Origin of the sequence: Neobacillus niacini (assembly GCF_030817695.1) — a bacterium.
GTDB lineage: Bacteria > Bacillota > Bacilli > Bacillales > Cytobacillaceae > Neobacillus > Neobacillus niacini_F.
Window position 1 is genome coordinate 3,137,450 of the sequence record NZ_JAUSZQ010000002.1, and the last position, 57,671, is coordinate 3,195,120.

The 57,671-nt window shown below is 37.8% G+C and carries 52 protein-coding genes and 3 pseudogenes (2 of these 55 running past the window's edge); 7 read left to right on the top strand and 48 right to left on the bottom strand.

What is annotated here, in order from left to right; all coding sequences use genetic code 11:
- The 15 genes from QFZ28_RS15980 to QFZ28_RS29820 all read right to left on the bottom strand — a co-directional run.
- Window positions 1–3, bottom strand: the 5' end (the start) of a protein-coding gene (locus tag QFZ28_RS15980) for a hypothetical protein (protein ID WP_307195554.1). It extends 144 nt beyond the left edge of the window; only the first 3 of its 147 coding nucleotides appear in the window; the start codon lies at window positions 1–3; the stop codon falls past the left edge of the window.
- 14 nt (window positions 4–17) lie between these two features.
- Window positions 18–470 (bottom strand): methylmalonyl-CoA epimerase, encoded by a 453-nt coding sequence (gene mce / locus QFZ28_RS15985; protein WP_373428078.1) that lies wholly within the window; start codon window positions 468–470, stop codon window positions 18–20.
- A gap of 80 nt (window positions 471–550) precedes the next feature.
- Window positions 551–1,627, bottom strand: coding sequence for a methylmalonyl Co-A mutase-associated GTPase MeaB (gene meaB / locus QFZ28_RS15990; RefSeq protein WP_307195556.1), 1,077 nt, complete (start codon window positions 1,625–1,627; stop codon window positions 551–553).
- Between the two features lie 52 nt (window positions 1,628–1,679).
- Window positions 1,680–3,860, bottom strand: a complete 2,181-nt coding sequence (gene scpA, locus QFZ28_RS15995; protein WP_307195557.1) for a methylmalonyl-CoA mutase — start codon at window positions 3,858–3,860, stop codon at window positions 1,680–1,682.
- Window positions 3,857–5,953, bottom strand: coding sequence for a methylmalonyl-CoA mutase family protein (locus QFZ28_RS16000; protein WP_307195558.1), 2,097 nt, complete (start codon window positions 5,951–5,953; stop codon window positions 3,857–3,859). Before QFZ28_RS16000 ends, scpA begins: the two co-directional genes overlap by 4 nt.
- A 144-nt stretch (window positions 5,954–6,097) precedes the next feature.
- A complete protein-coding gene (locus QFZ28_RS16005) occupies window positions 6,098–7,648 on the bottom strand; it encodes an acyl-CoA carboxylase subunit beta (protein WP_307195559.1) in 1,551 nt (516 codons plus the stop codon).
- Between the two features lie 33 nt (window positions 7,649–7,681).
- Window positions 7,682–8,173 carry an acetyl-CoA carboxylase biotin carboxyl carrier protein gene (gene accB, locus QFZ28_RS16010; RefSeq protein ID WP_307195560.1) on the bottom strand — a complete coding sequence of 164 codons (492 nt, stop codon included), beginning with the start codon at window positions 8,171–8,173 and terminating at the stop codon, window positions 7,682–7,684.
- A 138-nt stretch (window positions 8,174–8,311) separates the two neighbouring features.
- Window positions 8,312–9,664 carry an acetyl-CoA carboxylase biotin carboxylase subunit gene (gene accC / locus QFZ28_RS16015; RefSeq protein ID WP_307195561.1) on the bottom strand — a complete coding sequence of 451 codons (1,353 nt, stop codon included), beginning with the start codon at window positions 9,662–9,664 and terminating at the stop codon, window positions 8,312–8,314.
- A gap of 158 nt (window positions 9,665–9,822) precedes the next feature.
- Window positions 9,823–11,349, bottom strand: a complete 1,527-nt coding sequence (locus QFZ28_RS16020) for an acetyl-CoA hydrolase/transferase family protein (RefSeq protein WP_307195562.1) — start codon at window positions 11,347–11,349, stop codon at window positions 9,823–9,825.
- A 128-nt stretch (window positions 11,350–11,477) separates the two neighbouring features.
- Window positions 11,478–12,128 (bottom strand): LytTR family DNA-binding domain-containing protein, encoded by a 651-nt coding sequence (locus QFZ28_RS16025; protein WP_307195563.1) that lies wholly within the window; start codon window positions 12,126–12,128, stop codon window positions 11,478–11,480.
- Window positions 12,129–12,335: 207 nt separating this feature from the next.
- Window positions 12,336–13,061, bottom strand: a complete 726-nt coding sequence (gene istB, locus QFZ28_RS16030; RefSeq protein ID WP_307195564.1) for an IS21-like element helper ATPase IstB — start codon at window positions 13,059–13,061, stop codon at window positions 12,336–12,338.
- The gene (gene istA / locus QFZ28_RS16035) at window positions 13,058–14,158 is read right to left on the bottom strand and encodes an IS21 family transposase (protein WP_307197045.1); all 1,101 of its coding nucleotides are present in this window, start codon (window positions 14,156–14,158) and stop codon (window positions 13,058–13,060) included. Before istA ends, istB begins: the two co-directional genes overlap by 4 nt.
- Before the next feature lie 28 nt (window positions 14,159–14,186).
- Window positions 14,187–14,462, bottom strand: a complete 276-nt coding sequence (locus tag QFZ28_RS16040; protein ID WP_307195565.1) for a hypothetical protein — start codon at window positions 14,460–14,462, stop codon at window positions 14,187–14,189.
- Window positions 14,463–14,893: 431 nt separating this feature from the next.
- On the bottom strand, window positions 14,894–15,877 hold the full coding sequence (locus tag QFZ28_RS16045) for a dipeptidase (protein ID WP_373428143.1): 984 nt from the start codon (window positions 15,875–15,877) through the stop codon (window positions 14,894–14,896).
- The gene (locus QFZ28_RS29820; protein ID WP_373428079.1) at window positions 15,853–16,089 is read right to left on the bottom strand and encodes a hypothetical protein; all 237 of its coding nucleotides are present in this window, start codon (window positions 16,087–16,089) and stop codon (window positions 15,853–15,855) included. Before QFZ28_RS29820 ends, QFZ28_RS16045 begins: the two co-directional genes overlap by 25 nt.
- A gap of 112 nt (window positions 16,090–16,201) precedes the next feature.
- On the opposite strand from QFZ28_RS29820, the gene QFZ28_RS16050 reads away from it, so the two are divergent.
- On the top strand, window positions 16,202–17,389 hold the full coding sequence (locus QFZ28_RS16050) for a hypothetical protein (RefSeq protein ID WP_307195566.1): 1,188 nt from the start codon (window positions 16,202–16,204) through the stop codon (window positions 17,387–17,389).
- A 42-nt stretch (window positions 17,390–17,431) separates the two neighbouring features.
- Here the strand turns inward: QFZ28_RS16050 and QFZ28_RS16055 are convergent.
- The 3 genes and pseudogenes from QFZ28_RS16055 to QFZ28_RS16065 form a co-directional block, all read right to left on the bottom strand.
- Window positions 17,432–17,944, bottom strand: a pseudogene (locus tag QFZ28_RS16055) (AAC(3) family N-acetyltransferase); the annotation flags it as partial.
- Window positions 17,945–18,274: 330 nt separating this feature from the next.
- A complete protein-coding gene (locus QFZ28_RS16060) occupies window positions 18,275–19,432 on the bottom strand; it encodes a plasmid pRiA4b ORF-3 family protein (protein WP_307195567.1) in 1,158 nt (385 codons plus the stop codon).
- A gap of 330 nt (window positions 19,433–19,762) precedes the next feature.
- Complete coding sequence (locus tag QFZ28_RS16065) at window positions 19,763–22,159, bottom strand: endo-1,4-beta-xylanase (RefSeq protein ID WP_307195568.1); 2,397 nt, start codon at window positions 22,157–22,159, stop codon at window positions 19,763–19,765.
- Window positions 22,160–22,457: 298 nt separating this feature from the next.
- Between QFZ28_RS16065 and QFZ28_RS16070 the strand changes: the two genes are divergently transcribed.
- Window positions 22,458–23,240 (top strand): AraC family transcriptional regulator, encoded by a 783-nt coding sequence (locus QFZ28_RS16070; protein WP_307195569.1) that lies wholly within the window; start codon window positions 22,458–22,460, stop codon window positions 23,238–23,240.
- A gap of 483 nt (window positions 23,241–23,723) precedes the next feature.
- On the opposite strand, the gene QFZ28_RS16075 is transcribed toward QFZ28_RS16070, so the two are convergent.
- Window positions 23,724–24,692, bottom strand: a complete 969-nt coding sequence (locus QFZ28_RS16075) for an aldo/keto reductase family protein (RefSeq protein ID WP_307195570.1) — start codon at window positions 24,690–24,692, stop codon at window positions 23,724–23,726.
- Between the two features lie 115 nt (window positions 24,693–24,807).
- Here QFZ28_RS16075 and QFZ28_RS16080 point away from each other — a divergent pair, with 115 nt between their 5' ends.
- Window positions 24,808–24,972 carry a hypothetical protein gene (locus QFZ28_RS16080; protein ID WP_307195571.1) on the top strand — a complete coding sequence of 55 codons (165 nt, stop codon included), beginning with the start codon at window positions 24,808–24,810 and terminating at the stop codon, window positions 24,970–24,972.
- An 82-nt stretch (window positions 24,973–25,054) separates the two neighbouring features.
- Here QFZ28_RS16080 and QFZ28_RS16085 read toward each other — a convergent pair whose 3' ends face one another.
- The 15 genes and pseudogenes from QFZ28_RS16085 to QFZ28_RS16160 all read right to left on the bottom strand — a co-directional run bounded on the left by QFZ28_RS16085 (window position 25,055) and on the right by QFZ28_RS16160 (window position 39,452).
- On the bottom strand, window positions 25,055–26,089 hold the full coding sequence (locus QFZ28_RS16085; RefSeq protein ID WP_307195572.1) for a M28 family peptidase: 1,035 nt from the start codon (window positions 26,087–26,089) through the stop codon (window positions 25,055–25,057).
- 127 nt (window positions 26,090–26,216) lie between these two features.
- Window positions 26,217–27,077, bottom strand: coding sequence for an amidohydrolase family protein (locus tag QFZ28_RS16090; protein WP_307195573.1), 861 nt, complete (start codon window positions 27,075–27,077; stop codon window positions 26,217–26,219).
- 419 nt (window positions 27,078–27,496) lie between these two features.
- Window positions 27,497–27,697 (bottom strand): hypothetical protein, encoded by a 201-nt coding sequence (locus QFZ28_RS16095; RefSeq protein WP_307195574.1) that lies wholly within the window; start codon window positions 27,695–27,697, stop codon window positions 27,497–27,499.
- Window positions 27,698–27,979: 282 nt separating this feature from the next.
- Complete coding sequence (locus QFZ28_RS16100; RefSeq protein WP_307195575.1) at window positions 27,980–29,056, bottom strand: hypothetical protein; 1,077 nt, start codon at window positions 29,054–29,056, stop codon at window positions 27,980–27,982.
- A gap of 42 nt (window positions 29,057–29,098) precedes the next feature.
- Complete coding sequence (locus tag QFZ28_RS16105) at window positions 29,099–30,280, bottom strand: Nmad3 family putative nucleotide modification protein (protein ID WP_307195576.1); 1,182 nt, start codon at window positions 30,278–30,280, stop codon at window positions 29,099–29,101.
- A 665-nt stretch (window positions 30,281–30,945) separates the two neighbouring features.
- On the bottom strand, window positions 30,946–31,248 hold the full coding sequence (locus tag QFZ28_RS16110) for a hypothetical protein (RefSeq protein WP_307195577.1): 303 nt from the start codon (window positions 31,246–31,248) through the stop codon (window positions 30,946–30,948).
- Between the two features lie 686 nt (window positions 31,249–31,934).
- Window positions 31,935–32,483: pseudogene (locus QFZ28_RS16115) on the bottom strand (DMT family transporter); the annotation flags it as partial.
- Window positions 32,484–32,770: 287 nt separating this feature from the next.
- Window positions 32,771–33,103 (bottom strand): chaperone CsaA, encoded by a 333-nt coding sequence (gene csaA, locus QFZ28_RS16120; RefSeq protein WP_307197046.1) that lies wholly within the window; start codon window positions 33,101–33,103, stop codon window positions 32,771–32,773.
- Between the two features lie 45 nt (window positions 33,104–33,148).
- Complete coding sequence (locus tag QFZ28_RS16125; protein ID WP_307195578.1) at window positions 33,149–34,042, bottom strand: EamA family transporter; 894 nt, start codon at window positions 34,040–34,042, stop codon at window positions 33,149–33,151.
- Between the two features lie 85 nt (window positions 34,043–34,127).
- Window positions 34,128–34,829, bottom strand: a complete 702-nt coding sequence (locus QFZ28_RS16130; protein ID WP_307195579.1) for an AraC family transcriptional regulator — start codon at window positions 34,827–34,829, stop codon at window positions 34,128–34,130.
- A gap of 478 nt (window positions 34,830–35,307) precedes the next feature.
- Window positions 35,308–35,697 carry a VOC family protein gene (locus QFZ28_RS16140; RefSeq protein ID WP_373428080.1) on the bottom strand — a complete coding sequence of 130 codons (390 nt, stop codon included), beginning with the start codon at window positions 35,695–35,697 and terminating at the stop codon, window positions 35,308–35,310.
- Between the two features lie 149 nt (window positions 35,698–35,846).
- Window positions 35,847–36,644, bottom strand: a complete 798-nt coding sequence (locus QFZ28_RS16145; protein WP_307195581.1) for a fumarylacetoacetate hydrolase family protein — start codon at window positions 36,642–36,644, stop codon at window positions 35,847–35,849.
- Between the two features lie 74 nt (window positions 36,645–36,718).
- Window positions 36,719–37,984 (bottom strand): cation:dicarboxylate symporter family transporter, encoded by a 1,266-nt coding sequence (locus QFZ28_RS16150; RefSeq protein ID WP_307195582.1) that lies wholly within the window; start codon window positions 37,982–37,984, stop codon window positions 36,719–36,721.
- Between the two features lie 25 nt (window positions 37,985–38,009).
- Entirely contained in the window at window positions 38,010–38,585 is a 576-nt protein-coding gene (locus tag QFZ28_RS16155) for a Fe-S-containing hydro-lyase (protein ID WP_307195583.1), read from the bottom strand.
- Window positions 38,586–38,609: 24 nt separating this feature from the next.
- Window positions 38,610–39,452: a fumarate hydratase gene (locus QFZ28_RS16160; RefSeq protein WP_307195584.1), complete on the bottom strand. Its 843-nt coding sequence runs from the start codon at window positions 39,450–39,452 to the stop codon at window positions 38,610–38,612.
- 194 nt (window positions 39,453–39,646) lie between these two features.
- Between QFZ28_RS16160 and QFZ28_RS16165 the strand changes: the two genes are divergently transcribed.
- Complete coding sequence (locus QFZ28_RS16165; RefSeq protein WP_307195585.1) at window positions 39,647–40,546, top strand: LysR family transcriptional regulator; 900 nt, start codon at window positions 39,647–39,649, stop codon at window positions 40,544–40,546.
- Between the two features lie 433 nt (window positions 40,547–40,979).
- Here the strand turns inward: QFZ28_RS16165 and QFZ28_RS16170 are convergent, their stop codons facing one another.
- The 6 genes from QFZ28_RS16170 to QFZ28_RS16195 all read right to left on the bottom strand — a co-directional run bounded on the left by QFZ28_RS16170 (window position 40,980) and on the right by QFZ28_RS16195 (window position 45,375).
- Window positions 40,980–41,723, bottom strand: coding sequence for an SDR family oxidoreductase (locus QFZ28_RS16170; RefSeq protein ID WP_307195586.1), 744 nt, complete (start codon window positions 41,721–41,723; stop codon window positions 40,980–40,982).
- Window positions 41,724–41,913: 190 nt separating this feature from the next.
- On the bottom strand, window positions 41,914–42,756 hold the full coding sequence (locus QFZ28_RS16175; RefSeq protein ID WP_307195587.1) for an SDR family NAD(P)-dependent oxidoreductase: 843 nt from the start codon (window positions 42,754–42,756) through the stop codon (window positions 41,914–41,916).
- Window positions 42,757–42,938: 182 nt separating this feature from the next.
- Window positions 42,939–43,307: a MerR family transcriptional regulator gene (locus QFZ28_RS16180; protein WP_307195588.1), complete on the bottom strand. Its 369-nt coding sequence runs from the start codon at window positions 43,305–43,307 to the stop codon at window positions 42,939–42,941.
- A 198-nt stretch (window positions 43,308–43,505) separates the two neighbouring features.
- Complete coding sequence (locus QFZ28_RS16185; protein ID WP_373428081.1) at window positions 43,506–43,691, bottom strand: hypothetical protein; 186 nt, start codon at window positions 43,689–43,691, stop codon at window positions 43,506–43,508.
- Between the two features lie 26 nt (window positions 43,692–43,717).
- Window positions 43,718–44,428: a DUF4405 domain-containing protein gene (locus QFZ28_RS16190; protein ID WP_307195589.1), complete on the bottom strand. Its 711-nt coding sequence runs from the start codon at window positions 44,426–44,428 to the stop codon at window positions 43,718–43,720.
- A gap of 239 nt (window positions 44,429–44,667) precedes the next feature.
- On the bottom strand, window positions 44,668–45,375 hold the full coding sequence (locus tag QFZ28_RS16195) for a cytochrome P460 family protein (RefSeq protein WP_307195590.1): 708 nt from the start codon (window positions 45,373–45,375) through the stop codon (window positions 44,668–44,670).
- A gap of 175 nt (window positions 45,376–45,550) precedes the next feature.
- Between QFZ28_RS16195 and QFZ28_RS16200 the strand changes: the two are divergent.
- Window positions 45,551–45,962: pseudogene (locus QFZ28_RS16200) on the top strand (aminotransferase class I/II-fold pyridoxal phosphate-dependent enzyme); the annotation flags it as partial.
- 210 nt (window positions 45,963–46,172) lie between these two features.
- Window positions 46,173–46,880 carry an SDR family oxidoreductase gene (locus QFZ28_RS16205; protein WP_307195591.1) on the top strand — a complete coding sequence of 236 codons (708 nt, stop codon included), beginning with the start codon at window positions 46,173–46,175 and terminating at the stop codon, window positions 46,878–46,880.
- A gap of 250 nt (window positions 46,881–47,130) precedes the next feature.
- On the opposite strand, the gene QFZ28_RS16210 is transcribed toward QFZ28_RS16205, so the two are convergent.
- A complete protein-coding gene (locus QFZ28_RS16210; protein WP_373428144.1) occupies window positions 47,131–47,286 on the bottom strand; it encodes a DUF2187 family protein in 156 nt (51 codons plus the stop codon).
- A 154-nt stretch (window positions 47,287–47,440) separates the two neighbouring features.
- Between QFZ28_RS16210 and QFZ28_RS16215 the strand changes: the two genes are divergently transcribed.
- Complete coding sequence (locus tag QFZ28_RS16215) at window positions 47,441–48,052, top strand: hypothetical protein (RefSeq protein WP_307195593.1); 612 nt, start codon at window positions 47,441–47,443, stop codon at window positions 48,050–48,052.
- A 444-nt stretch (window positions 48,053–48,496) separates the two neighbouring features.
- Here the strand turns inward: QFZ28_RS16215 and QFZ28_RS16220 are convergent, their stop codons facing one another.
- The 7 genes from QFZ28_RS16220 to QFZ28_RS16250 form a co-directional block, all read right to left on the bottom strand.
- The gene (locus QFZ28_RS16220; RefSeq protein ID WP_307195594.1) at window positions 48,497–50,620 is read right to left on the bottom strand and encodes an ATP-dependent Clp protease ATP-binding subunit; all 2,124 of its coding nucleotides are present in this window, start codon (window positions 50,618–50,620) and stop codon (window positions 48,497–48,499) included.
- A 558-nt stretch (window positions 50,621–51,178) separates the two neighbouring features.
- A complete protein-coding gene (locus QFZ28_RS16225; protein WP_307195595.1) occupies window positions 51,179–51,454 on the bottom strand; it encodes a hypothetical protein in 276 nt (91 codons plus the stop codon).
- A gap of 183 nt (window positions 51,455–51,637) precedes the next feature.
- Window positions 51,638–53,083, bottom strand: coding sequence for a PTS transporter subunit EIIC (locus QFZ28_RS16230; RefSeq protein WP_307195596.1), 1,446 nt, complete (start codon window positions 53,081–53,083; stop codon window positions 51,638–51,640).
- Between the two features lies 1 nt (window position 53,084).
- Complete coding sequence (locus tag QFZ28_RS16235; RefSeq protein ID WP_307195597.1) at window positions 53,085–54,518, bottom strand: glycoside hydrolase family 13 protein; 1,434 nt, start codon at window positions 54,516–54,518, stop codon at window positions 53,085–53,087.
- Window positions 54,490–54,771 (bottom strand): alpha-amylase family glycosyl hydrolase, encoded by a 282-nt coding sequence (locus QFZ28_RS16240; protein WP_307195598.1) that lies wholly within the window; start codon window positions 54,769–54,771, stop codon window positions 54,490–54,492. Before QFZ28_RS16240 ends, QFZ28_RS16235 begins: the two co-directional genes overlap by 29 nt.
- A gap of 307 nt (window positions 54,772–55,078) precedes the next feature.
- Entirely contained in the window at window positions 55,079–56,071 is a 993-nt protein-coding gene (locus QFZ28_RS16245) for a LacI family DNA-binding transcriptional regulator (RefSeq protein WP_307195599.1), read from the bottom strand.
- Between the two features lie 836 nt (window positions 56,072–56,907).
- Window positions 56,908–57,671: the 3' portion of a dipeptidase gene (locus tag QFZ28_RS16250; protein ID WP_307195600.1), read on the bottom strand. Its footprint extends 604 nt past the window's final position; only the last 764 of its 1,368 coding nucleotides appear in the window; the start codon falls outside the window, past its right edge; the stop codon is at window positions 56,908–56,910.

Here is a 57,671-nt window from a genome sequence, read left to right on the forward strand (position 1 = left end):
CATGTGGCGATACCCCTTTAATATGTTTTTCTATCATATTGTCCTTCACTTTGATGACCATTAGATTGAGGCTGGCAGAACTCGAGTAATATTCCATTTGTGGACTTTGGATGAAGAAAGGCTACCAAATTCCCATGTGCCCCCTGCTTGGGTTTATCATTGATCAACTTGACTCCGTGTGCTTTCATATTGTCTAAATGCTCACAAGCATTTTCAACCCGTAGTGCGATATGGTGAATGCCCTCCCCTTTTTTCTCGATAAACTGAGAAATAGGACTATCCGAACTTATTGGTTCCACTAATTCCAACCTGGTCTCCCCAATCTCGATAAACGCAACACGAACCTTTTCGCTTTCAACAACTTCATAACCTAAACATTTTAACCCCAGTACTTCAGTATAAAATTTTACTGAAGTTTCCAAATTTTTGACGGCAATTCCAATATGCTCAATCTGATTTGGTGGTTTCAACAGCAACATCCTCTCTCCCATCTATTTTTTCAATTTGCTTTATACATTTAATGGTACTTGCAATACCGTTCTTGTTATGCTTAGTTTCCCCCACGTTTCAAAGAGTAGGATTTCTTGTTTCCATATCCATTTTCATCATAAATGCTGAATAATTGTTGTACTGCCAGAGTTGGTGAAGTTTGGCCATTAACAAGGAATTTCTCCATTTCAGATATACTCTTTTTTATCAATGGGCTACCATAAAATCTGGCCTTTAGCTGGTCTTCAATCATAGAATGAACCCAATTAATCATCTGTTCTTTTCGTCTTTTTTCAAAGACACCAGTACGACTAGTAACTTCTTTATATTTCTTAATGACATCCCATATGTGAGGGACTCCTTCACCAGTTAACGCAGACACAGTAAACGCTTTTGTTTCCCATCCTACAGTTGCAGGTTGTAAGAAATGAAGGAGTCGGTTGTAATCAACCTTAGCATTCAAAGCAGCTTGCTGGTTTGCACCATCAGCTTTATTAATAAAAATGGCATCGGCCAACTCTATTACTCCCTTTTTCATTCCCTGCAATTCATCCCCAGCACCGGTCAGCATAATAACAAGGAAAAAATCCACCATGGAACGAACGGTTATTTCACTTTGACCGACTCCTACGGTCTCTACGATAATCACGTCATACCCTGCCGCCTCACAAATAAGAAGGGTTTCACGGCTTTTTCTAGTCACTCCACCTAAAGTTCCACTTGATGGTGATGGTCGAACATATGCGTCTGGGTGGCGAGAAAGTTGTTCCATTCGTGTTTTATCCCCTAGAATACTCCCTTTTGAAACGCTACTAGTCGGGTCAACGGCTAATACTGCTACGCGGTGATTTTGCTCACAGAGCATCATGCCAAATGATTCAATCAGTGTACTCTTACCGGCACCAGGAACCCCTGTAAAGCCGATCCGAATTGATTTTCCGGTATATGGAATGAGTTGTTTTAGTACGTTTTGTGCCATTTCCATATGTTTTGGTAAATTGCTTTCTACTAATGTTATCGCTTGTGCAATAATAGCACGGTTACCATTAATCACACCCTGAACATACTCATCAACCGACAGGTGTTTTCGTCTTGGAGGGAAGCTTTGATTTGATTGGAGTCTTTTTTCCTCAGTCATTCCGTAACCTCCTCGTACCCTTGTCTGTATTGTGTATAGGAGGAGCTCATAATCAAATGTCGAACCCGAGACGACGATTAATTTCCTCTATTACTTTCTGTGCAGCAACTGGGATAACCGTTCCTGGTCCGAATATTGCAGCTGCTCCCTTTTCTGTTAAATAATCGTAATCTTGAAATGGAATAACACCGCCAATAACGACGACAATATCTTCACGACCTAAACGTTTAAGCTCTTCTACGACTTGAGGAAGTAGCGTTTTATGTCCAGCAGCAAGGGAGCTCATCCCAAGTACGTGTACATCATTCTCCACAGCTTGCAACGCTGCTTCCGAAGGGGTTTGGAATAAGGGACCGATATCCACATCAAAACCAAGGTCTGCAAAAGCTGTCGAAATTACTTTGGCACCACGGTCGTGTCCGTCCTGTCCCATCTTCGCGATCATAATTCGAGGTCGGCGACCTTCATTTTCTTCGAATTGATCGGCCATTTCACGTACAACTTTTACTTGCTCCACTTCACCGAATTCAGCACTGTACACTCCACTAATTGAACGAATGACAGCTTTATGTCTACCAACAATTTTCTCATAAGCATTCGAAATTTCTCCCAAGCTCGCTCTCGCACGAGCAGCATTAATTGCTAACTCTAAGAGATTTCCTTCTCCAGTTTCAGCTGCTTTTGTGATCGCTTGAAGTGCTGCTTCTACTTTGGTATCATCCCGATCTGCACGAAGTTTCTCTAAACGACGAATTTGTGCTTCACGAACTGCAGTATTATCGATATCCAAAATATCAAGGGGTTCTTCTTCTTCTAATCGGTATTTATTTACACCAATAATTGATTCTTTACCGGAATCAATATGTGCTTGTCTTCTAGCAGCAGCTTCTTCAATTCTCATCTTTGGCAGGCCTGTTTCAATCGCTTTAGCCATTCCACCAAGGGCTTCGATTTCTTCGATATGCGCCCAAGCCTTTTCTAGTAATTCAGCAGTTAATGACTCCACGTAATAGGAACCACCCCAAGGATCTAAAACGTTGGTTATACCCGTTTCATCCTGAAGGTATAATTGTGTATTTCGAGCAATTCGAGCTGAGAAATCGGTGGGTAAAGCAATTGCCTCATCCAGTGCATTCGTATGAAGGGATTGCGTATGACCTAAGGCAGCAGCCATCGCTTCAATACACGTACGCGTTACATTATTAAATGGATCTTGCTCTGTTAAGCTCCATCCAGATGTCTGTGAATGTGTTCGAAGTGCTAGTGACTTTTCATTTTTTGGGTTAAATCTTTTCATTAATTTCGCCCAAATTAATCGACCCGCACGCATTTTAGCAACTTCCATAAAGTAATTCATTCCGATTGCCCAGAAAAAAGAAAGACGTGGAGCAAATTGATCAATTTCAATTCCTGCCCTTAAGCCTGTTTTGACATACTCTAAACCATCAGCTAATGTATAACCCAACTCGATATCAGCAGTAGCACCCGCTTCTTGCATGTGATAACCGGAGATACTAATTGAATTGAATTTTGGCATATGCCGGGACGTATATTCAAAGATATCTGCGATTATTTTCATTGACGGTGTTGGTGGATAAATGTACGTATTACGAACCATATATTCTTTTAAAATATCATTTTGAATGGTTCCAGAAAGCTTCTCTTGAGGTACTCCTTGTTCTTCAGCTGCCACGATGTAAAATGCCATGATCGGTAAAACGGCTCCGTTCATCGTCATTGATACAGACATTTGGTCTAATGGGATTTCATCAAATAAAACCTTCATGTCTAGGATAGAATCAACTGCAACACCGGCTTTCCCCACATCCCCAACGACTCTGGGATGATCCGAATCATAACCACGGTGTGTAGCTAGATCAAATGCTATAGAAAGGCCCTTTTGTCCCGCAGCTAAGTTTCGACGGTAAAAAGCATTACTTTCTTCCGCCGTCGAAAAGCCGGCATATTGTCGAACGGTCCAAGGTTGTGTTTTATACATAGCAGGGTATGGACCTCGAAAGAATGGTGCAATGCCGGCCACATAGTCTAAATGCTTCATTTCTTTTATGTCATTATTTGTGTAAATAGGCTTTACATCGATCTTTTCATATGTCGGAACTGCTAATTCTTCAATAGACTTTCCTGAAAGTTTTTCTGCTCGTTTACGCCATTCGCTAAATTCTGCTTTTATTTCATCATTATAATTCACTTGGCTGAAATCTGGTTTTGTCATGATACAGCAACTCCTTTCTTCATTAGAAGTTGACTTAAAACGTCATAGCAATTTGAGCCAACGTGAACAAACCCAGATATTCCAGCGTCTTTAAAGCTTACTTGGTCCTCTTCACTAGGCTTTCCTGCTAATAAAACCGTTACTTGTTCTGTTGCATTTTTAATAGATTTTGCAAGAGGAATCGCTATTTGTTGATAGTCTTCATCTTTTCCGCAAATGATGACAATATCGGCATTGGAAGCAATAGCTGTGTCGGCTGCTTCTTTTGCAGAAGCAAATCCATTATTTTGAATGACATCGAAGCCACCAACTCCAAAAAATCCTGCTGCAAAATCTGAGCGCGCTTTATGTGACGGAATAGGTCCTATGTTTGCTAAGAATACAGATTGACGTTTGCCTGTTTTCTCTGCGTTTGCATTGGTGGTTTGACGAAGTTCTTCAAACTGAATGGCGCCTCTTGTAGGCCGGATCCCTTTAACGCTAAGTACAGCTTCCGATTTTCTACCGGTTGCCTTTGCTAATTCACCTAATGACGCTCCTTGTTTCGCTGCCTTAATTGAAGCTTCTGTTTTATTTGAAATTGCAGCTAAACTTTCAACCGATATATATGCTCGACTTTTCACCTGATTAATGTGATCGTTAATTTGTGAAGTTTCATCATTGCCTAACCTATCTAACTCTTTTTCTTCTATATTTACATACATATTTGTACCAACAAAAATATCTTTACGAAGGGCAATGTTCCTAACTTTTTTTGAAGCCGTTTGTTGAACCACTTTTTGTGGGAACCCTTTTATTACTGATTGGGAAATACCACCATTTTCCTCAGTTTCTTGGAAAAGCTCCCATGCTTTTTTCGCAACCTCATTTGTCAGTACTTCAACATACCAAGAGCCACCTGCAGGATCAAGTATCCTCGCAATATGTGCTTCCTCTTTCAAAATAATCGAGGCATTACGTGCAATGCGTCGTGAAAAAGTTGTCGACTTTTGAATAGCTTCATCAAAGCAACTAACATGAATGCTGTCAGCTCCACCTACTGCTGCTGAAAATGCTTCAGTTGTTGCACGTAGCATATTCACATAAGGGTCAAAAACAGTTTTTGTCCATGCAGATGTTCGTGCATGTAATGTCATCTTCTGGGCTTCTTCATTCCCACCAAAAGTTTTCACAATTTTAGCCCATAGTGTTCTTGCAGCCCGAAGTTTGGCCACTTCCATAAAATAATCAGAACCTACGGAGAACGAAAAACGGATACTGCTTGCGGCTTTATCTATATCCACTCCCCGGGTTATTAGCGCATGTAAATATTCGACTCCTGTTGCTAATGTAAAAGCCAGTTCTTCAATCGCACTGCTTCCACCATCATGATAGACGTTTCCGTGGATAAGAATGGTTTGGAGATTTGGAGTATTTTCTATTGCCCATTTTGTTACATCGGCCATTAGTGAATAGCAATCTTCCAACTCATAATTCAATCTTCCATTTGTCACCAGTTCCGCTATCGGATCCATTCCTATACATCCATGCAATTCTTCTACTGATCGTTCTCCCTTTTCTAAATGGGCAATAAACAAAGCAAGGATTGGCAATGAATTTGCACCAGCATTAAGATGGAGTGGAACATGTGCAAGTTCAATATCTTTTAGAGCATCAACTACATCGTTTACCCCTGAAATCGATAGTCCTGCTTTACCGACTTCTGACACAGCTTCATTTGCATTTATTCCACGTTTCGTTGGTGTGTCAAGGACGATATTTAACGATGTTTGCCCTCGGCTAAGGTCATGCATTGCCACTTTATTAAAAGCTGTGGGTGTCCCAACACAGATTTCCTGATTAATCTCCCACCCGTTTGTAAGTGTTTTTGTACCACGAGTAAAAGGAGACTTCCCTGGCAAGGACTGAAGGAAAGGAAGGTTGTCTGTATCCTCTTTCCGATACATCGGTTGAAGTGAAATTCCTTCATATGTTTCTGTAACAAGCTTTTTTTCAAACGAAGCCCCTTTTAGGGATTTTTCTGTTACTTCACGCCACTGTTCATAACTGGGGATAGCAAATTCTGAAAATTGATCTACTATTTTTTTCTCCATTTTATGTTGCAATAAGCAAATACCTCCATGCTTATCGCTCTCTCCCTTCTATATCTTTTTCTATAAGTGTTTGAATGAAAGAGTGAGGTTCTCCACACGTTTTATTCTATTTAAATAAGTGGACTCCCCCGCAATAGAGAAAGTTTATAAAGGGATATTTCCATGCCTTTTCTTAGGTAATTCCTTTTTCTTATTTTTTAACATTTCCAATGCACTGGCTATACTTTTTCTCGTATCCCTCGGGTCAATTACGTCATCAACTATTCCATTTGCAGCTGCAACGTATGGGTTGGCAAAACGTTCGCGATACTCGTCAATTTTTGCTTGCCTAAAAGCCTCTGAGTCCGGACTTTCACTAATCTCTTTTGCAAATAAAATATTTGCTGCTCCAGCTGGTCCCATAACAGCAATTTCTGAATTTGGCCAGGCAAACACTAAGTCTGCCCCGATTGCTTTACTGTTTAAGGCAACATACGCACCACCGTATGCTTTTCGAAGAATAACTGTAATTTTTGGCACAGTAGCTTCCGAATAGGAATATAAAATTTTTGCACCATGTCGGATTATCCCACCATGCTCCTGTTGGATACCTGGGATAAACCCACTAACATCTTCGAATGTGATTAATGGAATATTAAAGCAATCACAGAATCGGATGAAGCGTGCACATTTGTCAGAAGAATTAATATCAAGTCCTCCAGCCATCATCTTTGGATTATTTGCAATTATCCCAACTGTATCGCCGTTTATTCTGCCAAATCCAATGACAATGTTTTTCGCAAATTTCGGTTGAACTTCCATAAAATCTTGATCGTCAACGATTAAATGAATCACTTTACGAACGTCATAAACCTTTGTTCCATCAATCGGAACAACATCAAGTAGTTCATCGATTCGCTCATCTAAAGGAATTTTATTTTCTGGTTCTTTATAAGCTGGTTTCTCTTCATAATTAGGAGGTAAATAGCTAATTAATCGTCGTACTTCGTTTAATACTTCTTCTTCTGTCGCTGCAGAAAAATGCGCATTTCCACTTACCGAGGAATGAACATTCGCACCACCTAAATCTTCACTATTAATCTTCGCTCCCGTTACCGACTCAATGACCTTTGGACCCGTAATAAACATTTGACTTGTTTTTTCCACCATGAAAACGAAATCAGTAATAGCTGGGGAATACACGGCTCCACCGGCACAAGGTCCCATAATCACCGATATCTGCGGAATTACACCTGAATAAATGGCGTTTCGGTAGAAAATATGGCCATATCCGTCTAGTGATAATACACCTTCTTGAATACGTGCTCCTCCTGAGTCATTCAATCCTATAATAGGAGCTCCATTTTCAGCCGCTAAATCCATGATTTTTGTAATCTTTGTCGCATGCATTTCCCCAAGAGCTCCACCGAAAACAGTAAAATCTTGAGCGAAAAGGAAAATAAGGCGTCCATCCACTTTACCGTATCCTGTAACTACTCCCTCTCCTGGAGCTTCTCCGGAACCATATTCAAGCCCACGATTTTCAATGAACGGGTTTATTTCTACAAATGTCCCTTCATCTACTAATAAGTCAATTCGTTCTCTAGCAGTGAGCTTCCCACGGTCATGTTGGGCATCAATCCGTGCATCACCACCACCCAACTTCACTTTTTCACGTCGTTGTTCCATGATCTCGATTTTATCGAACATATCCATAAGATGCCTCCCTGATGTATATTTTTTAATTGGTTATGCTGTTTTCACAAGAAATAAGGGCATTCCATATTCAACAAACTGACCATTTTCTACAAGGATATCAATAATTTCACCACTAACTTCGGCCTCAAGCTCATTCATTAGCTTCATGGCTTCAACAATACAAAGCACTGTATCTACGTTTATTTGATCTCCCACTTTTACATATGCGTCTGAATCAGGTGATGGTGACGCATAAAATGTTCCAACCATAGGGGAGGAAATTGTATGAATCGATGGATCATCAGCGTTCGTCGATGGTGTTTGAATTTCTTCCTGTTTTTGAACAGGAACTGTTTCCACCTTCACGGGAGCAACAGGTACTTCGTTTTTGATCTGTGTTTCTTCCATTAGCACAACTTGTCCAACATTGTTTTGTTTACTTATTGTTAATCGCTCATTATTTTCACCTTTAACCGTTAATTCTCCGATTGAAGAACGGTCCACTGCTCGAATTAGTTCTTTAATGTCATTTATTTTAAACATGTTAAAACACTCCTTTTATCAATTAAGTTTTGAACAATACATCGTTTTACCACATTAAATTTCTTCACAACGACTTTATTATTTGGTAAAGACGGTCTGTCGGATTATTAAACGTTCAGCCTTACACCGTCAATTTAATTAAGTTAAAGCCACTAATGTATTCGTCTCTAAAAACTTTGTATTAAAGTTTCCAGCTGAAAAATCCGGATGATCTAGTAGTCGAAGGTGGAAGGCAATCGTAGTATCGATTCCTTCAATAACAAATTCACTAAGGGCTCTCTTCATTTTAGCAATAGCTTCTTCTCGATCTTTTCCATGAACTATTAACTTTGCAATCATCGAATCATAAAATGGTGAAATTGTATATTCAGGATAAACTGCGCTATCGACCCGGATACCAAAACCACCAGGTGGTAAATATAAACCAATTTTTCCTGGGGATGGCATAAAGTTTTTATCTGGATTTTCTGCATTAATTCGGCATTCCATCGCCCAACCATTAATACTAATTTCTTCTTGCGTAAAGGATAGCCTGTATCCTGAGGCCACAAGTAACTGTTCTTTTATTAGGTCTACTCCTGTTATTAGCTCTGTTACAGGATGTTCCACTTGAATACGCGTATTCATTTCCATAAAGTAGAAATTTTTGTGTTTATCTAGTAAAAATTCAATCGTTCCTGCTCCGGAATACTGTACGGCCTTCGCTGCTTTTAATGCCGCCTCTCCCATTTCCCTTCTTAATTCTTCATTAAGAGCAGGAGATGGCGCTTCTTCAATCAGCTTTTGATGGCGTCTTTGTATAGAGCAATCACGTTCACCTAAGTGCACAACATTCCCATAGGAATCCCCCATAATTTGGATTTCAATGTGACGAGGCTCTTCGATGTATTTTTCTAAATAAACACCTGCGTTACCAAAAGCCGTTTGTGCCTCTTGCTGCGCCATTGAGATCGCCTTTATTAAACCCTCTTCACTTTCAGCAACCCGCATCCCTTTTCCACCACCACCAGCAGTGGCTTTTACGATAACAGGATAACCAATGCTTCTTGCAGTAGACACAGCCTCATCAATATCTTCGATTAGCCCATCTGTACCAGGAACAATTGGCACGCCAGCAGCTTCCATCGTTTCTCTAGCTACAGCCTTCGCACCCATTTTACTGATCGCCTCAGGTGACGGTCCAATAAAAATGATATCGTTTTCAATGCATTGTTGAGCAAAGCCTGCATTCTCAGCTAAAAACCCATAACCAGGATGAATAGCATCTGCATTTGAACCTTTAGCAACACTTAATAAATTTGATATGTTTAAGTAGCTCTTTGATGATAAATGTGGTCCAATACAATAGGCTTCATCAGCTAATTGAACATGCAGTGCATCTTTATCTACCTCTGAATACACAGCAACTGTTTCAATTCCTAATTCTTTGCATGCCCGAATAACTCGAACTGCAATTTCGCCGCGATTTGCGATTAGTACCTTCTTTAACATTCTTTCTCACCCCTCCAGATAATTCCTGATTGTACCAACTAGTCGGTCTAATCTTTGGATTTTACAACTACTGATATATTAATTTTTAAAGAAGTCATGCTAAGTTACTTTCCTGTTAATCCCTTTTACATCTATTTTGATTCCACATTGCCAGGTTTTCACTGGACAACTTCAAATACAGTGTCAAGCATTGTTCCCTTTTTAGCAAGATTCGTATACCATGTAAATGCTTTATCGAGATTGTGTGGAGTTTGATGTCCGCCGGTTTGTTCAAGTGCTTCATCAAAGTAAGCTTGGAGTTGCGGACGATACATTGGGTGGGCACAATTATCGATAATCTTTTGTGCGCGTTCTTTGGGAGCAAGTCCTCGTAAATCTGCATACCCTTGTTCTGTAACGATCACATCGACATCGTGCTCAGTATGATCAACGTGTGATACGAATGGAACGATACTGGAAATCTTTCCGTTTTTTGCGATAGATTTTGTTAGAAAAATACCAAGGCGCGCGTTACGAGCGTAGTCCCCTGATCCACCAATCCCATTCATCATTTTAGTTCCAGAAATATGTGTAGAATTTACATTCCCATAAATATCACATTCTAGAGCCGTATTAATGGAAATTAAACCAAGTCGACGGATAATTTCCGGATGATTAGATAGTTCTTGAGGTCTGAGAATCAATTGATCCCGGTATTTTTCTATGTTCTCATACACTTGGTACCCTTTTTCTTCAGACAATGTAAAGGAACATCCGGAAGCATATTTAACTTTTCCAGCATCCATTAAGTCGAATACTGCATCTTGTAAAACTTCTGAATATATTTCCAATTCTGAAAATTCAGAGTTAAGGAATCCGCTCAACACAGCGTTCGCTATCGATCCTACACCAGATTGAAGTGGAGCAAGTTCCTCAGTAAGTCTCCCAGACTTCACTTCTTCACGTAAGAACTGAAGAAAGTGATTAGCCATCAACGCTGTTTCTTCATCTGGGGGGACAATTGTAGATGGTGCATCCGGTTGATAGGAAACAACGATTCCTACTACTTTATCAGGATCGACCGAAATACCTATTGTTCCGATACGTTGATCTACTTTAGTCAAGGGAATGGGTTCACGTTCTCCTTGTTTAGCTGGTATATAAATATCATGTATTCCTTCTAATTCGCTAGGATGTGAAACATTTAGTTCAATAATTACATGTTTAGCGTGTTCGACGTAGATAGCAGAATTGCCTACTGAAGTAGTTGGAATGATTAATCCTTCTTCTGTAATGGCCATTGCCTCTACGATTGCAAAGTCGATTGGTCCAATCAATCCAGAGCGTACTAATTCTGCTGTGTGTGATAAATGTTGGTCAACGTAAATGATTTCTCCAGCGTTTATTTTTTTACGCATGAGAGGATCTGCTTGAAAAGGCCAACGTTTATTAATAATGTTAGCTTCCGCCATATATTGGTCAACTTCTGGACCTAATGATGCCCCAGTATATACATCAACTTTGAATGATTCAGTTTTAGCTTTATTTACAAGTGCCGTTGGAACAGCCTTAGCATCACCTGCACGGGTAAATCCACTCAAGCCCAATTTCATGCCATCTTGAATCCATGATGCTGCCTCTTCCGCACTCACAATTTTACCCCTAAATTGTTCATTACGAATTCTATCGAAAGCGCCTTCATTCATAAATATCTCTCCCCCATTCCTCTTTTTTTCTATTCTATCAACGATTTAATAGGGTCACATTTATTATTGAATGAAAAGGGTTAAATATGGAATGAAACAGCATTTTTAATGCATAAAAAACTGAATTTTCAAAACCCAAAGGCGCGCCTAAATTGTCCTGAGTAAGTTTGACTGACGGGAATTTTAGAATCGTCTCTCATCACCAACAAAAACGTCGAATGAAAATCGGGTAAAATTTCAACAATATGATTTACATTTACAATGTACGACCGATGAACTCGAATAAATAAGTCATTAGGCAGAATAAGTTCCAATTCACTTAAATTCAATTTATGGAATCCTTTTACATGTTTGGAATATACTCTTGTTTTACGATTTTGTGCCTCTATATATATCACTTGATCATTTGCAATAGGCGTCCAGCTATCATTTGTTTTTACAGTCAGAAATGATGTGAACAACAATTCAGGTTTTGAAGGTAAAATAGTAGTTATCGTCCCCGTTGGAACACCTTCGTCAATAATGGGGACTGACATACCAAAATAGGGAACGCCAAATCCATTACCCTGAATAAACTCAGAAATCTTTTGTCCACCACTTAGTGCTTTAAACGTTACCGTATCTTCATATATTTTGTCGCCAGGTTTAATTTTTAAATCGATTCGTTTACTTGGTTGATAGTATATGAATTGATGATTATTTGATACAGCAATCGAGGTGTCTTTTGGAACATGTTCACCTAGCACATTTAATATTGATTTTACCGTCATTTGGTCCATTAATCCTCACCTCTACCATTCATTTTATTTTACTATTTTAATATAGGATAAATCATTATGGCATCCTATTAATCCACTTATATTTTACATCTATTATTTCGCGATTGAAATAAGAAAAAGTAAACAAAACTGCTTGTGTATTTTGCAAGAAAAAAGTGCATAACTGCGCAAGGCTTTTTGCAGAGTTTTGCCACCCAATCTATATAACTACCTAGCCTTAGATAATGCGTTGGAAAGCCTGTAACTTCCTCCATTGAACGTTAATACATGTGCGTGATGAATTAACCGATCCACTAAAGCAGCTGTCAGCCTCGAGTCAATGAAGATCCGATTCCATTGGCTAAATTCAAGATTTGAAGTAATGATTAAGCTTTTTTGTTCATACCAATCGGCAATTAGCTGAAACAACAATTCGGAACCTTCTTTACTAAAAGGTAGATAACCCATCTCATCAAGTATAATCAAGTCTACCTTCTCAAACCTTTTTCTAAAGGAAGGTAACTTATCCTGCTTTAGTGCCTGTTCTAATTGCTCTATGAGGAGAGATACACGATAGAATCTCACCTCATAGCCCATTTCACAAGCTTTTCTTCCTAATCCTGTTGCTAAATGCGACTTTCCAGTCCCTGGTGACCCAATTAATACTACATTCTGCTTTTGTTTGATAAAGTCCAAGCTCGTTAAACCTTCTTTATCAATATGTGTGGGAAATCGAATTCTTTCGTTCCATTCATAGCTGCTTAGATTTTTAGAGTCTAAGAATTTAGCATTTTTAATAAGACGCTGCACCTTTGCTTTCTCATGCAAACGAAACTCTTCCTTAAATAATGCTTCTAAATATTGTACTGGAGAGTCAAAAGGGATGGTCTCATATATTTCAGATACATAAGCCAATCTCAATGACTTACACATGGAACGAATTGATTCACTCATGATGACTCACCCCTTTCTAAAGGGGCCAAGGAGTCGTATTCAGACCAGTCTAGCCCGAAGGGGTTTTCATTCTTCCCCGAAATTAAATCATAGAATTCCTCGTTAATTCTCTTCATATCATGTGTTACAAGTAAATTTACTAATTCCAGTAATCTCTCTTTTCTAACCATTAAATCATCAACCATCAGGTAATCATTAACTCTTCCAGGTAGGTATTTTTGATATCTTGAGTAAGGTACAACCCTTGGTTTTCGAATCCAGTCCTTGAAGATTGAAACCCAGGGAATAGCTCTTTTCTTGTTCATATAAGGCCTGAAATCTTCTAATAAAATTTCCCCATCGGGGGAAACAGCTTTAAATTTATCCCAATATAATACAAAATAAATAAATGGATAATTCGACGCTTTGGGAATATGTATTAACGTGCTATCTATCTTCGCCTCATTAAACTTATTCACCTTTGCCTCCACTTCTTTAAATACTGGGTAATCTTCAGATGGCAACTCTAGTAAATAGCTAATCTCTTTATTCCAAAGGTCCTCGATCATTACTTCTTTCTCATAATGAAGTCTTTGCCTGTCATTTTGTAGCTGAACACGAAGTGTTTCCGTTAATTCTTCAATGCTATTCATGACGGGAGATGTTGTAAAGAAGTTATACCGAAAATAACCCACTTTATTCTCAACACTACCTTTTTCATGCCCACTGCGAGGATTACATACCTGAACTTCAAAACCATAATGGTTTTGGAATTGGATAAAAGCATCAGTTAATTTGGCCTCTTCGGTTATGGATCTTACTTTCTTTACAGCAGGGGTCAGATTATCAATTCTAATTCTTCTTGGAATACCACCCGATTGTGAAAATAACAGTTTTAACCCATGAAGAAAACATTCTTGGTTTTCGGAGGGTAATGGTACTGCAAAAGCTGCGTTACTATGTGGATATGACATGACTAAAACATGCGTATCCATAAATTCCCCGTCTTTTACAACCTCCATTACCCCAAAGTCTACTTGGGCTTCACTAGGAGGGTGCTCTAGACGATCATGCCCTTTATCAATTTCTTCATTATGGCTATTCTCCCAGTCAGAAATAAAATAACAGACTGTACGATATGAGCCTTTAAAGCCAAGGCCTTGTAATTCTAAACATTGCTTTCTTGTTTCGGCGTAGCTTCTTCTTTAGCTTACTATCTTCAAATAGCCAATCAGAAATTATTTCTCCCCACTTTTCTGTATACATCATGCCAGTTGGCTGTTTTATATTAGATTCGGGTAATTGATTTTCATCAGCATATTTCTTAGCTGTCCTCCAATTAATCCCTAAAGTTTCCTTAATTTTTGTGATAGATAGTCCTTTTTTGTTTCTGAGGTGTTTGATACAATTAATATCAGACATTGCTAGCATCCTTTCGTAATCCTCCACTCTGTATTGATTCGACACCTATACAGTAGAGGGACTTGGGGTGGCTGGCAAGTCTTTTTTTGTGCACCTATTAAATAAAGTGCAGGACTCTGCAGTTTTTACTTGCAAAGGTCTGCACTTTTATTTTGCAATAAACAGCTTGATTAAATTAAATAAAAAAGTGAATTCTACATAGTTTATAGGAAGAGGAATAATGCTAGATTCCTTTAGGAGGTATATTCAAACAGAAAAGGACTTCGATACCGTAAAAAGCCAATTTCTTTTAAGAAATCGGCACTACGAAATATAATAGAGAGATTAAACTCTCAAAACTAAACAAACAAGTAACAGTCAACTTTTTATCAGTTCACAAGGACTGCATTATCCTTAGAAAGGAGGTGATCCAGGTTATTCCTTTCATCTGTTTAGACCCGTTCTAAAAATGAACAGATCGTTAAGCTCCCTTTATCAAAGTTTTCTAAGTTAAAATGTTCATTCGGAGCATGGAGATTTTCATCTGGCAACCCGAATCCCATTAAGACAACAGGAGTATTTAGGGTATGGTTGAAATCCAATACAATCGGAATCGAGCCCCCTTCTCTTTTATAAACAGGTGATGCACCATAAACCTGTTCGTAGGCTTCAGCCGCTTTTTGAATCATCATATGATCGATTGGGGTTAAGAATGGATTACCTGTATCTTGAAGTGTCACTTTTACCGTGCATCCTTTTGGTGCTTGTTCTTCCAAATATTTTTTGATTAAGCCCTGGATTTTCTCTGGATTTTGATTATTAACTAGACGGCAGGTGATTTTGCCAGGTGCCTCGTTCGGAATCACGGTTTTTGTACCTTCCCCCTGAAATCCACCCCATATGCCGTTTAATTCTAATGTTGGTCGAGAACTGATTTTCTCAGGATATGGATAATTTGTTTCCCCTCCCGTTAATTCTGTTAATCCTAACGATTTTTTTAGCTTTTCTTCATCAAAGCCCAGTGCTTTAATTTGTTCCTTCTCAAATTCTGTCAATTCTAAAACCTCATCATAAAAATGATCAACATTTACCTTTCCATTTGCATCATGAAGAGTAGAAAGCAGCTGCACTAATAAATGGTTAGCGTTCTGACCCCCCCCTCCGAACATACCTGAATGCAAATCCGTAGTATTAGCGGTTTTAAGGGAAACCTCGAGAGCACAAAGACCTCTTAAAGAATAAGTAATCGCAGGAACTCCTCTATCCCGCATATCAGAATCGGATATGACCACCACATCACAGGCTAATTTTTCTTTATTTTGTGATAAAAACTGTGGAAGGTGCGAACTTCCGATTTCTTCTTCTCCTTTGATACAAAATTTTAGGTTTACCGGTAATTTATTTTCTACTTTCAGTAGTGCTTCGACAGCTTTAATATGTAAGAACGTCTACCCTTTGTCGTCTGTTGCCCCTCTGGCAAAGATTTTTTCATCGCGGATGTCTGGTTCAAACGGAGGAGTTTCCCATAAGTGAATGGGTCATCGGGCTGTACGTCATAATGACCGTATACTAATACAGTTGGCGCATTTTCCTGATGAAGCCAGTCTACATAAATAATCGGATTTACTATTACTATTGAATTCTCCATAACCGAACCCGTAGGTATATTCAAAAAACCTCCCCTTCATGAACGAATAATATAGACAATCAATATTAGAGTGTAAAAAAAGACAAACTAACCATAGCGGGAGGAATGTTTTATGGGCAAAGTTTTATCAGGAGTTTTCAGTGGATGCACTGTAAAAGCAAATAAAAAAAGCCTAAAAATCGAGCATGGATCAGCTGATCTTTTGAATATACGTAATATCATTAACTGTGAGGTAATGGAAAGAGTTCATGGCTATATAACCGTGAAAGTTCGTTATATTAACAAGGGATTTGAAAGGGAAAGCATACTTCAATTATCAGAAACTGAATTTCAGGTCCTTATTGTAGTCCTAAATGAAAAATCTGAGAAAAATATTAAAGTGGTCATGCCATTAGGGAAGGAACATGGAAAGAAGCAGAAAAAGAGAACCAGAACTTGTAGAACATGCAATATTGAAAAGAATCTTGAATCGTTTGTTGTTCCTGAAAATATTAGTGGCTACGGTTTTATTTGTAAAGAATGCAGGGAAGAATCTGCTAGAAAGTGGTCAGAACGTAAGGCAAGAATGGACGATCCAATTTGGAAGCAAATTGGATTCGAGTCTAGGGAAGAGTTTAATAATAGCTTCAAAGGTATTCAATACTCGAACCTATTGTATTCAAAATGGAAAGATGGGTACGAAATTATTAAAAGTGGAAAATCGGAATCAATATCAATGCCTGTGTCAAATATGCCACCTGCCGTCAATCGGTGGGTTGGAAGAGTTCAAAGGCATAAGAATCGATGGATTGCCATCGATAGAAAAGGAGTAGTACGTGTTACTGGAAAAACAAGGGATGAGGCAGTTGAAAATTTATTCGATAAATTAAAGTTTTCCCAACGACAATCTCCCGAAAGCATGAGTGAAACATTTTTTACGAAAGTTGCCGGGGTAACATTCAGTAATGAAGATGGTTCGGATCGACAATCAATACTTAAACATTGTCATACAGGAGAGAGTTTACTTTTAATTCCTGCACCAAATCCAGATCATCCTGAAGCCATCAAGGTTTGCCGTAATAATAAAGAGCAATTGGGTTGGTTAAAATCTCATGTTGCAGAAAAAATGAATCCTTTACTAAAAAGAGGAAAAAAAGTAACAGCCGTTATTTCGGAGCTAACTGGTGGAACAGAAGAAAAACCTACAAAAGGATGTAATATTCAAATTACTATCGATGAGGGACCATCCTATTTGAATTTAATCATGATGAATGTAATAAAAAAGCTATTCCATTTCGTCAAATATATTTTAAAGGGTTAATAAGCTATTAATTTACTAAATATGGTATTTTTCAGAGGTATGACCCATATGTCTTCTTTGCGGTATGGAAATTTCCGTTTTATCCGGTAATATTGTGTAAAGCATTTCGTGATTATCGGTCAATCGGCCTGGTATATCAAGCCATTCCTCGACCCCATGAATATATGTACATCTTCGTAAATCGACTCCTACTAACAAGATGGTTGCATTCCGATCGAGTAATTTCCCCCAACTCGATTCGCGTGCACAAGGCGTATCGAATTGTTATTTCCCACAATAAACTCATGTGCCTCTTTTCCCAAGGCAGCTACCGAATGCGTTGGATACCATGAGCGAACAATACTCGGACGTTTTCGAAACAGTTCCGTTAGCAATCCAACACAAGATGGTGAGTCATTGACATAAAATCGAGGATTATTCGCACGACCATGTATGAGCAGGAAAACCAAAAGACCATTTTTCATATATTCTGTAAGTACATCAAGTACCAGTATCCGCCCCACTCTCAACTTGTCCAATACTTTTCATTGATGAATGAATTCGTCGATTCCCAATTCTTTAATGTGCTTTAACAAATCTTGTTTATGTACATTGCAATCAACCTTTCAATCTTTAAATACACCAAAAGCATCCCATATTTGGAATAGTTGTCTATGTTATCTGAAGATACCACTTTTATCAGCAAAAAAGAGGGATACTATGCGATCCCTCCCTTACCTATCTATTCAGATCAATTCTAAAAAAGGAACATACCTTTAAGATCCCTTTATTTAAGCTTTTTTGCTAATTATTTGCACTATCTTTATTTAAAGGATCATGGGTAAATGGGTTCCCCCGTTGCATTAAAGCAGTAGTTCACTGGAGGACAGACCCATTTATCTCTAATCACAAAAAATATGAATATCGATAACCTTTAATGATATGCTTAAGTCTATTATTAATCTTCGCTTGGCTTATGTTTCTTTCCTTTTGATTTTCTGCCCATGTTTTCATGTCCTCATGTTCTGGATCGTTTTCATCTGCCATAATTCGTAGATATTCCTCATAACCGCCTTCTCCACCTACATTTTCAGGAGGTCTCTCTCCGATTCCTTCAACAAATATTGCACGCAACTCATTTGATTTTACGACCTTTTCCATTGTTATGGTATGTTCCCAGGAATCACCAAAATCGTATTCATATAGCACTTCACCATAGGTTGGAAAAATTTCTTCAAGGGCAACAAATCGCTCCTGAAGAATCTCAAATGCTTCAAAATCAAAAAATTCCATCGACTCAGTGTCGTCATCCATCACAATTTTGAGGTCCTTCCTTTCCGCTCTTTCCACAACGAACTCATGTAAATGATCGTTATGCCAATCAAAAACTGCTTGAATAATATTATGTAAATGTCTAAAGGAAAAAGTGGAAGGCACTATAACCCGTCGCCAAATTTCATGCCCCTCTAGATTGATTTTAATTTTCAGTTGATACATATCGATTTCAAGAACATCCTCCACCGCTTCATGACCTTCCTGTCCATAAATAAGGCTGAGGCATTCGAGCATTTTTTCAATGGGATAAAACCCTGGATCGTTTCCAGACAATTGAATAAAGTTGCCGGTTATCATGCTAATGTATCGTTGTATTCTTGTCTTTTCATCTGAATATTCTTGCATGATCTCAATTTCACGCAAGGCATTATTCATCTTTCCAACCATACTTCTACTTGCCGTTTTCGAAAACGTTATTTCACCCGCTTTTTCCATATATGCTTCAATGACTTCTTTACGGACACCTTCCATACGTAAAGCCGTAATGATTGCCTCACGAATTAATTCATTTATTTTGGAATAATCCTTTTTACTTGGCCTATAGATAACGATCGAATACCTTGTTTCATAATTCATCAAAACAATCGCTTTTTTTCTATCAATACTGACAAAATTAGCATGCCATGCCATGAAGCTATTAGGGAACTGCTCATGCCCTTCTTGAGGATGCAGTTCACTATTCTTTATTCCAAGCTGATCCAGCAAAGATTTCGTACATTGGATTAACATATATCTCCCCTTCTCATGTTTTCATAATTAAGTGACTATCTTGATATTTACAAAATAAAAGTGGCCAGGCACCACCCAGTTTTTCCTATATGTAATTGTGAGCTCTTTAGCGCTCCCTTAAAGCTTGACCCATAACTCATCCAACAATTTAAGAAGTTTTTAGAACAACTCCTCTATGTATTCTCAATATACTCCTTTTTATTCATTCTCCACCACCATAATGATTTTTTCCTTTTCCAAAACGTTATAAAAATGACCGCCGCTAAAATCATCATTCCTAAATTAGTAAAAGCAGTGATAGTATGAACGTATCACTGCCTTTAGCTTTTTTTATTTACTGGAATTATCGTGCTTCGCGGTAATCATTTGAGTCGTAAGGGTAGAATTGCCCGCATTGTCTGTTGCCTTATAAGTGACGGTATAAATACGGTCTCCGCTGCCCCTTCTCTCTCCACGTATCAAGAAATTAGTATCGAATGTTCCAAAATCCGCTTCTTGGATATCTTGTGTTGAATTTCCATCACCTGTTCCATTATCGGACTGATTGCTAACAATAGATATTAGCTGCACGGTAGCAACATCCGAAATAGTATCATAAGCATTTACAGTGGCTGTAATTGGAACCATTTTATGATTTCGATCACTGATGACTGATTGATTAAATGAAAAGTCTAAGGTTGGTGCCGTTTTGTCAATCAACACTACAACCGATTTTGTATCTTCCGTATTCCCTGCTTTATCCACGCTTCGATAGTAAACCGTATTCACACCTTCGGTGGTGACTTGAATTCCATCTGTATAAGGGACCCACTCGTTATTGTTAATCTTATATTCGGTTTTCGCAACACCTGAATTTTCATCAGTGGCTGATAATTTTACCGAAACGTCTTGATTCGTCCAATCAGTTGGTACACCGCTTGCTGTAGTTACTGGATGCTCACGATCTACTGGCTCTTCGCCATTACCCTCAGGCCAATTAACAAGAAGTGTATCGGGCTCTCCGCCCGCTCCAACTTTTTCCACCTTAATCCAGTTGATCGAGAAGGCGTTACCTCCTCCGCCGCCACGGATGGCGATGTTACCAATCAGACCATCAGCAGGTTGTGAACCATCTAATTTTATTTCAGTCGTTAACGTATAGCTTCCCATATTTACCATACCACTGTTGAAATACGCAGGTAAATACGTAGCCACTTGGTTAGCAGAATACGGATGGCTGTTTACGTTCGCTCCATCAGTACTCGTATAACCGCCATTTAAATTATCTTTTATCCAACGTACACGGATAGAGGTTGTACCTTTTGCGGTATAGTTGAAACTTAAACGGTAGGTTGCGTCTTTCTCGGGAGTGAAAGCTACTTTTCCGCCTTCATCGGTTGTAGACCATGGCCACTGGGTTGCATCGTTACCTAGGATGATATTTGCTCCGGACCAATTATCTCCTTTGCTAGTATCATACACATAGACACCGTCGATTTGCTTTTGCTCTTCTTTTTCCGGGTCAATGTAATTGTGGGTTGCAAGAAACTCTGCAGGGTAGAGAATCCCTAGCAATGCTTCTTTGGCTTTACCATCGTAGTCATACACCATCGCAAATTCGCCGCCTTTCCAGCCAGTGAGTACATCTCTCACGCCGGCGAGTTTCACTGTTGTAATAACCTTTGGATTGCCTGTAGTATTTGCTGGACCTGCAGCATAATTTCGATAGATTTGGAACAATTCAGCATACTTCATACCTTGATTATTTTCATTCTCAGGTGTAAGTTCACCAGGTGGTAAAGCAATGTCCATCTCAGTAACGTTAACCTTAACTCCTGGGAGTGTCGCAAATAGCTTGATGTTTTCCTCAACGTTTTGAACATTGGTAGAGAGGTTGTAGTGTCCCTGCATACCAATCACTTCAATCAGAGGTTTACCATTTGGCCGGACACCTGCATACCGCTCATTAATATCTTTTACCATTTCATAAACAACTCGAGCTTTCGAAGGAGAATCAAGACCAAAATCGTTGTAGATCAGTTTGACATCCCATCCATTGTGGTCAACAACTTCGGCTGCTTTCAAGAAGGCAAGCTCTACCCATTCCCAGCCTAGCGCCATATACCAGCCTTCTCCTTTGGCTAAGGACGCTTTCCAATCGCCAGGAATTGAGTTTCCAATCGCTTCGTTAACAACATCCATACCTTCAATGGTGCTTCCGTAGTGGCCAAGTACATTTTCAATATGAGTATTGAGGTTTTCTAGAGCCGTTTCTCTATCAAATTTACCTGGCTGACCGTATCTAGCCGGTGGTGCATCCCACATCCACGTAGGTGACTGTGAATGCCACGCGAGAGTATGTCCGTAGAAAAGCATATCTGGGTTTCTATCAGAATAGGTTTTCATCACATTATCAGCACTAGTATATGTAAAAATACCTTTTTCACTTTGAGTACTCTCCGGTTTCATCTCATTCCCCGGTGTATACGAAGCGTAATTGTATAGCATTCCCTCAATCTCACCCTTACCAAAAATCCCAAAGGAGAAGTAATCTTTATAGACATCCTTTAGTGCCGGATAATTTTCGTAGGTTAGTCCCGTGGGAGGTAATTCGGTGGTAGCTGCGTCGGCAACTAACGGCGAAAGGCTATTTAAGACTGGTACCGCTAGCAGTACTGAGAGTGATAGAGACAAAGCCCCCTTAGCGGTTTTTTTTATCAGCACTTTAAGAGATCGTTTATTTTCCAATAATATGTCCTCCAAGAAGAATATTTCCCCGATTTTTTTTTGAGTGGGGTTCTCGATGTTCATTCCCATTGGTGTCGTACAACGATGTTAAGCGCCTTCTTTTTCTAGTAAATTGTAAAATAATTATTATTCCTTTCATCACCTCCTTTACGTGAATAATGCTACAGACAGTACCAAAAGCTCATTTTTTCTAATTTCATTGTCCTATGACTTTAAAAGATTTCCTTGAATATGAAACTGTAATTATCTCTTGAGAATTCTGCTCCATTCTATTAAGTTAATTAAGGGGGGTGTACACATGGATATTGAAATGCTACAAAACTTGGTTCCACATATTCTTCTTTTTGTTGATAGACGTTGTACTCCCGGATGGGAAATCATTAACAAAAAAATCGGCTTCCAGGACTTGACTTTCGTTGTGGCCGGGAAAGCCAACTATTTCATTAATGGAGTAAAATACACTGTCGAAGCCGGGGACGTCATATACATACCTGAGGGCAGCGTCCGCGAAGCACATACATTCTACGAAAATCCAATGCATTCTTTCGCTTTTAATTTCAATTGGACACCAGCGGGCAGTCCCATCGCTCTGCCATTGGAACCCGTGACGAAAAATGTCATAACGAGTGAGATTAGGGGTTATATCAAACAGTTCACACAAGTATGGATGAGTAAGCAGCCGGGATATATCATGCAAGCAAGAGCTCTATTTATGCTGATTATCCATAAGCTTCTATTGATTTCCTCTCATAAATCGTCCTATATACAAACAGATTTAAGAGTGAAAAAAGTGTTGGATTACGTTAATGAGCGCTACCCGGATAAACTTGAATTGTCTGGAATAGCCACGCTCTTCAATCTTCATCCGGTTTATTTCGGAAAACTATTTAAAGAAAATACCGGTTACTCGTTCAAAGAATATTTGAATTTAATTCGTTGTAATAATGCTGAGATGTTGTTGGCCACAGGTGGATTTTCGGTAACTGAGGTTGCTGAACGGTGCGGTTTCAATGATGTTTCATATTTTAGCAATGTGTTTAAATTGATAAAAGGCTATCCGCCATCTAATGTTTCCAAATAAGTGATTTCATTAACGATCTTTCCTATCATGAAAATTTATTTGGTTTAAAAATACAATCTTTTACAGGGTGTAGAGCATTAGGTTGTATTTTTAAAAATATGTTATATATATGTTACTTAATTATAAAAAAAAAGCGAGTTATTCATCCATAGAAGAACTAGATATTTTTTGTAATTATTAAATGTAATTTTCTTTTCTCTCAAAAAAAAGTGCCAGGCACCTCATTTCATGATCTAATGATTGAAATGATTTGCCTCCCCCATAAAAACCTTTCTAAATTACACACTTTTGGATAGCTTAACTTCTCCATTCGTTCCCTTATTTGTATACTTGATAAAAAACGTACTATTCTACTAAATCCCAACCGTTGCTAATTCTTGTTTACTATTAATAAAACAACAAAAATAGAGTGCTAAAACCTTCGAAGTTTTAGCACTCTATTTTTAATATTATTTTATCCTCAAAAATTGAACTACTTACTTTTCAACGGCCCAATTTAAAAGTGTCTCTATGCAAAATCCCCTCAATTTTTTCAATAACCTCACTCGTAAGTTCAATTTCAACGGCTTTGACATTTTCTTCTACTTGGCTTGGTCTACTTGCACCAATTAATGCGCTTGAAACATTTGGCTGACGTAAAATCCATGCTAACGCAAGGCTAGGGAGAGTGATTTCTAATTCCTTGGCAATCTTCTCTAACTGTTCCACCTTCGTAAAGGTAGTCTCCGTCAACATACCTTTCATGAAGTTGTTGATTTCTGCATTGGAGGCACGGCTATCCTCTGGAATGGTATTCCCTTTATATTTTCCTGTTAGTATTCCCTGAGCGAGAGGAGAAAAGACCACCTGTCCGATTCCATGTTTTGAACTCACTGGAATAACTTCTTTTTCAATATAGCGGTTTAACATGTTATATACAGGCTGGTTCACGACAATTCGATCTAAAAGGAATTTATCAGCGACACGGACTGCCTCTTCAATCTGAGCCGCACTCCATTCACTTACACCAGCATAAAGAATTTTCCCTTGACGAATTAAATCATCAATGGCTCTCAACGTTTCTTCCACTGGCGTTTCTGGATCATAGCGGTGACAATAAAAAATATCCACATAATCTAAGTTCATTCGCTTCAAGCTCGCATTTGCTTGTTCAATTACATGCTTCCTTGATAATCCGCGATCATTCGGACCTTCACCCATTGGCCAGAACGCTTTTGTGGTAATGACATAGGATTCACGTGGATATTCCTTTAACGCCCCAGCCATAACTCGTTCACCTTCACCACGCTCGTAAACATTGGCAGAATCAAAGAAATTTATCCCTAGTTCGTATGCTTTATGTATGGTTTTCTCAGCTGTGTTATCTTCAACCGTTTTCCCGTAGGTTAACCAGCTTCCTAAACTTATTTCACTTACCTTTAACCCACTATTCCCTAAACGTCTGTATTTCATCGAAATTATACCTCCCTGGATAATTATTAAAGGACTTCGTATAAACTATATAAAATTTGCACTATTTTTACAATTAAGAAATACTGCAGGATTAAATTTAACCTATGAGCTTGGAGTGACCCTTCATATTGACCAAGGCTTTCATAATGCAGATATTGATAAAGATGTTAAACCTCTATATGCTAGTCTTCTTGTGGAAATCCTCGGCTTCTTCAGAACAAGAAAAAGCCTCGTTCCTGCTGAAGAAACGTTGGAAATCATCTCGTTATGTAGTCAATAAACAAAATTAGGGAGGATTACTTTAAAAAGGTAGTCTAAAATGTAATATTTAGAAAAGGCAAAAAGAGAGCACCCCGGCTGGATTAAAGTATCCCCAAGTCTTTCAAAGTTGATTTGATTTTTTCTAAATCATTATTTGGAGTTTTTGATAATTCTCTTATCAAGAAATCGCATATGCGGTCAAGATTATGATGAGGTCCTATTTCAGCATTAAAAAAACGGCTTAGCTCAGCTGTTTCTGATTCATGATTGAATGGAGGATTTTCAGCAGAGGTAAGTAAAAATTCAGCAGTATGATCACCAAATTTCCTGTTTATTGTTAGAATGCAGTGTGTGATATAGGTAGAGATATTTGATATCTTCTCTAGATTTAATTTTTCAAATGTATCTTTCGGAGTATGATAGTTGGGATCATGACCACATGTGAAAAATAGGTTCGGCTTCCTGTTACGATCAAAGATATAATTATCGGATAAATGAAATAATCTTCTGCTTCTCAACCGGTATACTTGAAGATTTTTTATATGATTTTGTGTGATTTCAATAGATTGCGATAGGAATGGGGATGTATTTGCTCCAATCACGAACAAAGAGTTTTCACGGTCTTTTACACCTACAGAATGACCACACAAATCTAAAATAAATGCTCCAAGAAAATGATCGTAATTTAATCGTTTTTGACTATCGCGATAAAAATGGATACTACCCATACTTTTGGTTAAAAAGTATCTGTGCTCCTCCATATCAAAGATTGCTAGAACAATATTTATATTTAAGTTTGATGACTTTAATGAATCAAGCACAGACAGTAGTATGCCGACGGCAGCAGCATTATCATTTGCCCCTGGACAGCCATTTAAATGATCATAGTGGGCTCCTAAAAGCAGCCATTTATCACCGTGTCCCTTTTTTCTGGCAAGGAGATTTCGTCCGATTTTACCATGAAAAGCGGTATAGGTTTGTTCCCATTCTTTCTCTACTAATGGAGTTAACGACAACTTCTCAAACTGTTCCAAGATAAGTTTTCTTGCAACGTCATGCCCTTTTGTTCCTGGTACTCGTCCATTTAGGTTCGGATTGGATAGCTTTTGGATCAGCTTAATATATTCTTTTTTCAACAAGTATCCCTCCTTTTTCGTTCTCTATGTAAGGAGCAATTACATTTGTTAGAAAAATGACTATTAGCCTTGAACCTTTACCATGGTTACACTTAGGGGATTCTTTTTGGGAATAACATATTCGTTTTCAATTAATCAATCCTAAAAAGTTTTTCCCAAGAATATATTCCTTTTGGTTATCAGGAATTTGAAGTGACTCAATCCAACTTTTCTTAACTGAATAGTCATATTCATTGAATTTTTTCATTCCATATGGTCCGTCGCAACCATAAAGCACTTTACGATACCCTAGAGCTTCTACTACTTTCTTTACAATAGACGGATTAAGGTAGTCACTTGATGTATCAACAAATACATTTGGTTGATCCTTAACGAATTTCCATAGTTTTTTCCAAAAAGGAAGACCTGCATGAGCATAAATTACTTTAAGTTTCGGATACTTTTCAGGCAAATATTTAAACGAGTCAGGTTCTGAAGATAGATGTATAATCATAGGTATTCCTTTTGATTCACACATAGCTGCAACTGGATCAAGTACCTCCATACTATATCCATGCATGAACGGATGAGCTTTTACTCCGATAAAACCGGGTTTATTAAGATAAACCTCTACATCTTCCACTGATTCAGGAATCAATGGGTTCACTGCAACCCAGCCTAGAAATCGGTCTGGAAACCGATCAATGGCAGCAACAACAATGTCATTATTCGGCTTGGTAAAAATTTTGTATGAATTCCCATAAAGTTTGAAATAGCCATCTTTGACTAGCCCATCATAAATTTTGAGTCCAATTTGTGGTGCATTCAGTATTAGAAAACGGAAAAAGCTTTGTAAATTATGTTGAAAAGTACTATCTACTTCGAACATGGTTTCATTCATGGGGGCAATCAAGGCTGTTTTAGATACATTATGTTTATTCATACCCTCTATCATTTTTTCGAGGGTCAACATTGTTTCATCCACATGAAAATGGCAATCAACGTTCATAAAGTTCCTCCCCATTTACTACGTCCTTCAAATTTCTAAAGGAAGTTCGGTTCTTTCTTTTACCATAATACTTCTATAATAGAATATAATCAGTCTTTTAGATTCGCAAAAGGTCTCTTGTTATATATATTCTTGAAATCATAAATTAGATTTTTTTCTACATTTCTTGGTTCTTCATCTATTAATACTTTCCACAGATTAAAAGATTTTTTCTATCCTTTCGGCTCATATGGAAGTCTTTGAGAGCTATAGACTTCGATGGTATTATCGTTTGGCGTGTTGATAAAATAATGTGGTTGATTATCTTTTTTATCTTCTATTTGGATAACTTCGGAAAATTCCTGCCTGCTGTTTTAACTCTTCGCAAGTCTTCTTTCATACTTTCGTAATTTATGAGACAATACTTTCCTCTAGAAACTTTATTTATTACACGATAATCTTCCGGGATCGTGATGATTCATTTCCTCCTTGGGAAACAGGTACCATATCTGCCATACTTGTACCAATGTCCCTCCATCGATCCCGTATTTCTCATATATCCAATCCTTAATTTCCTTTATCGTACGCTCCCTGCCTGGTGTTTCAAATGCTGCATTAATTGCTTCAGGTAGTATTGGCATAAAATATACTCCCTTTCGAACATTGGTTAACTCCGAACAATATCTATATTTCTCCAAGTATCGTTACCTTGACTGTTCAATTCCGCCTTTTAAGGGAATGATACCCCAGGTATTGTTCCCTTGACTCCTCAATTTTGCCTTTTGAGGGAACGATTCTCCTAGTATTGTCCCCTTGTCTCTTCGATTTCGCATTTTAAGGAAACGATTCCCCAGGTATAAGTGTTCGTTACCAGTATCCAAAAAAAAAATTCCAGGCACCTTTCAATTGGAAGGTTTCAATATTTATAGGAAAGGATCCGGTTCAATTTTAAGCGCAAAAACCAACATACTTAAATTTAACTTGAACGAGCTATACTCGATTTCCTGCTCTTCCTTTAACTCTCGAACTTGCTGCTGAATTTTCACCCAATCGTTTTGCAGCCCCCGCGGGATGGATTCTTCTTTTTCTCTCACCTTTTTTAAGGTAACTAAATGTCGTCTTATTAGCTCATCATAGGTAATCTTAATCGATTTCCCCATTTCTTTTTGCCGGCTAAGCAGTATTTGCTCCTGACTCCTCCTGGCATTTAGATACTCGTTTAATTTGAACAAATGCTGTTCCAGAAGCGGAAAGTCTATTTCTTTAAAGGTTTGTATTTCCTCATGTTGAAAGTCCTCTGGGATTTCCACATTAAACCCATCCCTATTAATAAATCTTTGAACCACTTCTTCTTTCTTCCACCGGGGTAACGCGTCATAGACTGTTTTTTGCGCATCACTAAACTCTTCTAGTACCTTTTTTGTTTGAACCTTTTTGTCGTATTCTTTTTTAATAGTGTAGACTGTAGCTATTTGCCTGTCCGTTAACGGTAGCCCAATCTTGGCTTGGTGGACAATGTCCTTTGGTAAGTCTTCTATGTAGATAAATTTTTCAATCGGAAAGAATTGTTTCCTTTCGTATTTTGTTAAGATCTCATCCCGTTCCAAATCAATGGTATGAAATCCTTTCTTAATATCACTGATCAGTTCAGGAGATAAAGTCGTATAGTTTTCCAGGCAGGTGACTCCTAATTTATAGGTTTTCTTTTCCTTTGAATGGTAGACAATGTATTGATAGCGGAGCGGAGTCCCGCACTCACAGCGAAACGGTTTGTTGCCAAACCCTCCATCTAGTACTTCTTTCAATACCCAGAACTCCATTTGCTCCTCAATCTCTTCATCCGTCATCCCTTCGCTTAAAGGAATCCCTTTTTTCTGAGAAAGTACCTCCAGCCATTTACTCTTCTTGCCCTGTTTAAGATGAGCACTTAAAAACTCCTGCTGCTCTGGAGATAACGTATTCAGAATATCATTCACTTCGCGTTCCGTTAATGGCTCCATCGCTCTCCCCTCCTTTACACTAGTATTCTGATTTTTGTTTTTTTACTGATTAATCGTTTTAAAATTTAAATAATGCTCAATCGTCTTCACATATGTTTTCCAATCCTTATACCTTCCTTGGATTTTTCCAACCAAAGTAGAATCAATCTGGTTTTCTTCATTATATATTCCATGGCGACGCATGCTTTCAAGTCTATTCATATATTGCTTTACAGAAATAGACTGTATCTTCATTTCCCCTTTACGAAGAATATGTTTCTGTGTTAAATATTCCTGGAAGTTCAATTCTTTAATCCCTGTTTTTGCAGCAGGCATTTCTTCACGGTATATATTATTTTGGTTTTTCAAAAATAGCTCCCGTAACCATTCTTCTCCTCTTTCCGTTAGCTCTGTGATGAACTCTTGCCCGATACCTGTTTTTACTGTACAAAATCCATCTTGTGTTTTTTCCCATGTCTTTAAATGAACCTGTGTAAGATTATGATAAAAAAAGATTGGCAATTTCCAGGTACCTCTATTAGATTCCTTGTTGCAAGAAAGCAATAAAGAGTCGTTTAATGTCGTAAAATAACCACAGCCAGGGATATTTAAATCCTCATATAACCATTGATCAGGTAATAATATATAGTTCTTCTTGTTTCTTTTAAAAGCCGCTTCTGTAATGTGAGGATGATGATAAAGGTTATATGGTTCAATAACTTTTTTACATTCCTCATACGTTTCTATTCTCTTTTTCACTTTTAACCAACCATACAGATAATGACCAGCTATTTTTTTATTTGATGTTGATTGAAAACCACCAAAAAATAAAAAAATAGATCCTTCGTTAACATTGTGATTTCCTAATTGAGGTGCAGCGTTAAATTGTCCGAACCCCATACCGATTTTACAGGTTTCATTTATTACTACCCAAGGCGGTGTTCCTAGCATCGGATCAAAGTGTGCAAATAACTCACTATCATCAATGGAAGAGTACTCATCTTTTCGTAACTTTATACGGTCCTTCCCCTTAAAACTTTTATAAACTTCACTTAGATTAGAACCTTTTAGACTATTAAGATATCCATTTTTAACGAGTACATCTGAATATCGAATTTGATTTGAATAACTATTTACCTTTTCTGGTATTGGAAACCATATGTATTCCCCCGTATCGTGGTTATAGGGAGACAAACATCCTCCGCTTCCGGAATCAAATCCTTTTCTACTAAGGACTAATTTCATATTCTTTGCCCTCCTACAGTTAAAGACAAGACTCTTCACTATTTTTAAAGTTTAGAGAAATAATTGAAAGTTCTATGTTAAGAAAGCCTGTTCATTTTTAATCAGCAACATCATAATCATCCTATCTCACAAGCTACTAGCCCATCATTGTTTTTCGTTTTCTAACTGATTTACAACAATTAAAACGCTGCTAATATAATTATTTTTGTACAGGCTTCTTCCCCATAGAGCTCTTTTATAACATCACCTAGTTCACTAGGATAAAGTATAGCTGTCCAAGATCCCCAATCTGTTTGCTTTCCGATTATTTCTCCTCTATCAATCTTATTAATGATTTTGAAGAAGACGTTGCGAGCGTCAGGAAAAATGTTACTAATCCTTTTTAGGAATATTTCCAGACCAGTTTCCATTTTCATAATCAAATTCTGGATCACTTAAATCGCCAATATAGACCTCTACTTCCATTTTCCCCACCCTTTAATAGAGATATGATACTAACTCACTTTCGAATATTTACCTTTTTCAACAATTCATTAGGTGTGGAATTTTTTAATCCATACAGTTCTTTGATCAATCGAGCACTATTTTTAAAGATTTCTAATGGTTATTACATAGAGGTAATAAATAAATCTCTCTTACTCTACAGGAATGCTTATGCTTTATTCCTATTTTCTAACATAATTTTTTAAGACTGCAACCATACACCCGGAGACAATTAGACGTATATCCCTTTTGTGATTGCTCATTTTATCAAGGACGTTTTCTTGCTTTTCAGTAATTTTTTCTGACCTGTTCAACAAATCCTTTAATTCTTCATCTGTATAATTGCCAGATTCCAGTTTTTGCTTAATTATCATTTCAATGACGTTTTTATCTTGTTTCACAAACTCATTATAATTTTCTTCTGATTTATCAAATGACTTCAATATTTCCTTAGCAAAATTAGGTACTTCTCCAATCTTATCCACCATATTCCCTACATAAGCTTCATATCATTTCTAAAGTTGCAAGTTTACCGCTCTTAGCTTCTATTAATTCTACTCCATTATCAGGTTGCTTTTTCAAAGTATCCAACTCCTTCTTTTTAACTATTAAATAACTTCTTCAATCAGGCAAATTCTCCTGCTTAATATAAAAGAAGAAGATTTCTGATAAGAAATTCTTTTTCTTGGTTTTTCAAAAATAGGTGAAAGCACCATCCATATTTTGATGGTGCTTTCACCTATTTATCTGAATACCTTGGGGACAGTTCTCACGATTCTTTTCCCCTTAATCGTTTTCAAATTCTTGTTCAGGACTACTCCTATAACTGATAGCATACCTACCATTTTATCCGTAGAGACAAAAGCCATCGGAACCGTCCCCACGGTTCATTACTCACACACATATGACCATATAATCAGCAAACTCAATCAATCCTGTCAGTGCAGAAATGTGACATTTCTATATAATCCACACTTAATGAGTGATAGGTTTGATTAATAGGAAATTAACAACTGTCTTCAATCATTCAAATAAAAGGTGCCAGGTACCGCCCAATTTCTCAGGTGATACCTGGCACTATCTTGCGTATATTGCATCAAAGGACTGTTCAAGCACAAGCATCTTTTTGATTCCCTCAATCCTTTTATTCTACAAAAACGCCCCAACCATCAGAGTAACCATTTAAAGAAAGACCAGCAAACAAGAATACACAAAAACTATAAATCCAATGAGAAATTTTCTTTACGTTATTCTGCCCGATTAACAAATAACCTACAACGGATAAGACACTTAAAAACGATAAAACATCACCGATAATGACTGATTTATTACTTAACCCAAAATCACCCCATCCAACCATGACGACTCCTATAATTGAAATCCCTATCGCCATTAAGGTCGAAATACTTGTTCTTTCTTTGTAAATCAGAAATCCCCCTAACAAAGCGACTATTGGCTGTAAAGTAAGTATGATAGTGGAGCTAGCTACAGTTGTTAGTTTCAAGGATTCAAACCACAAAGTAAAATGCATCGCTAGAAAAACACCTGCAATACATAAGAACAACCATTCCTTTTTGGATAGTTTCATAAACTCTCTTCTTTTCAAGTACACCATCGGTAATAATAGTAGACAGGCTTAATACATTCGATTCATACTTATTATGGTGGCTGGTGCTTCCGACCATTTTACAAAGATTGCTGCAAAAGAAATAGCTATCATAGAAACTGCCAATAGTAATCAAACAGGTGTTTTCATATTTCCTCCTTTTTTTAACATACTTAAATTGTATTAAATCTTCTTCAATAACCTGACTCCTTAGTAAAAAAGCGACTGTCTTATTGGACAATCGCCACCATTTACTTTAAATACATCCTTCACAAACTTAGCTTTTTATCAGGAATGCTCCCACTCGTTAGTAATAAAAAGGCATCCCTTTTTTAAAAGGAATGATTACTGTTAGTTGTATCAAAAAGTAATGCTATATGTTCAAATTAATCACTGCTATATTATGAGATGCGTGTTCCATTTCTAATTGGCTCATCGGGCTTTAACAGAATAACATCCCCCTCTTCAGGGACCCCGCCTATTACCAATACCTCAGATTTAAACCCTGCGATACGCAATGGAGGGAGATTAACTACTCCTACCACTTGCCGACCACAAAGTTGTTCTGGAGAATATCGTCGTGTAATTTGAGCCGAAGAATGTTTTATGCCAATCTCTTCTCCGAAGTCAATTTGTAGTTTAATTGCAGGTTTTCTTGCTGCAGGAAAAGGTGTGGCGTTGATGACCGTGCCAACACGAATATCTAAATTAAAAAAATCCTCAATTTTTGTCATAGAGATATAACCAACCTTCTTATCATTTATTTTTGATGTCACTCACTACTGAACCATCCTAAGTTCCTTTTTGCTAGGAGATTTTTTGGACGACCATAATAAGATTCCGATTCCTAGCATTAAGAGGATAATCCCGAACCATGAAGTGATCGTTAAGTATTCGCCTAATATGAAAACTCCTAATAATGCTGCAGTTAACGGTTCTGCTAACGAAAGTGTAACTGCAGTTGATGAAGAGACATGGATAAGACCTTTGCCAAAAAGGAAATAGGCTATCCCAGTCGCCATAATTCCAAGTTGAAGACTTACACCCACACCGTTAAAACTCATAATCCAAGACATATCAAAAACGAATAAAATTGGAGATAAACAAATTGCACTAAGAGTGAAAACAACTGCTACTACTGATAATGAGGAATGTTTTTCAACTAAAGTTCTACTTATAAGAGTATAACTAGCAAAGGATAACCCAGCCCCAAGAGCCATTAATATTCCAATAGGGTCTACAAAAACTGATTCTTTATTAACAAAGAGCATTAGACAACCTAATATTGATAGGAAAGTAGAGTACCACCAAATTTTAGAAGGACGAATCTTTAAATATATCCATTCTATGAGGCCTGAGAAGATAGGTGCACTCCCAATTGCTACTACAGTCCCGATAGCCACTCCCGTAATTGAAACTGCCGAGAAAAATAAAGGTTGATACAAAGCCATACATAAAGAAGCCATTAGCGTTGTCTTGATTGCCCAACCTTGGAAGTTGAATTTTCCTATTACCAGAACCATTAATAATAAAAATAAACCTCCTACCGCTAACCGAGTAGCCCCAATAGCAATCGGGTGGGCTGTTTCTGGGGCAAGTGCCTGAGTTGTACCCGTGGTCCCCCAAAGTATTGCGGCAAGTAATATTAAAAAAGAAGGCAATTTTCCCTTCATTTAATCACCTCAAAAAAAAAAAGAATATTTAAACTTATAATAGAAAATTTCTTGAAAATTTTCTTTACCAAGTTTAATATCCTTTTTATCCATTATTAAGAATTCTATATTTTTGGGGAGATATTCCCTCACATTTAACAAACCACCTTGTAAACGATGAAGAATTCTCAAAACGTAATTCCTCACTAATCTCCGATATGGAATACTCTGTTGAAATTAATAAATGTTTAGCCTCTTTCAAACGAAGTTCAGATATATAGGCTTTTGGGCTTTTCCCCGTTTTTTTCTTAAACCATGATGAATAATACACTGGATGGTAATGCTCTATTTTAGCTAAAGTCTCTAATTTTATTGGTTCCTTATAATGTTTATGAATGAATTCAATAGATGGTGGCTTAGATATTTGAAGTTTGTTCGTCACATATCTAGTTAAATTTACTAAGGAGGACAGGTTCTCTTGGCTCTTCGCCTCTTCCAATAGCAAATAACGGATAGAAGTCCATTGTTTATCCAACCGTATATACATGTCACTTGTATCCTCTGGCAAATATTGTAATGGAATATCTAAGATTAAGAATTCATTCCTGTCCATAGAACGGTAGTTATGTTCTAACTTTGGAGGAATATAAAAACAATAATCTGAGTTAAGATGGATTTCTTGCCACTTCGTTTGAATATCTAAAGATCCTTTTAACGGAAAAAGAAATTGTCCAAACTCATGTTGATGAGATGTAAACTCTCTAGTATAAGATCTTTTCTCACATGTTACGTGGTTTACGGTTTGCATTTTACTCTCCCCCTAAAATCTCACCTTAAATTATATTATAATCCTATAAATAGATGTAATAAAGATTTTGAAAAAAGAGTTAGTAAGCATCATTTTTTACAGCCTTATTAAACAAACCTTCCCATTAGCTCAAAAAGAAAAGCTGCCAAAATAACAGCCCGGATCTTTCGCTAACGCACCCGTTAGCTTAAGTATAACTGTTCACAATCTTTTTTATAGAGTGCATTCTTTAAATTTTTTGCAGATAAAAAAGAATATCAGACACTTTATGGTAGCGTCTGATATTCGGATTATATTATATATATCAATTCTCGTTTTTATCTTAAAGTTTTCAATGTTCCGCTCCAAGTGTTAACTTGGTTAAGCATTAAATTGACATTAGTAAGATGTAATTCAGCTTGTTTATTGTTAGATTAGCCGCTTCCTTCTAGCCCAATACAAAGCCAAAAATTAAAACTATAAATCCTATTAAATAATTTTAATTTCTTGCTCGTTCAATCAATTGTAGTAATTCACCATTAGGTCCATAAAATAAAATCATAAGACCTCCTTCAAGTGTTGATTTTGGTTGGTCCGATAAAAATTTAATTCCTTTTTTTTCATAATAGCTAATTGCTTGATTAATATCCTCTACTGCAAAAGCAAGGTGGTTAACGATCCCACTTTTGTTATACTCACCAATAGGATCAATATCTCGAATCAGTTCAATTTCGATACTAGGCTGTTCTTCCAGATATAAAAATGCCATCTCTCTTGTTTTAGATGATCCTCGAAGGCGAACCTTAAATCCAAACATATCTGAGTAGTATTGAATAGCATGATTCATATTGTCAACAATAATGGCTGTATGTTCCATTTTTTTAATCATTTAGATTCCTACTTTCATCATAAATAACAAATTTATATAGGAGTTTCCATACCAAGCCTAGGTTTCTCCTATTCCTGGAAAATATGAAATATGAAGGGTTCACCAACTTGGACACTGGCGAAATCCTGAAATGTCTTTTCCTATAACTGCTATATAACATAATTAACTAGCTTTCCGATATTCTCTACTTCCACAGTAACGATGTCACCAGATTTCATTGGACAACTGCCAGAAGGAGAACCAGTAGCCAAAACATCACCGGGCTCCAATGTCATAATCTGGGAAACCCAACTGATAAGGTAAGGAATTGACAAAGACATTTGATTAGTATTGCCATCCTGTACAACTTTGCCATTTAAAGTTGTAACAATTCGCAAATTTGTTGGATCGATTCCTGTCACGATGCACGGACCCAACGGACCAAAAGTGTCAAAACCTTTGCCACGTGTAAACTGGGGATCTTTTTTTGTAAGATCTCTGGCAGTTACATCATTAAAGATTGTACATCCAAAGACATAATCCAATGCTACTTCTTCTTTGATATTTTTACCTCTCTTCCCAATAACGAGTGCAACTTCCCCTTCCATTTCGACCTGCTTGGTTAAATTATTGGAAGGAAGAATAATGTCACCCTCATTTGGAATCAAAGAAGATGTCGGCTTTAGAAATAGAAACGGTTCCTTGAGATTAGCCTTTCCCCCAGTCTCCTTTGCATGTCCAGCATATGTCCAGCCGAAATTAATAACTTTTAATGGTACCACCGGCTCCAAAATTTTCACATCATTATATTTGACCCTAACACCATCAAATTTTAGTTCATTGTTTACAATTTCAGTAAAATTACTGGACAACTGTAAAATTACATCATCCTCAACAATTCCGTAATATACTTTTCCAATTTCATTCTGATAACGAACGATAGTCATCGTTTTTTCTAGTACCTGCATTAGAAACCAACTCCAAATTACAAATATTCTGAAAAGAATGGCTGCAAATTGGTGCAGCGACCCTTCTAGCATCCCTAAACAGCAGTTTTACCGGAAACAACGTATGCTTTATTCTTTTCATGATCAAATTGACCTTCCCATTTCGTAATGACTACGGATGCTAAAGCGTTTCCAATTACGTTAACACAAGCTCGTCCCATATTTAATAGAAAGTCAACTCCTGCGATAAAAGCTAAACCTTCAAGCGGAAGACCTGCAGCTGCTAAAGAAGAGAGGAGCACTACTAATGCTCCACCGGCTACTCCAGAGATGCCTTTGGAAGTAATGGCAAGAATTAGCAGCAACGTGATTTGTGCACCTAGTGACATGTCAATTCCGTAAAGCTGCGCAATAAAAAGGGAAGCAAGAGCCAGATATATACAAGATCCATCCGTATTGAAGGAATATCCAACCGGGACTACAAATGAAACGATCGATTTCGGGCACCCATAGCTCTCCAGCTTCTTCATCACTTGGGGAAGAGCGGATTCGGCACTTGACGTAGAAAAAACAAGAAGAAATTCATCCTTAAAATATTTGATAAACTGGATAAAATTAATTTTACATATTTTGGCTACTAATCCAAAGCAGACGATAGCGAAGAGCAGGTACGCTCCATAAGCTGTAACGATTAATTTTCCTAATGGAATCAGTGAGACTGCACCAAACTTGGAAATGGTTACACCAATTAGCCCAAAAACCCCGAACGGTGCCACTTTAAGAACATAGGAAACCATATGGAACATAGCGCTAGAAAAGCTTTTAAAGAAATTCAGTAGGGGCTTCCCCGTATCTCCCATCGCGGCGATAGCTAGACCTAACAGAGTAGCGAAGAAAATAACAGGTAAAAGATGCCCTTGTGCCATTGAGTCAATGATATTAGACGGAACTATATTAATAATAAAATCTAAATGACTCCCCTCAGCCATCTCCTGTTCAGCTGCCACGTATTTTGATATGTCCCCTTGAGAAAGCGTTTGCATATTAACCCCCGCGCCGGGTTGGAAAACGTTCGCAAACAACAGACCGATTACAATGGCGATCGTGGTAGCCACTTCAAAATATAGAATGGTTCTAAACCCTAATTTCCCGAGTTGCTTGGCATTGCCCATTCCGGCAATGCCAACCACTATACTCGAAAAAACAACGGGAACTACAACCATTTTAATTAACCGCATAAAAATGTCCCCTACTGGTTTTAAATAGGTCTCGACGCCAGGATGTTTGTAAAATACCAACCCAACGATGACACCAAAGATCAGACCAAGTAAAATTTGGATAGGCAGTCCCAGTTTTTTCATTACGATAATCCTCCTTTTTTATCCTTTAATGGTGCCCTATTACTTTTTCTATTGATCGATACTTAGCGATTTCCTGCTCATAAAGATCGTTACCGTGTGCATCATAGACTACCATTACTGGGAAATCCTTGACAATGAGTTGACGAACCGCCTCTGGACCCAGATCTTCATATGCTACTACTTCTGCGGATTGGATTTTATCGCTTAAAAGAGCGGATAGCCCGCCAACGGCAGAAAAACAAATGGCTTCATGATCTTTGCATGCGTCTTTCACCGATTGACCACGCGGACCTTTTCCGATCACACCCTTAACCCCGTATTCAAACATCGCCGGTGTATAGGGGTCCATGCGGGAAGCCGTCGTAGGAGCGATGGATCCAATCACTTGACCGGGTTTAGGCGGTGTAGGTCCAGCGTAAAAGATGATATGGTTTTTCAGATCCACTGGAAGTGGTTGATTTTTGTCCAACAGCTCGAGAAACCGCTTATGAGCAGCGTCTCTTGCTACATAAATAATTCCATTTAGGAAGACTTCATCCCCTGCGTATAAATTTAAAACATCCTCAATAGTTAGCGGCGTTTGTAAGTAGACTTTAGCCATTTATTAGCACCTTCCTTTACAAATTTAGAGTACATAAGATTTTTTACGTGCAGCATGGCACTGGATATTCACGGCTACTGGAAGAGCTGTAATATGGCATCCATAGGTTTCAGCAGCTACCCATAATGCCGTGTTCGTACCACCCAGTCCCTGCGGACCAATTCCCAGCTTGTTAATCTCTTCGAGTAATTCTTTCTCTAGCTGAGCAATATGCGGTTCATGATGATGCACGCCAATTTCACGCAGAACTGCCTCTTTAGCAATCTCCGTTACCTTATCAAAGGTCCCGCCAACGCCTACCCCCACTACGATAGGAGGACATGCTCTTCCTCCAGCGGCTTCGATCGTGTCCAATACAAATTTTTTCACCCCGGACACTCCTTCTCCAGGGAGTAAGAATTTCATCGCACTCATATTTTCACTTCCGCCACCCTTAGGAAGAACCGTTAATTTAATCTTGTCTCCTGGAACGATTCTGGTGTGTATCACACCCGGGGTATTATCGTTTGTATTGATTCGGAGTAATGGATCCCCTACAACCGAATTACGAAGGTATCCCTCCTTGTAGCCTTTTCGAATGCCCTCATGAATCGCTGCTTCAAAATCTCCTCCCTCAATGTGTACTTCCTGTCCTACTTCTGCATAAACAACGGTAAGCCCTGTATCATGGCAGTAAGGTCTGTCTTCTTTAGCAGCCAAGTTAGCGTTTTCAATTAGCTGCTCAAGAATCGACTTCCCCAAAGGAGACTGTTCTGTTTCCAAAGCCTTATGAAATCCCTCTACAATGTCTTCCGGCAAGTAATAGCAAGCCTCCCAGCAAAGTACAGAGACAGCATCGCGAATCTGTTCTACATAAATCTTTCTCATTCTTCATCCATCCTTTTAATTTTTTTGTTTACGCTTAAACTATAGAGAAAAGGTCGATTTGCGCCCTCTCTGTTTGTCCCTTGAATCAAGTATAGAATAAAAAAACATTCATGTATAATGAATGTTTATGAACGTTTTAATCGACAAAGTCAATCAAAACTGGTAATATAGTAGTGGTAAGGAGGAGATTCACTTTGGAACTTAACTGGCTAAATACATTTATAACGGCTGCAGAAGAGGGAAATTTCAGGAGAACTGCGGACAGACTCCATGTTGCCCAATCGACGGTCACGCTTCATATTCAAAATATTGAGGACGAGCTTGAAACTCAGCTGTTCGACCGCGTCGGTAGGTCAGTTCAATTAAATTCAACAGGACTCGGATTCTTACAGTATGCAAAAACCATTTTGGAGAACTACAACGAGAGCATAGAATATGTCGCAAGGCGTCTACAGGGTTACCAGGAAACCATCAAAATCTCTGTAGCTACGGTCGTTGCAACAACATATCTTCCCAGTTGGATTAGAGAGTTTCGCAAAGTGAGTCCAGAAACAGAGTTCTCAATTGAAGTGACGGATTCGAGTTCAGTAATAACGAGCGTGTTCAATCAGGAGTGTGACATCGGCATTGGACGAATTCCCGTCGTGCAGGAACAATTGGAAAGCATTGAATTATATAACGACCCAATTGTTCTCGTTGGTCCACGCGGCGTTAGTGTACGAAATGAAAGAGAGTTAAGTATGAACGATATCTTTCATGAAAATTTACTGTTCACCTATAACCATCCACTATACTGGGATGACCTGTTATTTCAACTACGGCAACACGTGTCTAATGTGAGAACAATGAAGGTAAGCAAGGTACACGTTTCCGTTGAATGGATTAAGGAGGGGATGGGCATATCCTTTCTTCCGCTCTCAACAGTGAAAGACCAGGTCGAGAAGGGCAATATCGATATGATTCCTTTTCCATACTTCTCTCTCCCGTCTGCACACACCTATTTACTGACTCGTAAGAATCAAAACAAGACAATCAATAGTTTTATCGAGCTAATATCAAGGGGAGAATTTACTTTTAAGAGAGATCAACTATAAGTAGGCGTCCAACCAGCATTGTTGCTATGGGGCGTGCATTTATGGTAGTTATATATTCCTCAATTGGATGGTCTTTTTTATCAATACTATAAGTTATGACACTTTATAGACAAAAAAAAGACCGTCAATTGACAGTCGTCTCATTGTTAAACTATAGCACCCGTTTGTTAAGTACAATGCTTCACAAACTTAAAATTTAATCTCTTTTTTAATTTTATTAATGTCTTAATTGCCTACTTAAACATTAAACGTACAAATAAAAAGTATATTGTTCAGAGGAAGCATGTTATCTAATCAACTACAATGGAAATAAGTCCTATTGCAAATGTATCTGAATTTAAAAATTTCTCAACCTTTCATAATTTGCAAAGTATAAGGTAATGAACAAGCAGCCCCCAAAAAAGTGGGCTGCCTCATTACAAATGTTTTCTTTTTAGAGTTCTTGAATTGTTGGACGAATGATCATCTCATTAATCGCTACATCTGATGGTTGTTCAATGGCAAATGCAATGGCACGAGCAATGCTAGCAGGCTCGATTTGAACTTTTTTATTAGCTTCAACGGATGCAGCTTTTAATTCTAAATCTGAAATGGCATCTAGTAATTCTGTATCAATAGTCCCTGGCGATATAATGGTTGTACGAATATTGTTGCTATACTCTTCTCTACGAAGACCTTCTGTAATGGCTCGTACAGCAAACTTTGTACCACTATAAACAGAGCTAGCAGGGAATACTAAGTGACCAGCTATTGAGGAAACGTTAATGATATGCCCTTCTTTTCTTTCCCTCATGAATGGAAGAACAGCAGCAATACCATATAATACACCTTTGATGTTAACATCTATCATTGTATCCCATTCCTTGATTTTTAATTGAGAAATAGGTGATAGCGGCATTACACCTGCATTATTGACCATTACATCAATTTTCCCATATTCTTTAAGAGTATATTTAGCAAGCTCTTCCACTTGTTCTTGTGAGGCAACATCGGTCACTTTGTAAATGACTTGCCCGCCTTTATTTTGAATCTCTTCTTGTAACTTCTTTAATCGCTCTTCGCGTCGAGCAGCTAGCACTAGCTTCGCACCTTTAGATGCAAGTTCTCTTGCAGTAGCTTCACCAATTCCACTAGAGGCACCCGTAATAATGACAACCTTATCTTGAATATTTGTCATATAAATGACATCCTTCCTTATAGAAAACTTGCTAATAGTTAACTTTCTATTTTTCTTAGGTTAAGGAAGTAGAACACCTCCCCCTAACCATTTACACTGCTAATCGCGAGAAGTCAGCTCAAAGGTACGTTTTTTATACTCGCATATTCCCCCAAGATACCACATTCCAAGCCAGCTCGATAACTTAAATTTATGCATCCTCGTAGGCAAGGGATGTTGATAAATCACGGTAAGCGTTGATCTGGTCTTGGAGATCTGCTACCTTCTGCTCAGCACCAGCAATCGCATCCGTACCAGCAATCAAGCGGAACGGTGGTTCTTCCTGACTTACAATGGTAATTAGAGCCTTTGCAAGTTTGACAGGATCGCCTTCCTGTTTTCTATTTTTTTCTTTAAAGAAAGCCTTGATTTGTGCATTACCCTCAGCGTAGTCATCGATAGACAGGTCACCCCAGAATGTTGATTCTGGCTCTAAAAGTTCGGTACGGAAGAAACCTGGTTCAACGATGGTTGTTTTGATACCGAATGGAGCGACTTCATCACGTAACGACTCCATCCAACCCTCAAGACCAAACTTCGAAGCAGAATAAGCGGAACCACCCGCACCTCCGACCAAGCCTGCAAGAGAAGAAATTGAAATAATGTGCCCAGACCGAACCTTACGCATCAAAGGCAACACAGCACGGGTGACGTTCATAGGACCGTATAGGTTGGTACTGATTTGGCGTTCCATCTGTTGTGGGGTTAGTTCCTCGAAGAAGCCGCCATAAAAGTTACCTGCATTATTAACCAATACATCAATACGTCCAAATCGATTAACTGCCAACTTGACGGCAGATTCGGCATCCGAAGGATTAGTGACATCCAGCTGTACAATCAGCAGATTTTCATCATCACCGAGGACTTTGGCTACTTTATCGGTATTACGACCTGTAGCGACGACCTGATGACCTGCGGCTAAGGCAGCTTTTGTGAACTCCACGCCCATACCACGCCCAGCACCAGTGATAAACCAAACTTTCTTGTTATTCATAAATTATTCCTCCTAATTTTCTACGTTATTTTCTCCTTATATATAAAGGTTTATTAAACCCTCTTATTTAAATGGAGCAAGAATAGGTTACTCCTTAGAGTGCACTCTAAAGCAAGTTTTTTTTCGAAAAAATTTTTAAAAGCTGTCAGACGCAATTGAAAAAATAACGGGTTGCTTAACTTTCAAGAGAAACAGTTTCCTAATTCATTTTCATAAAAATTTATTTTAGTATCCAGAAACTCTAAGCTTTGACGAATCTTCTCGAATTCTTCCACTACTTTTTTGCGATGATTTTTAAGTAGTGCTAACCTTTCTTCCATTGTTTCATCCCCTATATACCCCCACATGATAAATTGTTTCATGTCTTTTAGTGACATCCCCGATTTTTTTAGGTGGAGCAAAGTTTCAACCCATAATTTGTCTTCATCTGAGTAAATTCGGACATTATTATCGTCTCTGTTTACTCTTATTAACCCTTCTTTTTCATAAAACCGCAATGTATGTTCGCTCACCCCAACGATTTTAGAAAATTCTCCAATAGAATATGTCAATTTAACCGCCTCCATTAAATCTGATGGTCTATTTCTTCTTTATCTTTTAATTTACGACACAAAGCAAGAGTAATACTTAGAGTTTACTCTAAGTCAAGAAATCTCAATCAGTCACGGTATTTTGCACTTATCGCTACTCCATTCAATTTGATCTCGAATTCCACCAAGTCCAGATATTACTTCCCGTTGTTCTCCGGTTTAAAGATCAAATTCTAATAATGCAGATTCTCTTAATGCTGCTACGTACAATTTACTATCATAATAATCCATTCCAGATGGCGCCCCTGTTGCTTCATCTCCAAAAGTGAAAAAGGGGCGAAACCATACCTTCTTGTTCCTCATCGCCTTCAATAATCGCCCAACCGTAATTTTGACCGGCTTCAATTAATTCATTTGATATCCTCCGCTTTTCAATCTGTATCAGATTTTATGAACTTCTCTTTATTAGCCTTAGCTTTTTCCTGCTTCTTAACAAATTTTAGAGCATAATGAGTCCCACAAATATAGATACCCATGACCGATAGGTAACCAATTAAAAATCCCATAGTGGATTCATCAGAGTTCCAACCAAATGGATTATATATGGTTAACTTGGAACCCATATCTGTCTTGAAGGAAGTCTTCACACCATAGACAACAATCAACACCGCTATGACACGCAACGCAATTGTACGAATACGACTGGTACCGGTAATGCCTGTCATCTTTCGCACTGCATTGATAATCGCCCCCCAGGACAATCCTATATGGATAGCCATGAAGATAAATCCCCAATATGCAGTCATAACATGTATCTGCCGTACACTCATGTCATTGTTTATTGGGAAAAAGGGAAAGATGTCTTGGGAAATCGGCACGGAACTTATCATCACTACAACCATAGATACAAGAAAAAGCATGTTGACCGCAATTTTCAGAATACGTTGTGCATTGTACTTTCCCTTAATAATCGTCTTATACCACCGTCGATTTAAAATATTGTGGACAATAAAAAATATCAACATGAAAACTCCTACCAGTTCATGGATTGTATTTCCAGTAATATGGTAAGCCATTGCCACTAACATGAGAACTGTCATGACAAGATCAATGACCAGTTTGATTAACATATTTCGATTCAAAAATTTCTCCTCTTTCAAATTTAATTGCATCTCTAGAAATTTTAGATATTTATATTCCTTGGTAAAATATTTTCTTTCATGTCCACATAATATAGTGGTCAAGAGGAAAGAACATGAATTATATATTGAAGGGAGGTAGCCTCAATAAATGCGCCAACCTCACTGGTTCGTGTTTCCCCTTGGGGACGTATTACTGGTGATATGCATACAATTTGCCACTTCAAATGGGAACACATCCCTCAGTTCTTCTCCTGATGAAAATAAAACGATAAAAGAACATTCTGGATCATCCCCTCTTTTTCCTTATCATCGATTATTTCATGATCATCGCCTATCGCTTTTACCTCCCAGTCCTCCGTAGGGATAACTGCGAACTTTGATTCTGTACTACTGTCCTTTGCTCCTGTAACATCCTCAAGTTCATAACTCTTCATCTCATCTAACGTGTTCACATAGTTATCCCGTTCCTGATTTGCGTGGCAGGTAAAGCAGCGACCGATGCCTATGTCGTATCCCACCGACCTATCGGCATTGAATTCCTGGTATAGCCAATCCCCGTTTCGCGGGGTGTCGGGGGGGTTCTGGTCGCCCCAGCCAGTGCGCTTTTCCATCACGAAGATGTCAAAAAGCTCTTCATCCTCATAGATTTCGAGAGTAATTACGGTACCGTTCGGGATCGGTTGTCCGTTCTGCACTGCTTCGATCGCTTCCCGGCTCGTATAAGCCTCCTCTCTGACATTTCCTCGAATCACAGTCGCGTAGTTTATGCCCTTATCGTAGTTCTCAGGGAATTTGACAAGTTCATGGTCATACCCAGATGGCTCCTGTCGGGAAGTGTCACCAGATGGCTCCTGCTGGGAAATGTCATTTGTGTCATTGTTACTGTTGCAAGCAGTAAGCGTGAGAGACATCACCAATCCGAGGACCGGAAAAAATAGTTTTTTCATAATGCTTTCCTCCTTCAAGCTTCATACGTGTATAGCCTGCCACCAGCAAAGACAGGATTTTTCTGCCTAATACGTATGATGGCGGGTACTTGGAACAAAACTTATCCTACACCTTGGAGTTGACTCTAAAGCAAGCTCTAATTTATTAAAAAATTACCAGTTGAATTGAAATACTTCATTCGTTGAACCAGGGGATGTGGTTGGTGATGGAAGCTCCTACGTATCCAGGAGCGATTGATGTTTTTCGAGGCAGAGGGGGCTACAATACTTACCGTACCTGTTGATAAGGACGGAATGCGAGTGGATATACTTCAAAATTTATGTGACAAACATAAACCCAAGATAATTTATACAATACCTACTTTTCATAATCCAACAGGTTTAGTTATGTCTTTAAAACGTCGTAGACAGCTTCTCGATATAGCTCAAAGTATCCAGTGCTTTATCATCGAGGACGTGTCATGTAGTGAGATATACTTTTATAAAAAGCCACCCGCTTCTATTAAAAGTATGGATAATAAGGGTCATGTGATTTACTAAAAGGGTTAAGTAACACACTTGCACTGGGTTGTAGAATTGGTATCATTGATACTAAGTTTGGTAACTATCTTACTTAGAAATTACATGTTTACTCCTATACAACAACTTTCCAGATAAGGAATAAATTCAACATTCTTTAAGAGCTCTCTGTTCATTATTGATTTATATTCCCTGTCCTACTTTTTTTATTAACTTTCTAGGGTGTGGAAAAATTTACTCTAGCTCAGGATTAGTAGCCGAATAAAGGAGGATATTAAATGTCAAAGGATATAAAAGTTGCACTTGTCACTGGCGGGAATCGAGGAATTGGATATGAACTAGTCAAACAATTAGCTCAGAAAGGTTTTAAGGTCATTTTGGCAAGTCGAAATCCAGAGGTGGGTCATGAAGCTACGCAAAAACTTAAGGAGTTAAATATGGACGTTTCGTTTGTGGTAATGGATGTAGACAATCAAGAAAGCATCCGTCAAGCTGCGATTACTGTAAATGAGCGATATGGAAGATTAGATGTATTGATTAATAATGCTGGCGTGTATTTGGATGAGAATGAAAAGTTATTGACTATGGACGCTTCCATTCTAGAGAAAACGATGGCAACTAATTTCTTCGGCGCTTACCATGTCATTCATTCCTTTATTCCGATCATGGAAAAGCATGGCTATGGAAGAATCATTAATGTTTCATCAGGATATGGGGAGATGAGAGAAATGTCTCATCAAGGAGTAGGCGCCTATAAGTTGTCTAAACTTGCCTTGAATGGTTTGACACAATTGGTAGCTGCAGAAATCAAAGGAGATATCAAAATAAACGCGGTATGTCCGGGGTGGGTCAGTACAGATATGGGTGGACCATCTGCTCCAAGAACTCCAAAGCAAGCAGCGGAGTCTATCCTTTGGTTAGCGACGATCGGACCTGAAGGACCTTCCGGAGGATTCTTTAGAGATGGAAAACCAATCGATTGGTAACAATACAGTATCATCTAATTATTTGGTGTTTAAGTAAGGTGCGATGAAACCGTATTTCGCAATTGTTATTGTTTAAAATGAAAAAAGCCGATTTTCCAAACTTGGATGATCGGCTTTTTCTGTAACTTTGTGAAGGAATGTACTTAAACTAACCTGCCAGATAGTTTAAGTGCAATCCTTCACAATATGTAATACATAATAAAATTGATGAAATCATTTCGATTTCATCCTTCATATACAATCAATAATCTTATAATTTTTTATGTGCCACAACTGTTCTTTTTCCTTCAAACTGTAATTCTTTATTGTTTTCACTTATATTTGCAATTACTGAATTTTGATTGAACTTCTCAACCAACCCCTTAATTCCATTCTTAAAAAAGATATATTCCCCTAATTCTGCAATTCTCCTTTAATAGAGAAAGATGGAGAAAGAAAATCTGGCATTTTTATAATTGCACTAAAGTACGGAAATTGTCGAACTTAACTTAAGTACATTTTGTCTTCCATATTGTACAATTAGGACAGTGGTTTAGGTTTCCAATATCTGGGGGTTCGTGATGAAAAAAGTAAAAGTAATAATTCTGACAGTTGTGTTCCTTTTGACTATGGCCCTGCCAGCAATGGCGCAAAGCAATTCCCCTGTATACAAAGGCTCTTTTCAAAGTGCTTCGTTCTATGGGTCAGAAGGTACTGTCGATACCCATGTAGAACTTAGTACTAACTTTGAAGGTAAGGATTCTTACATCCTCTATTATCAAACCTACGATTATGAAAAAGAAGAATACTATTATGGCAGCGCTGTAGTTCCAGCAACCAAAGTGGTTTTTGACATTAACAAAGGTACAGCCAAAGTGAATCAGACAGTAGATGTAAATAAAGTTGATTTTACTTGCGATGAAGAAGGAAATTGCACTGGGGATGAATGGCCTGCTGGTACTAAGTCTATCAATCTTACATGGGCGTTCAATTCAAAGAGTTATTCTACCTCAAAATACACTGACAAAAATGTCCAGATCGATTTCGACCAGTACATCAAACTTTCTAAGGGAACTTTCAAAGATTACTATAATGTCTCGGTTTCCGGAACGGTCGATGGTAAGGGGACTGATGGTTTTGAGTATTCCGGTGGTAATGTATTCACTGGTTCCTCTTTCGCGATAATTAAGTAAACATTCTGTTAACAAAAATCCAAAAAAACCTAAACCCTAATTGAATATGTACATAAAAGGCCGGTAATCATTAACCGACCTTTTGTTTTGTCGCTAGGCTTATGTCTACTAGAACCTGCCTGTTAGCTTTAAGTTAAAAAATATTAATGGTAATATTAAATGCTAAAATTAATACCATAATTAGCACTAGTTTTAGTATTGAAATTTTAAAAAAGACCATCATGTGATGACCCTCTTTTAGAATTAACGCACCCGTTACTTTAAGTGTAATCCTTCACAAACTTATCAAAACACTTCGTTAATTTAATTAAAATTACCATATTGAAGCCTATAGAAATCGTTTTTTGTTCCAACATTGAATGATCTATTTATAAGAGGAACCCCACTGATTTGAAAAGTGGGGTTTCTCGACAAGCTGAAAGGATAGATGAAGATCATCTATCCTTATGCTACGTTAATATTATTATTTTCTACTGAGACAGTGATCGTAGTTACGTTTTCGCTATTTATAATTAAAGAAGTGATTTTATCTTCAATTTTCTCTTGAATGACACGTCGAAGTGGACGAGCACCAAACACATTGCTATATCCTAATTCGGCAATCTTTTCTTTTGCTTCCTTATCGATTTCAATGGAAATCCCTTGTTCCTCTAATGTTTCTTTAAGCTCCGCCATCATAATCTCGATAATTTCCACAAGGTTCTCTTTTTGTAGGTGGTTAAACTCAATAATCGAATCAATACGGTTTAAGAATTCAAGCTTAAAGTGATTTCCGATTTTATCGACAATATTTGACTCTGCTCCTTGCTGTTCATCGCTGCCAAAACCAATCGGCCCTAAAGTTTTGTTTCCAACACCTGCGTTTGAAGTCATGATGATAATCGTTTCCGTAAAGCTTACAACTCTTCCTTGGCTATCTGTTAACCTGCCATCTTCCATGATTTGAAGAAACACATTCATCACATCTGGGTGTGCTTTTTCGATTTCATCCAGCAGAATTATGGAATAAGAGTTTCGGCGAATTTGTTCCGTTAACTGACCTGCGTCTTCATGTCCGACATAGCCAGGAGGTGAACCAATGAGCTTAGAGACAGAATGTTTTTCCATATATTCACTCATATCTAGGCGAATCATCGCATCTTTACTGCCGAATAATTCGGCGGCAAGAGTTTTCGTCAATTCGGTTTTACCTGTACCTGTTGGACCTAAGAATAAAAATGAAGCGGTTGGACGTGTTTTCGGTTTTAACCCAACACTTGCCCTTAAGATTGCATTGGCTACTTTTTCAATAGCTTTATCCTGACCAATAATTTTACTTGCTAGTCTCTCTTTCAAGTCTTTCATTTTTTGTTGCTCTGCTTTTTGTAGCTTTTGTACAGGGATTCCAGTACTTTTTTCAATAATCTCTTGGACCATTTCTACGGTAATACCTTTCGTTATGTTGTCTGAGTATTCAGATAATATTTGTTTCATTTCTCTCTCTTCATCACGAAGAATCGCCGCTTTTTCATAATGCTCTAATTTCGTTGCTTGTTGTTTTTCTTCAGTAATGTCTTTTAAGCGCTGTTTTAAATAGTTAACATCTAGCTCTCCATGAGCAAGGTTTAGTGTTGCACCGGCCTCATCCATTAAATCGATGGCCTTATCTGGTAAGAAACGATCTTGAATATAGCGTTTTGATAGTGTCACACATGCTTTTAGGACATCATCCGAATACGTTACATCGTGATACTTTTCATATGCTGGCCGAATTCCTTTTAAAATTTCAAACGCCTCATTTACAGACGGTTCTTTCACAATCACCGATTGGAAGCGACGCTCAAGTGCAGGATCTTTTTCAATCATGCGATATTCTTTCATCGTTGTTGCGCCAACAATTTGAATATCACCGCGAGCTAACGCTGGTTTTAATATATTCCCTGCATCCATTGAACCGTCAGAAGTACCTCCAGCACCAACCATCATGTGCAGTTCATCAATGAACAAAATGACGTTTTTACGTTGTTGTAATTCAGCAATAAGTTTTTTCATTTTTTCTTCAAATTGTCCTCTGTAGGATGTACCTGCTACAAGTGAACTGATGTCTAGCAAATATACTTCTTTCGTTTTTAGTTTCGCCGGTACTTTGCCTTTGACGATTTGAAGGGCAAGGCCTTCAACGATCGCTGTTTTCCCAACACCAGCCTCACCGATTAAGACCGGATTATTTTTTGTACGACGGTTTAATATTTGAAGGATACGTTCAATTTCTTGATCTCTACCGATCACGACATCAATTCGCCCTTCTTTTGCTTCATTCGTCAAGTTCCGTCCATGTTGATCAAGAAAGCTATTTTTTTTTCGTTTCTTTGGCTTGGTTAAATGGACATTTTTGTTTTGCTCGGGCTGGCTGCCATCTGTGTCCAACAGATTGAACATTTGGTTGTCAAGTTGAATGGAGCCGTTTTCCATTTTTTGTTTTGCGATATCATAGCATTCCGCACACAAACCAATTTGGCTTTGACCGTGATTAAATGAGAAGTTTAACTGATAACTCGCTGGCGATGTTTGACAGTTTTGACAAATCATAATTCCATCCTCCTTTTTACTTTGACTATCTTTGACTATGAATATATGAAAAAGGAGCCACTTCTACCAATAGGCCCGGTGAATTTTTTATTAAGTTTTTTCTATTATATTGTACTTCTTTTAACATTTCTACAGGTAATGGTTGGGTATATACCCAACCTAGTAAACGTTTACTCCACCATACTGTTGTAAACATAAGAATAATGTAATGTAATTGTCAGTCTATTTTACCCAAGTCTCTCTTTTACTGAGCCTTTTTTCAACAAAAAAGAGTATTTCTCCCTCTTTAAGAAATGCTCCGTTTGCTTAACAAGAATATTATTCTTTATTTTTAGAAATAACCTCAATCATTTTAAATTTTTCTAGTAGGAATTTTACTAATATTCCTAAAAACGCATAAGATTGACAGAGTAAATATGCTTCTATTTTAACTATACATAAATCCCCAACCCTTGAAAAAAATCCCTCTCCAACAAATGTAGAGAATAATGCAAATACTACAGTGCCTATTATGAATGTTTTCCACTAAGGAAACCACTAATGTGTTACCTTGTTCAACTAAACTCCCTCTAAATATAGATGTTGATTATGAACAAACCCACTACCAGAATATAGGCCGTGACTTTCATAACCATATTCGGGTTTTAGTGCAACCCCTATATTTTCCCAGTTTACAAGATCAAAGGATTCTGTCTGGAACCAATGCTTCATCCCATGAACAGCTCCAAAAGGGAACCATTGATAAAACAAATAATAACGTCCGTTATACCAGACAAAGCCATTAGGATCATTTAACAGTCCATATTTCGGTTGAATGTGTATTTTTGCCGCCATATACTGTCCGAAACTAATGCTTCAAGCTTCTTTTGTTCTACTTGGGTCATACTGTCATACGTTGGATAGCGTTCTTCTATTGTCCATGCCATAGTGTACATTTCGTCCTAGACTAATTTACACGAAAAAACGAGTTGCTATAGTGCAACTCGTAAAAAACAAAAATTATTTTAATAGCATCAATTAACTAGCTCTACTTTTACTGTGATCCTGGTCCATTTCCATCACTGCTTTTGGTACTGCAAAAAGGTAAGTAATTATTAAGGCAGCTGCAAAAATTAATATGGATACGACAACATATACCGCAAGCTGGTTCCACTCATAAATGTACATTAAAGGAGAAAGGACAACAGCCAATCCATACGAATTAGCTTTAATATTCAAGATTGAAAGAATCGCACCCCCGAAAGCTGAACAAGCAATCATCACATAAAGTGGTTTCATACTATACCTCATAACGACACCAAACAATGCTGGTTCACTAACACCAAGTAATTGGGTTAACGTTGCACTCATCCCTGTTACCTTGACTGTTTTCTTTTTTGCTTTTAAGGTAATCCCTAAACAAACACCTGCATTGGCAAATCCATACATGGCACATAGAGTAATCAGCGGATTAAACCCAGTATTGGCAAGTAACGTTGTCTCAATTGCAATAAACAAATGATGCATTCCCGTCATGACTGCTAACGGATAGAGGAAACCAATTAACAGACCCCCAATACCAAGAGGAGCACTAATAAGGTTAGTAATAACCGTTACTAATCCTGATTCCACAAAATGTAATAAAGGACCAATGATGAGTAAACCAGTAATCATCATCGTTAATAAAACAAAGAAAGGAGTAAAAATTAAATCTAATGCATTTGGCATGATAGCCCGCAGCTTTTTCTCAAGTTTTGCACCTAAAATCCCAACCACAAGTGCTGTCAATACTTTACCTTGATAACCCACAACCGGAATAAAACCAAAAGCCATTAGTGGTTCTACTCCACTATTAACATCTGCTACCGCATAAGCATTTGGAAGGGCAGGAGAAACGAGCATTAACCCAAGGACAAAACCAATTACTGGCATACCGCCAAAATTCCTAAATGCTGACCAGCATATCAAAGCTGGTAAAAAGGCAAACGCAGTGTCTGTTAATACAGATGTAAGGGTCTTTAGATTTTCAGGAATATCATTTGGACTCATGTCCATCAGACCTAAGAAGGCGTCACTGAACAATACACCTTTTAAACCAAGAAATAAGCCTGTAGCTGCAATAATAGGAATAATAGGGATAAATATATCTGCTAAAGTCCGGACAGCCCTTCTTATTCCCTTTTCCTTTCTGCTAGATGAAGCTTCCTTATTGGGCTGCTCATCCATCGGATCAGGTTGATTCCCTCTTAGCGCAGCATAGACTTTATTTACCGTTCCCGTACCCAAAATAATCTGGTATTGACCAGCATTATAAAAAACACCCTTGACTTCATCGATTCTCTCGATCGCTTCATCATCGATCATTTCACGATCTTTAACGGAAATGCGTAATCTTGTGGCACAATGTGTACACGATTCGATATTATTGATGCCGATAACGTTAACTATCTCTTTTCCTATACGTTCATACTTATTTTCACTCATGCTAATTCGCTTCCTTTTTTAAGAGTACTAGTGCCTGATATGGTTTTAATGTATATTCTTGCTCCGTGATTGTTGCGCTTTCTTCTTTGTAGTTAGTAAGAAGGATATCATATTCATAAGATTCCAGTTCAACATTCTCAGTTTCAGGTGAAAAGTTGAAATAACAAACCACTTCTTCGGCATCCAATTTTCGTTTATAGGCAATAATGGTTGGATGTTCTTCTAAAATAGGTTTAATCTCTCCATAAATAAGAGATTCTTTTGATTGTCTCACTTGAACCATTTTTTTATAAAAATTAAGAATGGAATTTGGGTCTTGTTCTTGTTGCTCCACATTAATCGTTTTGTAATTATCATTCATTCCCAACCATGGTTGGACTTTTGAAAATCCGCCATATTCCTGTGCACTCCAATGGAATGGTGTTCTAGAATTATCACGGCTTCGCAGGTTAATAAAGTGTAATGCTTCTTCTGAACTAAAGCCTTCGTCCATGGAACGATAGTACTGATCAATACTTGATATATCGTCAAATTCCTCAATGCTTTGTCGTTTAAAATTGGTCATACCAATTTCCTGACCTTGGTAGATAAAAGGTGTCCCTCTAAGATTGAAATACATTGCACCAAGCATCGTTGCTGAATAGAAAGTTCGATTCTCTTCTTCTTTTATATACTTGCTAATAGCTCGATTCTGGTCATGATTCTCTATAAAATTAGCTCCCCATCCCTCTTTTTGAATTTCATTTTGACTAGTAAAGATTAATTTTTTTAAATCTAATACATTCCAGTCGACCCTCTTAAACCACTCACTGCCAGAAGCAACATCAAGGTCTGCGTATTTAAAGTCAAAAATCATGGAAAAGTATCCATTCTCCCCAATATAATCACCGTATTGCTCATAAGGAACCCCTGGGGCTTCACCAATGGTTACACAATTATATTTAGAGAAAGTTTCTTTATTTAACTCATGTAAGAAAACATCAATTCCGGGTCGATTCCGCGTTTTCTTTGTACATTTACCTAACCCGTCTACTCCATCAGCAGGGATATTATCATAGCTTTGATCTTTTTTAATAAATGTAATCGCATCCACTCTAAATCCAGCAATACCTTTTTCCAACCAGTAATTGACCATTTTATATAATTCTTCGCGTACTTGCTTGTTTTCCCAATTTAAGTCAGGTTGTTTCACATGGAAAGAATGAAAATAATACTCTTCTGTCCCTTTCAAGGGCTCCCATACACTTCCACCAAAAACTGAGCGCCAATTTGTAGGGGGCTGCCCATTCTTTCCTGGCTTCAAAATGTAATAATCCCTATATTTACTATTCTTTGGATTCTCCAATAAGTCTTGGAACCATGGATGTTCATCAGATGTATGATTGATGACCAAGTCAAGGACAATCTTAATCCCCTTTTTCTTTTGCCCTATCAATTAATTCTTCAAGATCTTTCATGTCCCCAAACTCTGGGTTTAATTGATAATAATCCGAAATATCATATCCGTTATCGGCCATCGGAGATTGATAAATTGGACATATCCATATCATGGTAATTCCGAGTGACTGGAGGTAATCCAATTTTTGAGTTATCCCTTTTATATCCCCAATTCCGTCATTATTAGAGTCATAAAAACTCTTTGGATAAATTTGATAAATTACTTCTTTTTGCCACCATTTTTTCTCCATGTTGCCCTCCTGTTGTAGATGAATTGTTCTACTATTTCATGTGGTATCGATTCCATATTGTTTTTAAAAAATAAAACTCTATATTTAGAGCTTATAAAGTAGAATTCCACTAAAATAGCAAATGGTATCGATTCCATAAATCACGGAAAAATTTTGGAACCGGTTCTATTTTCATTATATTTACCATTGTTTAACCTGTCAACGCTTTCTTTTTCATTAATATCATATAATTTCTTCAACCATTACTGCTACTGGTATAAAAAAGTGAAATCGATACCACATTTCACTTTTAATCACGAGACTACGCTTACGTCGATTGGCGGACAATCAATTCAATCGGAAGCTCATATGTTTTTATCGGCATTTTTGGGTTTTCTAACAACTCAATCATGACTTTAACTGACTTTTCCCCCATCTGATCCATAGGTTGACGAATCGTGGTCAATTTCGGATCCAAAATTTCTGCAATTGGTTGGTCGTCAAAACCAACAACGGCAAGATCTTGAGGGATGGATAGACTATGCTCCTTCGCTTCGATGATGATTCCGGCAGCTACCTCATCACTTCCTGTAAATATGGCCGTGGGACGGTCATCCATCTCAAGAATTTGCTTCAAGACTATTTTTCCATCTTCAATCGTATGTTGGTCCACAAAGATCCATCTTGGATTAATCTTTACATTTGCTTCCTGCATTGCTTTTTGGAAGCCAAGATTGCGGTCTCTCCCTCTCCCATGTGCATCGAATAATCCACCCGTACAATAAGCAATCTTTTGATGTCCCTTTTCAACCAGGTGTTTTATTCCTAAATAAGCCCCTTTTGTTTGGTCCAAGCGGATCATCGGGGCCACTTCCTGATTGACATAATCATTGCACAGCAAGATGGAACCATACTTAGTATATGGTTCTATAATTTCCCAATCATTTTCAATTGATGTCATGATGATCCCATCTACCTGCTTGTTCTTTAGCAGATTTAAAAAGGCCAGTTCCTTTTCTTTGTCCTCATTACTTTGGGCTATTAATACCTGATATCCCCTTTGGTAGGCTGCATTTTCGATAGAATTCACGAGATAGGAAAAGAATGGATTAACGATTCTTGGAACAATGACCCCTATGGTTGTAGTTAGCTGGCCTCTTAGTCTCCTTGCAGTAGGGTTCGGTGTATAGCCCAGCTCTTCCATTGCCTTTAAGACCAATTCCCTCTTCTCCTCGGAAACATATGGATGATTATTTATAACCCTAGACACGGTCGTTTTCGATTGTCCCGATAACTTTGCAACATCTGAAATTGTAGCCATTTGCTAATTAAACCACCTTATCAATTACATTGTTTATTCTTAAAATAAGTTTACTTGAGCAAAGCCCCTAATGCAATCGATTCCATATATATATATATATTGATTTTCGTCTTTTAAGTAACTACATCAAATTAAATATATTTGCATTTATTGCAGTATCAGACTACAAATTCTCGCTCCTGTGATTAGAGGAAGAGAACGATTGATGTCTCTGTTAAAGCCGTTCAAATCATTTCATCTGTTTCTTCAATAAAGTAGCCCGATAACTCTGTTAATCTACCCTTGACCACTTCTCTTTGCGCCAAAGTCAACCATGAATCACCATCGATATACGTATAGACTACTTCGTGAACAAATGCTAAATTATATTGAGTACTATTCTCTGTATTTTCCTCTATGTATTGCTGTATTTTTCGAACATCATCTTCAAAAGATTTTTAGAATTACGTTCCCCTTATACTTAATTTCAAACAGACTCAATAACATCTATCAAATGGTTATTGTTATCTTGATTATCAGGTCATTTGCTGACAATATTCACTTAATAGAAACTATTATTTGAACTTAAAAATTTTGATGCTAAACCATTTTAAAATAACTACCTTGAAGATATATTGAAAAAGGGAGTAAAAGGTCATAGTTAATTCATAAAATTATGAACGTTTAATGACAAAGGAATTTCGGGGTGCACCCGAGATTTACTGGCATATTCCACACTTTTTTATCTATTCCTCTTGTTGATTTAACCATGAGAACCGTCCCTCAAGGTTTTTACCGTAACCGAAATGGTTTATCAGCAAAAAAGAGGGACGCTATGCGATCCCTCTTTTACCTATCTATTCACAGATTAACTCTAAAAATGTACAAATCGTTAATATTCCTTTATCAAAGTTTTCTAAGTTAAAATGTTCATTCGGAGCATGGAGATTTTCATCTGGCAACCCGAATCCCATTAAGACAACAGGAGTATTTAGGGTATGGTTGAAATCCGATACAATCGGAATGGAACCCCCTTCTCTTTTATATACAGGTGCTTTTCCATATACCTTTTCATAGGCTTGAGCAGCTTTTTGAATCATCGGATCATCGATTGGGGTTAAGAATGGATTACCCGTATCTTGAAGTGTTACTTTAACGGTGCATCCTTTTGGTGCTTGTTCTTCTAAATGCTTTTTGATTAAGCCCTGGATTTTTTCTGGATTTTGATTATTGACTAGACGGCAGGTAATTTTGGCATGTGCCTCGTTTGGAATGACGGTTTTTGTACCTTCCCCCTGAAATCCACCCCATATGCCGTTTAATTCTAATGTTGGTCGAGAACTGATTTTCTCAGGATATGGATAATTTGATTCCCCTCCCGTTAATTCTGTTAACCCTAACGATTTTTTTAGCTTTTCTTCATCAAAGCCCAGTGCTTTAATTTGTTCCTTTTCAAATTCCGTTAATTCTAAAACATCATCATAAAACTGATCAACATTTACCTTTCCGTTTGCATCATGAAGAGTAGAAAGCAGCTGCACTAACAAATGGTTAGCGTTCTGAACCCCCCCGCCGAACATGCCTGAATGCAAATCAGTATTTGCCGTTTTAAGGGAAACCT

Bases quoted from the DNA above. Each gene is read 5' to 3' on its own strand.
- csaA (WP_307197046.1), bottom strand. From the start codon at position 33,103: ATGACAAAAATTGAGGATTTTTTTAATTTAGATATTCGTGTTGGCACG.
- istB (WP_307195564.1), bottom strand. From the start codon at position 13,061: ATGAGTGAATCAATTCGTTCCATGTGTAAGTCATTGAGATTGGCTTAT.
- QFZ28_RS16160 (WP_307195584.1), bottom strand. From the start codon at position 39,452: ATGAGAAAGATTTATGTAGAACAGATTCGCGATGCTGTCTCTGTACTT.
- QFZ28_RS16025 (WP_307195563.1), bottom strand. From the start codon at position 12,128: ATGGACCAAATGACGGTAAAATCAATATTAAATGTGCTAGGTGAACAT.
- QFZ28_RS16050 (WP_307195566.1), top strand. From the start codon at position 16,202: ATGGGCAAAGTTTTATCAGGAGTTTTCAGTGGATGCACTGTAAAAGCA.
- QFZ28_RS16070 (WP_307195569.1), top strand. From the start codon at position 22,458: ATGGATATTGAAATGCTACAAAACTTGGTTCCACATATTCTTCTTTTT.
- QFZ28_RS16230 (WP_307195596.1), bottom strand. From the start codon at position 53,083: ATGAGTGAAAATAAGTATGAACGTATAGGAAAAGAGATAGTTAACGTT.
- QFZ28_RS16090 (WP_307195573.1), bottom strand. From the start codon at position 27,077: ATGAACGTTGATTGCCATTTTCATGTGGATGAAACAATGTTGACCCTC.
- QFZ28_RS16225 (WP_307195595.1), bottom strand. From the start codon at position 51,454: ATGGCGGCAAAAATACACATTCAACCGAAATATGGACTGTTAAATGAT.
- QFZ28_RS16130 (WP_307195579.1), bottom strand. From the start codon at position 34,829: ATGCAAACCGTAAACCACGTAACATGTGAGAAAAGATCTTATACTAGA.
- QFZ28_RS16100 (WP_307195575.1), bottom strand. From the start codon at position 29,056: ATGGAGCCATTAACGGAACGCGAAGTGAATGATATTCTGAATACGTTA.
- QFZ28_RS16005 (WP_307195559.1), bottom strand. From the start codon at position 7,648: ATGGATATGTTCGATAAAATCGAGATCATGGAACAACGACGTGAAAAA.
- accB (WP_307195560.1), bottom strand. From the start codon at position 8,173: ATGTTTAAAATAAATGACATTAAAGAACTAATTCGAGCAGTGGACCGT.
- QFZ28_RS16155 (WP_307195583.1), bottom strand. From the start codon at position 38,585: ATGGCTAAAGTCTACTTACAAACGCCGCTAACTATTGAGGATGTTTTA.
- QFZ28_RS16195 (WP_307195590.1), bottom strand. From the start codon at position 45,375: ATGAAAAAACTATTTTTTCCGGTCCTCGGATTGGTGATGTCTCTCACG.
- QFZ28_RS29820 (WP_373428079.1), bottom strand. From the start codon at position 16,089: ATGGAGAATTCAATAGTAATAGTAAATCCGATTATTTATGTAGACTGG.
- QFZ28_RS16095 (WP_307195574.1), bottom strand. From the start codon at position 27,697: ATGCCAATACTACCTGAAGCAATTAATGCAGCATTTGAAACACCAGGC.
- QFZ28_RS16245 (WP_307195599.1), bottom strand. From the start codon at position 56,071: ATGGCTACAATTTCAGATGTTGCAAAGTTATCGGGACAATCGAAAACG.
- scpA (WP_307195557.1), bottom strand. From the start codon at position 3,860: ATGACAAAACCAGATTTCAGCCAAGTGAATTATAATGATGAAATAAAA.
- QFZ28_RS16175 (WP_307195587.1), bottom strand. From the start codon at position 42,756: ATGAATAACAAGAAAGTTTGGTTTATCACTGGTGCTGGGCGTGGTATG.
- QFZ28_RS16125 (WP_307195578.1), bottom strand. From the start codon at position 34,042: ATGAAGGGAAAATTGCCTTCTTTTTTAATATTACTTGCCGCAATACTT.
- QFZ28_RS16205 (WP_307195591.1), top strand. From the start codon at position 46,173: ATGTCAAAGGATATAAAAGTTGCACTTGTCACTGGCGGGAATCGAGGA.
- QFZ28_RS16060 (WP_307195567.1), bottom strand. From the start codon at position 19,432: ATGTTAATCCAATGTACGAAATCTTTGCTGGATCAGCTTGGAATAAAG.
- accC (WP_307195561.1), bottom strand. From the start codon at position 9,664: ATGTTAAAGAAGGTACTAATCGCAAATCGCGGCGAAATTGCAGTTCGA.
- QFZ28_RS16220 (WP_307195594.1), bottom strand. From the start codon at position 50,620: ATGATTTGTCAAAACTGTCAAACATCGCCAGCGAGTTATCAGTTAAAC.
- QFZ28_RS16020 (WP_307195562.1), bottom strand. From the start codon at position 11,349: ATGAATGAAGGCGCTTTCGATAGAATTCGTAATGAACAATTTAGGGGT.
- QFZ28_RS16140 (WP_373428080.1), bottom strand. From the start codon at position 35,697: ATGATTAAAAAAATGGAACATACAGCCATTATTGTTGACAATATGAAT.
- QFZ28_RS16170 (WP_307195586.1), bottom strand. From the start codon at position 41,723: ATGACAAATATTCAAGATAAGGTTGTCATTATTACGGGTGCCTCTAGT.
- QFZ28_RS16105 (WP_307195576.1), bottom strand. From the start codon at position 30,280: ATGAAATTAGTCCTTAGTAGAAAAGGATTTGATTCCGGAAGCGGAGGA.
- QFZ28_RS16215 (WP_307195593.1), top strand. From the start codon at position 47,441: ATGAAAAAAGTAAAAGTAATAATTCTGACAGTTGTGTTCCTTTTGACT.
- QFZ28_RS16040 (WP_307195565.1), bottom strand. From the start codon at position 14,462: ATGTCTGATATTAATTGTATCAAACACCTCAGAAACAAAAAAGGACTA.
- QFZ28_RS16000 (WP_307195558.1), bottom strand. From the start codon at position 5,953: ATGGAGAAAAAAATAGTAGATCAATTTTCAGAATTTGCTATCCCCAGT.
- QFZ28_RS16240 (WP_307195598.1), bottom strand. From the start codon at position 54,771: ATGGAGAAAAAATGGTGGCAAAAAGAAGTAATTTATCAAATTTATCCA.
- meaB (WP_307195556.1), bottom strand. From the start codon at position 1,627: ATGACTGAGGAAAAAAGACTCCAATCAAATCAAAGCTTCCCTCCAAGA.
- QFZ28_RS16145 (WP_307195581.1), bottom strand. From the start codon at position 36,644: ATGCAGGTACTAGAAAAAACGATGACTATCGTTCGTTATCAGAATGAA.
- QFZ28_RS16150 (WP_307195582.1), bottom strand. From the start codon at position 37,984: ATGAAAAAACTGGGACTGCCTATCCAAATTTTACTTGGTCTGATCTTT.
- QFZ28_RS16075 (WP_307195570.1), bottom strand. From the start codon at position 24,692: ATGAAATACAGACGTTTAGGGAATAGTGGGTTAAAGGTAAGTGAAATA.